Source organism: Microbacterium sp. WHRI 7836 (assembly GCF_040223885.2).
In the GTDB taxonomy this organism is placed as follows: domain Bacteria; phylum Actinomycetota; class Actinomycetes; order Actinomycetales; family Microbacteriaceae; genus Microbacterium; species Microbacterium oxydans.
In genome coordinates this window covers 449,551-504,462 of sequence record NZ_CP168171.1, presented here as the reverse complement: position 1 = coordinate 504,462, position 54,912 = coordinate 449,551, and the positions used below count along the sequence as shown (strand labels likewise).

General features: G+C 68.9%; 58 protein-coding genes (2 of these 58 cut by a window edge). 20 read left to right on the top strand and 38 right to left on the bottom strand.

What is annotated here, in order from left to right:
• Together ABRP18_RS02445 and ABRP18_RS02440 are read right to left on the bottom strand one after the other, a co-directional pair.
• Positions 1-269, bottom strand: partial view of an MFS transporter gene (locus tag ABRP18_RS02445; RefSeq protein ID WP_127011691.1) — the start only. It extends 1,303 nt beyond the left edge of the window; the window shows 269 of its 1,572 coding nt (coding positions 1-269); it begins with the start codon at positions 267-269; its stop codon lies off the left edge, out of view.
• The gene (locus ABRP18_RS02440) at positions 266-892 is read right to left on the bottom strand and encodes a PadR family transcriptional regulator (RefSeq protein WP_349885462.1); all 627 of its coding nucleotides are present in this window, start codon (positions 890-892) and stop codon (positions 266-268) included. Before ABRP18_RS02440 ends, ABRP18_RS02445 begins: the two co-directional genes overlap by 4 nt.
• Positions 893-1,091: 199 nt before the next feature.
• Between ABRP18_RS02440 and ABRP18_RS02435 the strand changes: the two genes are divergently transcribed.
• Entirely contained in the window at positions 1,092-1,970 is an 879-nt protein-coding gene (locus ABRP18_RS02435) for a phosphoribosylaminoimidazolesuccinocarboxamide synthase (protein WP_349885461.1), read from the top strand.
• 18 nt (positions 1,971-1,988) lie between these two features.
• Here the strand turns inward: ABRP18_RS02435 and ABRP18_RS02430 are convergent, their stop codons facing one another.
• Together ABRP18_RS02430 and ABRP18_RS02425 are read right to left on the bottom strand one after the other, a co-directional pair.
• The gene (locus ABRP18_RS02430) at positions 1,989-2,384 is read right to left on the bottom strand and encodes a type II toxin-antitoxin system VapC family toxin (RefSeq protein ID WP_141370683.1); all 396 of its coding nucleotides are present in this window, start codon (positions 2,382-2,384) and stop codon (positions 1,989-1,991) included.
• Complete coding sequence (locus ABRP18_RS02425) at positions 2,381-2,644, bottom strand: type II toxin-antitoxin system VapB family antitoxin (protein ID WP_349885460.1); 264 nt, start codon at positions 2,642-2,644, stop codon at positions 2,381-2,383. Before ABRP18_RS02425 ends, ABRP18_RS02430 begins: the two co-directional genes overlap by 4 nt.
• 111 nt (positions 2,645-2,755) lie before the next feature.
• On the opposite strand from ABRP18_RS02425, the gene ABRP18_RS02420 reads away from it, so the two are divergent.
• A complete protein-coding gene (locus ABRP18_RS02420; protein ID WP_113681474.1) occupies positions 2,756-4,084 on the top strand; it encodes a uracil-xanthine permease family protein in 1,329 nt (442 codons plus the stop codon).
• Positions 4,085-4,157: 73 nt separating this feature from the next.
• On the opposite strand, the gene ABRP18_RS02415 is transcribed toward ABRP18_RS02420, so the two are convergent.
• The 5 genes from ABRP18_RS02415 to ABRP18_RS02395 are packed head-to-tail and all read right to left on the bottom strand — an operon-like array spanning position 4,158 to position 10,337.
• Entirely contained in the window at positions 4,158-5,888 is a 1,731-nt protein-coding gene (locus ABRP18_RS02415; protein WP_349885459.1) for a biotin carboxylase N-terminal domain-containing protein, read from the bottom strand.
• Positions 5,885-7,489 carry an urea amidolyase family protein gene (locus ABRP18_RS02410; RefSeq protein ID WP_349885458.1) on the bottom strand — a complete coding sequence of 535 codons (1,605 nt, stop codon included), beginning with the start codon at positions 7,487-7,489 and terminating at the stop codon, positions 5,885-5,887. The genes ABRP18_RS02415 and ABRP18_RS02410 overlap by 4 nt, the downstream gene beginning before the upstream one ends.
• Positions 7,489-8,289: a putative hydro-lyase gene (locus ABRP18_RS02405; RefSeq protein WP_046746830.1), complete on the bottom strand. Its 801-nt coding sequence runs from the start codon at positions 8,287-8,289 to the stop codon at positions 7,489-7,491. The genes ABRP18_RS02410 and ABRP18_RS02405 overlap by 1 nt, the downstream gene beginning before the upstream one ends.
• A 1-nt stretch (position 8,290) precedes the next feature.
• On the bottom strand, positions 8,291-9,055 hold the full coding sequence (locus tag ABRP18_RS02400) for a 5-oxoprolinase subunit PxpA (protein ID WP_349885457.1): 765 nt from the start codon (positions 9,053-9,055) through the stop codon (positions 8,291-8,293).
• 4 nt (positions 9,056-9,059) lie between these two features.
• A complete protein-coding gene (locus ABRP18_RS02395) occupies positions 9,060-10,337 on the bottom strand; it encodes an NRAMP family divalent metal transporter (protein WP_046746828.1) in 1,278 nt (425 codons plus the stop codon).
• Positions 10,338-10,510: 173 nt separating this feature from the next.
• On the opposite strand from ABRP18_RS02395, the gene ABRP18_RS02390 reads away from it, so the two are divergent.
• Positions 10,511-11,149, top strand: coding sequence for a GntR family transcriptional regulator (locus ABRP18_RS02390; protein ID WP_061016961.1), 639 nt, complete (start codon positions 10,511-10,513; stop codon positions 11,147-11,149).
• A gap of 235 nt (positions 11,150-11,384) precedes the next feature.
• The gene (locus tag ABRP18_RS02385) at positions 11,385-12,203 is read left to right on the top strand and encodes a matrixin family metalloprotease (protein ID WP_193762455.1); all 819 of its coding nucleotides are present in this window, start codon (positions 11,385-11,387) and stop codon (positions 12,201-12,203) included.
• 69 nt (positions 12,204-12,272) lie between these two features.
• On the opposite strand, the gene ABRP18_RS02380 is transcribed toward ABRP18_RS02385, so the two are convergent.
• On the bottom strand, positions 12,273-12,959 hold the full coding sequence (locus ABRP18_RS02380; protein WP_233437372.1) for a TetR/AcrR family transcriptional regulator: 687 nt from the start codon (positions 12,957-12,959) through the stop codon (positions 12,273-12,275).
• Positions 12,960-13,083: 124 nt separating this feature from the next.
• Here ABRP18_RS02380 and ABRP18_RS02375 point away from each other — a divergent pair, with 124 nt between their 5' ends.
• Both ABRP18_RS02375 and ABRP18_RS02370 read left to right on the top strand, forming a co-directional pair.
• Entirely contained in the window at positions 13,084-13,956 is an 873-nt protein-coding gene (locus ABRP18_RS02375; protein WP_061016965.1) for a DUF1266 domain-containing protein, read from the top strand.
• Positions 13,929-14,990: a hypothetical protein gene (locus tag ABRP18_RS02370; protein WP_193762453.1), complete on the top strand. Its 1,062-nt coding sequence runs from the start codon at positions 13,929-13,931 to the stop codon at positions 14,988-14,990. Before ABRP18_RS02375 ends, ABRP18_RS02370 begins: the two co-directional genes overlap by 28 nt.
• A gap of 88 nt (positions 14,991-15,078) precedes the next feature.
• Here ABRP18_RS02370 and ABRP18_RS02365 read toward each other — a convergent pair whose 3' ends face one another.
• From ABRP18_RS02365 to ABRP18_RS02340, 6 genes are all read right to left on the bottom strand, one after another.
• Positions 15,079-16,074, bottom strand: coding sequence for a LacI family DNA-binding transcriptional regulator (locus ABRP18_RS02365; protein ID WP_058631612.1), 996 nt, complete (start codon positions 16,072-16,074; stop codon positions 15,079-15,081).
• Positions 16,075-16,173: 99 nt separating this feature from the next.
• Positions 16,174-16,710, bottom strand: a complete 537-nt coding sequence (locus ABRP18_RS02360; protein WP_113681092.1) for a DUF6578 domain-containing protein — start codon at positions 16,708-16,710, stop codon at positions 16,174-16,176.
• Positions 16,711-16,737: 27 nt separating this feature from the next.
• The gene (locus ABRP18_RS02355; RefSeq protein ID WP_174799799.1) at positions 16,738-18,168 is read right to left on the bottom strand and encodes a GH1 family beta-glucosidase; all 1,431 of its coding nucleotides are present in this window, start codon (positions 18,166-18,168) and stop codon (positions 16,738-16,740) included.
• 5 nt (positions 18,169-18,173) lie between these two features.
• Entirely contained in the window at positions 18,174-19,064 is an 891-nt protein-coding gene (locus ABRP18_RS02350) for a carbohydrate ABC transporter permease (protein ID WP_046746820.1), read from the bottom strand.
• Entirely contained in the window at positions 19,061-20,155 is a 1,095-nt protein-coding gene (locus tag ABRP18_RS02345; RefSeq protein ID WP_349885455.1) for a sugar ABC transporter permease, read from the bottom strand. The genes ABRP18_RS02350 and ABRP18_RS02345 overlap by 4 nt, the downstream gene beginning before the upstream one ends.
• A 77-nt stretch (positions 20,156-20,232) precedes the next feature.
• A complete protein-coding gene (locus ABRP18_RS02340; RefSeq protein WP_113681443.1) occupies positions 20,233-21,543 on the bottom strand; it encodes an ABC transporter substrate-binding protein in 1,311 nt (436 codons plus the stop codon).
• A gap of 234 nt (positions 21,544-21,777) precedes the next feature.
• Between ABRP18_RS02340 and ABRP18_RS02335 the strand changes: the two genes are divergently transcribed.
• From ABRP18_RS02335 to purQ, 3 genes are all read left to right on the top strand, one after another.
• The gene (locus tag ABRP18_RS02335; RefSeq protein WP_058631608.1) at positions 21,778-22,311 is read left to right on the top strand and encodes an adenine phosphoribosyltransferase; all 534 of its coding nucleotides are present in this window, start codon (positions 21,778-21,780) and stop codon (positions 22,309-22,311) included.
• A gap of 78 nt (positions 22,312-22,389) precedes the next feature.
• The gene (gene purS, locus ABRP18_RS02330) at positions 22,390-22,638 is read left to right on the top strand and encodes a phosphoribosylformylglycinamidine synthase subunit PurS (RefSeq protein WP_017831295.1); all 249 of its coding nucleotides are present in this window, start codon (positions 22,390-22,392) and stop codon (positions 22,636-22,638) included.
• Complete coding sequence (gene purQ / locus ABRP18_RS02325; protein WP_061015104.1) at positions 22,635-23,342, top strand: phosphoribosylformylglycinamidine synthase subunit PurQ; 708 nt, start codon at positions 22,635-22,637, stop codon at positions 23,340-23,342. The genes purS and purQ overlap by 4 nt, the downstream gene beginning before the upstream one ends.
• Positions 23,343-23,399: 57 nt before the next feature.
• On the opposite strand, the gene ABRP18_RS02320 is transcribed toward purQ, so the two are convergent.
• Positions 23,400-24,662, bottom strand: a complete 1,263-nt coding sequence (locus ABRP18_RS02320) for a hypothetical protein (protein WP_046746815.1) — start codon at positions 24,660-24,662, stop codon at positions 23,400-23,402.
• A gap of 240 nt (positions 24,663-24,902) precedes the next feature.
• On the opposite strand from ABRP18_RS02320, the gene ABRP18_RS02315 reads away from it, so the two are divergent.
• The gene (locus ABRP18_RS02315) at positions 24,903-25,799 is read left to right on the top strand and encodes an SDR family oxidoreductase (RefSeq protein WP_193762450.1); all 897 of its coding nucleotides are present in this window, start codon (positions 24,903-24,905) and stop codon (positions 25,797-25,799) included.
• Between the two features lie 12 nt (positions 25,800-25,811).
• Here the strand turns inward: ABRP18_RS02315 and ABRP18_RS02310 are convergent, their stop codons facing one another.
• Complete coding sequence (locus ABRP18_RS02310; protein WP_046746813.1) at positions 25,812-26,243, bottom strand: DUF1761 domain-containing protein; 432 nt, start codon at positions 26,241-26,243, stop codon at positions 25,812-25,814.
• Positions 26,244-26,469: 226 nt separating this feature from the next.
• Here ABRP18_RS02310 and ABRP18_RS02305 point away from each other — a divergent pair, with 226 nt between their 5' ends.
• Both ABRP18_RS02305 and ABRP18_RS02300 read left to right on the top strand, forming a co-directional pair.
• Entirely contained in the window at positions 26,470-28,140 is a 1,671-nt protein-coding gene (locus tag ABRP18_RS02305) for a glycoside hydrolase family 13 protein (RefSeq protein WP_349885454.1), read from the top strand.
• A gap of 81 nt (positions 28,141-28,221) precedes the next feature.
• Positions 28,222-29,229 (top strand): LacI family DNA-binding transcriptional regulator, encoded by a 1,008-nt coding sequence (locus ABRP18_RS02300; RefSeq protein WP_058631606.1) that lies wholly within the window; start codon positions 28,222-28,224, stop codon positions 29,227-29,229.
• A gap of 24 nt (positions 29,230-29,253) precedes the next feature.
• On the opposite strand, the gene ABRP18_RS02295 is transcribed toward ABRP18_RS02300, so the two are convergent.
• The 4 genes from ABRP18_RS02295 to fdxA are packed head-to-tail and all read right to left on the bottom strand — an operon-like array spanning position 29,254 to position 32,123.
• Positions 29,254-29,883 carry a superoxide dismutase gene (locus tag ABRP18_RS02295; protein ID WP_058631605.1) on the bottom strand — a complete coding sequence of 210 codons (630 nt, stop codon included), beginning with the start codon at positions 29,881-29,883 and terminating at the stop codon, positions 29,254-29,256.
• Positions 29,884-29,920: 37 nt separating this feature from the next.
• Complete coding sequence (locus ABRP18_RS02290; protein ID WP_046746807.1) at positions 29,921-30,430, bottom strand: flavin reductase family protein; 510 nt, start codon at positions 30,428-30,430, stop codon at positions 29,921-29,923.
• Positions 30,427-31,800, bottom strand: a complete 1,374-nt coding sequence (locus tag ABRP18_RS02285; RefSeq protein WP_349885453.1) for an FAD-dependent oxidoreductase — start codon at positions 31,798-31,800, stop codon at positions 30,427-30,429. The genes ABRP18_RS02290 and ABRP18_RS02285 overlap by 4 nt, the downstream gene beginning before the upstream one ends.
• Positions 31,797-32,123: a ferredoxin gene (gene fdxA, locus ABRP18_RS02280; RefSeq protein ID WP_046746806.1), complete on the bottom strand. Its 327-nt coding sequence runs from the start codon at positions 32,121-32,123 to the stop codon at positions 31,797-31,799. Before fdxA ends, ABRP18_RS02285 begins: the two co-directional genes overlap by 4 nt.
• A 119-nt stretch (positions 32,124-32,242) precedes the next feature.
• Here fdxA and soxR point away from each other — a divergent pair, with 119 nt between their 5' ends.
• Positions 32,243-32,692, top strand: a complete 450-nt coding sequence (gene soxR / locus ABRP18_RS02275) for a redox-sensitive transcriptional activator SoxR (protein WP_082108542.1) — start codon at positions 32,243-32,245, stop codon at positions 32,690-32,692.
• A gap of 111 nt (positions 32,693-32,803) precedes the next feature.
• Here the strand turns inward: soxR and ABRP18_RS02270 are convergent, their stop codons facing one another.
• The 6 genes from ABRP18_RS02270 to ABRP18_RS02245 all read right to left on the bottom strand — a co-directional run bounded on the left by ABRP18_RS02270 (position 32,804) and on the right by ABRP18_RS02245 (position 40,679).
• Complete coding sequence (locus tag ABRP18_RS02270) at positions 32,804-35,050, bottom strand: glycoside hydrolase family 3 N-terminal domain-containing protein (protein WP_349885452.1); 2,247 nt, start codon at positions 35,048-35,050, stop codon at positions 32,804-32,806.
• The gene (locus tag ABRP18_RS02265; RefSeq protein ID WP_058631602.1) at positions 35,050-36,198 is read right to left on the bottom strand and encodes an ABC transporter permease; all 1,149 of its coding nucleotides are present in this window, start codon (positions 36,196-36,198) and stop codon (positions 35,050-35,052) included. The genes ABRP18_RS02270 and ABRP18_RS02265 overlap by 1 nt, the downstream gene beginning before the upstream one ends.
• A 1-nt stretch (position 36,199) precedes the next feature.
• Positions 36,200-37,288 (bottom strand): ABC transporter permease, encoded by a 1,089-nt coding sequence (locus ABRP18_RS02260; RefSeq protein ID WP_046746803.1) that lies wholly within the window; start codon positions 37,286-37,288, stop codon positions 36,200-36,202.
• A complete protein-coding gene (locus tag ABRP18_RS02255) occupies positions 37,285-38,091 on the bottom strand; it encodes an ATP-binding cassette domain-containing protein (protein WP_349885451.1) in 807 nt (268 codons plus the stop codon). The genes ABRP18_RS02260 and ABRP18_RS02255 overlap by 4 nt, the downstream gene beginning before the upstream one ends.
• Positions 38,088-38,912 carry an ABC transporter ATP-binding protein gene (locus ABRP18_RS02250; RefSeq protein WP_061015111.1) on the bottom strand — a complete coding sequence of 275 codons (825 nt, stop codon included), beginning with the start codon at positions 38,910-38,912 and terminating at the stop codon, positions 38,088-38,090. Before ABRP18_RS02250 ends, ABRP18_RS02255 begins: the two co-directional genes overlap by 4 nt.
• A 105-nt stretch (positions 38,913-39,017) precedes the next feature.
• Positions 39,018-40,679: an ABC transporter substrate-binding protein gene (locus ABRP18_RS02245; RefSeq protein WP_017831277.1), complete on the bottom strand. Its 1,662-nt coding sequence runs from the start codon at positions 40,677-40,679 to the stop codon at positions 39,018-39,020.
• Positions 40,680-40,836: 157 nt separating this feature from the next.
• On the opposite strand from ABRP18_RS02245, the gene ABRP18_RS02240 reads away from it, so the two are divergent.
• Positions 40,837-41,484, top strand: coding sequence for a TetR/AcrR family transcriptional regulator (locus ABRP18_RS02240; protein WP_113681453.1), 648 nt, complete (start codon positions 40,837-40,839; stop codon positions 41,482-41,484).
• Between the two features lie 129 nt (positions 41,485-41,613).
• A complete protein-coding gene (locus ABRP18_RS02235; RefSeq protein ID WP_349885450.1) occupies positions 41,614-42,828 on the top strand; it encodes an amidohydrolase in 1,215 nt (404 codons plus the stop codon).
• Between the two features lie 18 nt (positions 42,829-42,846).
• Here ABRP18_RS02235 and ABRP18_RS02230 read toward each other — a convergent pair whose 3' ends face one another.
• The 6 genes from ABRP18_RS02230 to ABRP18_RS02205 all read right to left on the bottom strand — a co-directional run bounded on the left by ABRP18_RS02230 (position 42,847) and on the right by ABRP18_RS02205 (position 47,717).
• A complete protein-coding gene (locus ABRP18_RS02230; protein WP_349885449.1) occupies positions 42,847-43,425 on the bottom strand; it encodes a hypothetical protein in 579 nt (192 codons plus the stop codon).
• Between the two features lie 50 nt (positions 43,426-43,475).
• Entirely contained in the window at positions 43,476-44,561 is a 1,086-nt protein-coding gene (gene moaA / locus ABRP18_RS02225) for a GTP 3',8-cyclase MoaA (RefSeq protein WP_374168962.1), read from the bottom strand.
• Between the two features lie 121 nt (positions 44,562-44,682).
• Positions 44,683-45,759, bottom strand: a complete 1,077-nt coding sequence (locus tag ABRP18_RS02220; protein WP_179516303.1) for an ABC transporter ATP-binding protein — start codon at positions 45,757-45,759, stop codon at positions 44,683-44,685.
• On the bottom strand, positions 45,756-46,544 hold the full coding sequence (modB, locus tag ABRP18_RS02215) for a molybdate ABC transporter permease subunit (protein WP_179516302.1): 789 nt from the start codon (positions 46,542-46,544) through the stop codon (positions 45,756-45,758). Before modB ends, ABRP18_RS02220 begins: the two co-directional genes overlap by 4 nt.
• Positions 46,541-47,323 (bottom strand): molybdate ABC transporter substrate-binding protein, encoded by a 783-nt coding sequence (modA, locus tag ABRP18_RS02210; RefSeq protein WP_349885447.1) that lies wholly within the window; start codon positions 47,321-47,323, stop codon positions 46,541-46,543. The genes modB and modA overlap by 4 nt, the downstream gene beginning before the upstream one ends.
• 1 nt (position 47,324) lies before the next feature.
• On the bottom strand, positions 47,325-47,717 hold the full coding sequence (locus ABRP18_RS02205) for a TOBE domain-containing protein (protein WP_349885446.1): 393 nt from the start codon (positions 47,715-47,717) through the stop codon (positions 47,325-47,327).
• A 120-nt stretch (positions 47,718-47,837) separates the two neighbouring features.
• Between ABRP18_RS02205 and ABRP18_RS02200 the strand changes: the two genes are divergently transcribed.
• From ABRP18_RS02200 to ABRP18_RS02180, 5 genes are read left to right on the top strand one after another with little or no spacing between them, the layout of a single operon-like run.
• Positions 47,838-49,208 carry a D-alanyl-D-alanine carboxypeptidase gene (locus ABRP18_RS02200; RefSeq protein WP_349885445.1) on the top strand — a complete coding sequence of 457 codons (1,371 nt, stop codon included), beginning with the start codon at positions 47,838-47,840 and terminating at the stop codon, positions 49,206-49,208.
• A gap of 35 nt (positions 49,209-49,243) precedes the next feature.
• Positions 49,244-50,026 carry a HesA/MoeB/ThiF family protein gene (locus ABRP18_RS02195; protein ID WP_058632001.1) on the top strand — a complete coding sequence of 261 codons (783 nt, stop codon included), beginning with the start codon at positions 49,244-49,246 and terminating at the stop codon, positions 50,024-50,026.
• Positions 50,023-51,258, top strand: coding sequence for a gephyrin-like molybdotransferase Glp (gene glp, locus ABRP18_RS02190; protein ID WP_349885444.1), 1,236 nt, complete (start codon positions 50,023-50,025; stop codon positions 51,256-51,258). Before ABRP18_RS02195 ends, glp begins: the two co-directional genes overlap by 4 nt.
• A complete protein-coding gene (moaC, locus tag ABRP18_RS02185) occupies positions 51,255-51,767 on the top strand; it encodes a cyclic pyranopterin monophosphate synthase MoaC (RefSeq protein WP_046746789.1) in 513 nt (170 codons plus the stop codon). The genes glp and moaC overlap by 4 nt, the downstream gene beginning before the upstream one ends.
• Entirely contained in the window at positions 51,764-51,997 is a 234-nt protein-coding gene (locus ABRP18_RS02180; RefSeq protein WP_046746788.1) for a MoaD/ThiS family protein, read from the top strand. The genes moaC and ABRP18_RS02180 overlap by 4 nt, the downstream gene beginning before the upstream one ends.
• A 117-nt stretch (positions 51,998-52,114) precedes the next feature.
• On the opposite strand, the gene ABRP18_RS02175 is transcribed toward ABRP18_RS02180, so the two are convergent.
• The 4 genes from ABRP18_RS02175 to ABRP18_RS02160 all read right to left on the bottom strand — a co-directional run.
• On the bottom strand, positions 52,115-52,549 hold the full coding sequence (locus ABRP18_RS02175) for a molybdenum cofactor biosynthesis protein MoaE (RefSeq protein WP_349885443.1): 435 nt from the start codon (positions 52,547-52,549) through the stop codon (positions 52,115-52,117).
• Positions 52,546-53,034, bottom strand: a complete 489-nt coding sequence (locus ABRP18_RS02170; protein WP_193762438.1) for a molybdenum cofactor biosynthesis protein B — start codon at positions 53,032-53,034, stop codon at positions 52,546-52,548. Before ABRP18_RS02170 ends, ABRP18_RS02175 begins: the two co-directional genes overlap by 4 nt.
• A 41-nt stretch (positions 53,035-53,075) precedes the next feature.
• A complete protein-coding gene (locus ABRP18_RS02165) occupies positions 53,076-54,758 on the bottom strand; it encodes a molybdopterin-dependent oxidoreductase (RefSeq protein ID WP_193762437.1) in 1,683 nt (560 codons plus the stop codon).
• Positions 54,759-54,853: 95 nt separating this feature from the next.
• Positions 54,854-54,912 carry the final stretch of a hypothetical protein gene (locus tag ABRP18_RS02160; RefSeq protein WP_349885442.1) on the bottom strand. 229 nt of this gene lie beyond the right edge of the window, so 59 of the gene's 288 nt are visible here — the last part of the coding sequence; its start codon lies off the right edge, out of view; the stop codon is at positions 54,854-54,856.

Sequence of the window (54,912 nt, the reverse complement as noted above, 5' to 3'; positions counted from 1 at the left end):
ACCGCATACGCGAGCAGGTAGGCGCTCGTGACCCACACGACGTTGTCGAGGTTGTTCGTGTCGGGGTCGAGGGCGGCCTTGATCGCCGGGTTCGCGACCGAGACGATCGTGGTGTCGACCAGGATCATGAAGAACCCGATGACCAGCGCCCAGAGGGCGGGCCAGGGGCTCGCGGGCTTGTGCCCGACCGAGTAGGTACCGGTCGACGGACCGGAGGTGGAGGGCGCGGAGACCGGCGGGCGGTCTCCGTCGCGAGGGATATCTGTCATTGCTGTGCAGCCTTTCGCTGAGCGCGGTAGCGGTCTGAGTTCTGGAATGCCGTGGGACCCCACGGCAGGACACGGGCTTCGAGACGATCGAGGAGGGAGTCGAGCCAGCGGAGCTCGGCCGCCAGCAGAGCTTCCTGACGCTCGATCTCGACCAGCACCTGCTCGGGCACGTGCTTCTCCCTCGCGTTGCCGAGCCCGTCGCGGTGGCGAGCGTGATCCTCGACGAGCGCGACGCGCCTCGCGCGCAGGAGGTCCATGACCTCCGGGCGCTCGAGGTTGTGCGCCTCGGCGAGCGCGATGCGGAAGTCGGCCGGGTGATCGATGCGGGGCAGCTCACGCTGCACCCACATCACGACGGCCTCACGTCCGGTCTCCGTCAAGGAGTAGGTCGTCCGCTCGGGCCGATTTCCCTCGCGGTCGATGCCGAGTTCGTCGATCAGGCCGGCGCGGTGCAGCCGGGACACCGTGTGGTACAGCGTCCCGTTGGTGATCGTGAGCAGGCGATCATCATGGCGCGCCCGCATGAGACGCACCATCTCATAGGGGTGCATGTCGCCTTCGCGCAGCAGCGCGAGCACCATCACCCCCATGGGAGTGAGCCGGTCGACCGCATCCTTCTTCATGTCCCACCTCAAATAGTCCATGTGGACTATACGCCTGTTTCCGCCCCTTGAACAGACGGGGTCGAACTTCTCACCGAGGCCCATGCTCTCCGTCGAGACCCACACCCCCCGGCGTGTGCCGGAATGGGTGTCGGCGCGGAGCATGGGTCTCGAAGGAGCGCGAGTGAGTGCATCGCGAGGGAACCGGGATAATGGGCGGGTGAGCACACCTTCAGAAGGCACGGCACAGAGCATTCCCGGCTGGCGGCACATCTACTCGGGCAAGGTCCGCGACCTGTACGCCTCCGAGGATCCGGCGGATACGCGCATCCTCGTCGTCGCCTCCGACCGGGTGAGCGCCTTCGACTTCGTCCTCTCCCCCGGTATCACCGACAAGGGCGCCCTGCTGACGCGACTGAGCCGCTGGTGGTTCGCGCAGCTCTCCGACTTCCCCAACCACATCGCCGAGGGCGAGCTGCCAGAGGCCGTGGCGGATCGCGCGATGCTCGCCCAGTCGCTCGAGATGCTGCCGATCGAGTGCGTCGTACGCGGTTACATCACCGGTTCCGGATGGGCGGAGTATCGGGAGAGCGGGACGGTGTGCGGCATCCCGCTGCCGGCCGGCCTGCAGAACGGCGACCGACTGCCCGAACCTCTCTTCACTCCGGCCTACAAGGCCCCGATGGGCGAACACGATGAGAACATCACGTTCGAGCGCGCGGTCGAGCTCGTCGGCTCCGAGCGCGCGGCCGACCTGCGCGACACCTCCCTTGCCATCTACACGGCTGCGGCCGCCATCGCCGAGGAGAAGGGTCTGATCCTCGCCGACACCAAGTTCGAGTTCGGCACGGACGCCGACGGCACGCTGCGCCTGGCCGACGAGGTGCTCACGAGCGATTCGTCCCGCTACTGGGATGCCGAGGCCTGGCGCACCGGCACGACACCGAGCGCGCGGATGGCGAGCTTCGACAAGCAGATCGTGCGCGACTGGCTCGCCGCCAACTGGGACCAGGAGGGCGAGCCCCCCCTGCTCCCGGACGACGTGGTCGAGCGCACCGCCGACCGCTACCGCGAGCTGATCGAGCGCCTCGGCGCCTGACGCTTCAGGCCTGACGACTCAGCTCAGCTCCACCCGGCGCACGTCTGTGTGGATGAAGTCGTCACCCTTGAAGAGCAGAGGCTCGTCGCGACTGATCGCGAGCGCATAAGAGAAGCAGTCGCCGTAGTTCAGCCGAGCCGCGCTCCCGGAACCGCGTCCGAATCTGACGAACGCCCTGGCCGCCAGACGCGCCTGGGCCTCGTCGAGCGGAACGACGGTCGCACCCGTCGCTTCCAGAAGCTCGTCCAGCGCGAGCACCTTCGCCTCGCCTCCCTTGCCGCGGAGCACGATCATGCACTCCGTGAGCGTGGCCGCGGACAGTGAGAAGGGACCCTCCTCCAACAGTTCGCTCATCTCGGCAGCTTCGGGCTCAGCCATCAAGACAGCCACGAGGGCCGAGGAATCGACGATCAACGCGGCATACCCGTCTCGTCGTAGAGCTCGTCCATGATCTCCTCGGTCGTGCGTCCGGTGGAGTGAATCTGCTGCGCCCGGCGGATCACCGCACGGATACGGCGACGGCGCTCCTCTTCTTCGCCCGAGCGTTGCTCCTCCAACTCGGCGAGGCGCCGCCGAACGGCATCTTCCACCGCACTGGTCTGGCTCTGCCCGGTGAGCGCCGCGAGCCGGCGCACCAGCTCATGCGTCGTCTCGTTCTTGATGTTCAGGCTCATGTCTACCATTCTACCTCGCCGTCTACCATGGTAGAAGACGTTCAGTGAAAACTCAGGAATCGGTAGTGTTGCTCCGGCACTCCTGCCATCCCCCGAACCTGAGGAGCCCGCATGGCCCTGTGGAAGCTGCACGGAAACGGCCGCACGGTCGAGCCCGGCGCCGTCGTCCGTCCCGACGAGCGCCTGAACTGGCCCGCGACGATCGCGATCGGACTCCAGCATGTCGTGGCGATGTTCGGGGCCACGTTCCTGGTGCCGATCATCACCGGGTTCCCGGTCGCCACCACGCTTCTCTTCAGCGGTGTGGGAACGATCCTGTTCCTGCTGGTCACACGCAACAAGCTGCCCAGCTACCTCGGTTCGTCGTTCGCCTTCATCGCGCCCGTGACCGCCGCCACCGCCTCCGCGAACATGGGCACGGCCCTGGCCGGGATCGTCGCGGTCGGCGTACTGCTGGCGATCATCGGGGTCGTGGTGCACACGGTCGGGGTGAAGTGGGTCGACCGCTTCCTGCCGCCGGTCCTCGCCGGCACGATCGTCGCCCTCATCGGGTTCAACCTCGCCGGTGCCGCGCACAACAACTACGCGGCAGCGCCCGTGACGGCGACGTTCACGCTCGCCATCACCATCCTCTTCGCCGTCGTCTTCCGCGGATTCCTGGGCCGCATCTCGATCTTCCTCGGCGTGATCGCCGGCTACATCTTCGCGGCGTTCCGGGGAGAGCTCGACTTCTCGGCCGTCGAGAAGGCCGACTGGGTGGGCCTTCCCACCTTCCACTTCCCGAACTTCACCGAGCCCGGCACCCTCACCGCGCTCGCGATGTTCCTTCCCGTGGTCCTGGTCCTGATCGCCGAGAACGTCGGACACGTGCGCGGCGTCGCGACCATGACGGGTGACACGACCGTGAACCAGCAGACCGGCAAGGCCCTGATCGCAGACGGCGTCTCCACCACGCTCGCGGGATTCTTCGGCGGTTCGGGCACGACGACCTACGGCGAGAACATCGGCGTGATGGCATCCACCCGCGTCTACTCGACCGCCGCGTACTGGGTGGCCGGCGCGGCCGCGATCCTCCTCAGCCTCTCCCCCAAGTTCGGCGAGGTCATCAACTCGGTGCCCGCGGGAGTGCTCGGCGGCGTGACCACGGCGCTCTACGGCCTGATCGGCGTCATCGGCATCAAGATCTGGGTCGACAACCGGGTCGACTTCTCGCGCCCGGTCAATCAGTACACGGCAGCTGTCGCGCTGATCATGGCCGTCGGAGGCTTCATGATCAAGGACGAGGCATCCGGCTTCGAGTTGGGCGGCATCGTCATCGCCACCGTCGCTGCGATCCTGATCTACCACCTGGGCAACCTCATCGCCCGCCTGCGCAAGACAGGCGCCGACGACCCCAAGCCCTTGGAGGCCGTCGGCCCGCTCGGCGGCGATCCCGAGTAAGCCGGTCCCACAGACGACGATCCCGGATGCCCCTCCTGAGGCATCCGGGATCGCTGCGTTCGCCGTGGAGCGCTCAGCCGATGGCCCCGAGAACCTGATCCGCCGACACCATCTCCGCGACCTCAGCTCGGTAGGAAAGGGTCCCGGTCCGGTGCGCGGTCACCGTGGTCTCCATCTTCATGGCGTCGAGCACCGCGACGGGTTCGCCCTCCGTGACCTCGGCGCCGTCGTCGACGAGCCACCGCACGAGAGTGCCGGGAACCGGCGAGCGCAGCTCACTCGGATCGGTCGTGGGTGCTGCGGCCGCAGGGTCGACGGGACGACCGAGGCCCGACAACAATCCGGCGGGGATCCCGAGCATCACACGTCGACCGTCGATCTCGACCGGGAAGCGCTGCAGCACGTCTTCCGGCACCGCTGCAGGTCGCGACTGAGTCTCGAGCTTCGGCAGCAGCGCCTTCTCGATCCACTGGGTGTGCACCGCGAAGGTCGCCGTGGCGAACGCCTGCTCGTCGAGCGCCATCACGTCGAACGGGATGACGGTGGCCGGTCCATCGACCGTGAGCTCCCGCAGCGCCCGCCGCGCGCGCACGATGGCGGCATCGCGGGAGTCGGCGTGCACGATCAGCTTGGCGATCATCGAGTCGAAGGCCGGCTGCACGACGTCGCCCTCTTCGATGCCGCTGTCCCAGCGCACGCCAGGGCCGCCGGGGATCCGCAGCCTCTCGACACGACCGGGGCTCGGCAGGAATCCGCGCCCGGGGTCTTCGGCATTGATGCGGAACTCGAACGCGTGCCCGGCCGGCGTGGGCGTCTCGACGAACGATGGGCCTTCCCCGAACGCGATGCGGAACTGCTCGCGCACCAGATCGACGCCGGTGACCTCTTCAGTGACCGGATGCTCCACTTGGAGCCGGGTGTTCACCTCGAGGAACGAGATGGTGCCGTCGGCGGCGAGCAGGAACTCCACGGTGCCCGCCCCGCGGTACTGCACCTCACCGCAGATCGAGCGCGCTGCATCGTGGAACCGCGCACGCTGCTCGACGGAGAGCCCGGGAGCAGGCGCCTCCTCGATCAGCTTCTGATTGCGGCGCTGCATCGAGCAGTCGCGGTCGCCGACCACCACGACACCGCCGAGTCCGTCGCCGAGCACCTGCACCTCGATGTGGCGCGGGCTCTCGAGGAAGCGCTCCACGAAGCACTCTCCTCGGCCGAAAGCCGCGACCGCCTCGCGAGTGGCCGCGTCGAAGGCCCCCGCGACCTCGGAAAGCTCACGCACCACCTTGAGCCCGCGTCCGCCGCCGCCGAACGCGGCCTTGATCGCGATCGGGAGGCCATGTTCCTCGGCGAACGCCACCGCCTCCGCGGGCCCTGCCAGAGGCTCGTCGGTGCCGGCGGCGAGCGGTGCGCCGACCTGCTGGGCGATCCGGCGGGCCGTCATCTTGTCGCCGAGCGCGTCGATGCTCTCGGGGGTCGGTCCGATCCAGACCAGCCCCGCATCCTCCACGGCACGGGCGAAGCCCGCGCTCTCCGACAGGAATCCGTATCCGGGGTGCACGGCAGTCGCCCCTGACTGCCGCGCGGCCGCGAGCAGCGCGTCGACGGACAGGTACGTCCCGGCCGCCGTGGAGCCGCCCAGCCCCACGGCCTCGTCGGCCAGGCGCACGTGCAGGGCATCGGCATCCTGATCCGCATAGACCGCGACCGAGGTGTATCCGGCTTCAGCGCAGGCACGGATCACACGAACCGCGATCTCTCCGCGATTCGCGATCAGCACCTTCTGCGTGGGTGACGCCGTGGTCATGAGGGCTCCTTGACGGTGAGACGAAGACGCACTCCCGGAGCCAGCTGACCCGCGAGGTCGAGGCTGCGATCCGTGAGTGCACCGATGATGGGGTATCCCCCGGTGAGCGGATGGTCGGGGAGGAACAGGACCGGCTGTCCGTCGGGCGGCACTTGGATCGCACCGGTGACGGCACCCTCGCTCGCGAGTTCGCCCACGCGCGCACGTTCCAGAGGCACCTCACCGTGCAGGCGGATGCCGACGCGATCGGACCGTGGCGTGACCGTCCACTCCTGGTCGGTGAGGGTGGCGAGTGCCGACGCCGTGAACCAGTCGTCGCGCGGACCGAGCGTGATCTCGAGCTCGATGAGTTCGCCGGGGGCCGGCAGATCGCGCGGAAGGGCATCGGGCTCGACGGGATGCACGCCGGCATCGCCGACCCGGATGACGGCACCGGCTCCGAGCCTTTCCGGGCCGAGACCGGCGAGCGTGTCCGCCGCGCGACTTCCCAGCGCCGGCGCCGCGTCCAGGCCCCCACGGACGGCGACGACGTAGCGCAGTCCGCGTTCGGGGTGCCCGAGAGTGAGGTGATCGCCGTCGACCGTGGCGAAGGGTTCACCGTGTGCGACAGAGCGCTCGCGCCCCTCGGCGTCCTGCAGAGTGAGAGCACCGAGAGCACCGGTGACCGCCGCGACACCGGCACCCCGGAACCGCAGGACCGTTCCCCCGACGCTCTCAAGCACCGCGGCATCGGTCGCGTTGCCCACAGCCCGGTTGGCATCGCGCATCGCCCGACGGTCGGCCACCCCCGATGCCGAGACCCCGAGCGCCGCATAGCCGGGGCGACCGGCATCCTGCACCAGCAGCTGCAGCGAAGGACGGACCACCTCGACCGCGGCATCAGTGCCGAAACCCAGACCGTCCGCAGCCGACGCCGCGTGTTGCGCCGCGACGCGCCCAGGCCGCGCCGGGTCATCTCCGTTTCGGCCTGGATGACCATCTGGCAGCCGAGCGGTTTCCCGCACGGGCTCGAAGCGCACCGTCGCGCCGGGCGCCAGCAGCGCAGGCGGCGTGCGGTCGATGTCCCACATCACGGCATCCGTGCGACCGATCAGCTGCCATCCACCCGGGCTCTCGCGGGGGTACACCCCGGTGAACTGTCCGGCGAGCGCGACCGAGCCGGCGGGCACGCGCGTACGCGGCGACGATCGGCGCGGCACGTCGAACAGCGGATCGCTGCTCACCACGTATCCGAAGCCGGGGGCGAACCCGGAGAACGCGACCCGCCAATCGGCAGCGAGATGCCTGTTGACGAGCTCTTCCGCCGACACGCCCAGCAGCGACGCCGCCTCGTCGAGGTCTTCACCGTCGTACCGCACGGGGATGACGGCATCGCCGGTCGCCGGGAGGTGCGCCGCATCGACCTCCGTCGCCTCCAGCACGGTGCTCAGATCATCCGCGGAGATGCGGACGGGGTCGAAACGCACCAGGACGGTCCTGGCGCCGGGGATGCGCTCGAGGACTCCGGGCAGTCCGTCCCAGGCGAGGTTCAGGCGCATCGCCTCGTCGAGGTCGGCCGCCTCGACGAGCAGGGCGTGATCGGATGCGGTGAGGATGCGCATCAGACGAGATACTCCGCATCGGGAACATCGGTGATGAACATGTAGCCCGGAGCGTGCGTGATGGCGAACGGCGGCTTCGAGGCCATGATCGCCGCCTGCGGAGTGACACCGCACGCCCAGAACACCGGGACCTCGCCGTCGCGCACCTCGGGGGCGTCACCGAAGTCCGGATGCGCCAGGTCGTCGATGCCGAGCGAGGCCGGGTCGCCGATGTGGACGGGAGCACCGTGCACAGCGGGAGTCCGCCCGGAGATCTGCACCGCGTCCGCCACCCGGGACGCGGGGATGGGGCGCATCGACACGACCATCTCGCCGCGCAGTCGTCCCGCGGGAGCGCACGCCGCATCGGTGCGGTACATCGGCACGTTGCGTCCGAGCTCCTGATGCCGGATCGGGATGCCGGCCTGCACGAGCCCGGATTCGAAGGTGAAGCTGCATCCGATGAGGAAGGCGACCAGATCAGGGTGCTCGGCCCAGGCCGCTCTCGCGTCGCCGACCTCCTCCGCCAACTCGCCGTCGCGCCAGACGCGATACCGGCCGATGTCGGTGCGGATGTCGCTGCCGGGCGCGAGCCGAGACTCCACCTGACCCTGCTCGATGACCTCCAGCACGGGGCACGGCTTCGGGTTGCGCTGGGCGAACAGCAGCGTCTCGAAAGCCCAGTCGGCCGGCACCGCGATCAGGTTCGCCTGCGTCAGCCCGACCGCGACGCCACTGGTCGGCTCGGCATGCCCGGCACGGATGGCGGCCCGAGCTCTGCGAGCATCGGCGAGCTGAGCGGCGGAGGCGAGGACGGACACGTCAGGCTCCCGCGAACGGGGCGATCGTGATGCCCGCATCCTGCAGCATCCGTCTGGTCTCCGCCGCCATCGCCACCGAGCCGGGACTGTCGCCGTGCACGCAGATCGACTGCGCGACCACGGGTACATCGGTGCCGTCGATCGCGCGGATCACGCCGTCGGCGGCGAGGCGCACCATGCGCTCGGCGACTTCGGCGGGGTCGTGCAGCACGGCCCCCTCCTCGGCGCGGGAGACGAGCTGGCCGTCCGGCTGATAGGCGCGATCGGCGAAGGCCTCGGCCGCGACCTCGAGTCCTGCACGCTGGGCGACATCGAGCACGACACCACCGGAGAGCCCCAGCAGCACGAGCTTCGGGTCGATCGCCCTGATGGCCGCGACGACATCCTTCGACTGCCGTTCGTCACGCGCGATCGTGTTGTACAGCGCGCCGTGAGGCTTGACGTACGACACCCTGCCGCCGACCGCCGAGGCCAGACCCATGAGCGCACCGAGCTGGTACTCGACGTGCGCCTGCAGTGCGGCCGGGTCGATGTCGACCTTCGTCCGTCCGAAGTTCTCGTAGTCACGGTAGCCGGGGTGCGCACCGATCACGACGCCGCCCTGCACCGCGGCCGCGAGCGTCTCTCGGATGCCCTCCGGGCTCCCGGCGTGGAAGCCGCACGACACGTTCGCGCTCGTGACCAGCCGCAGCATGCTCTCGTCGTCGCTGACGATCCGCTCGGCGACGTTCTCGCCGAGGTCCGAGTTCAGGTCGATCGACGTCATGCGATCACGCTCCGATTCCGAGGAAGGCGAAGATGGGACCGATCGACACGATCCCCATGTACCAGGTGAGCAGCGTCACGAGCGTACCGGCGACGAGCAGCCACATCGGGTACTTCTTCGAGCCGAGCAGATCGCGCCGGAACCAGCCGATGTACATGAATACCGTGAGTCCGATCGGCAGGATCAGGCCGTTGAAGCCGCCGACGAAGACGAGGATCGCAGCCGGGGCCGTGCCGATCGACAGGTACACCGCCAGAGACACGACGATGAACGCGACGGTCGCGAGCTGCAGCGGCCATCCGCCCTTGAGCTTCTTCGTGAACGTGGAGAGGAAGGTCGCAGAGGTGTACGCGGCGCCGATGACCGAGCTGATCGCCGCGGCCCAGAAGATCGCACCGAAGATGCGCAGGCCTGCGTCGCCGAGCACCGCACCGAACGCCTGACCGGCCGGGTTCGCACCCTGCCCGGAGAGGTCGAGGGTGACGCCGGAGGCCACGACGCCGAGGATCGCGAGGAACAGCACGTAGCGCATGATGCCCGTCACGAGGATGCCGTTGGTCGCCGCGCGCATCACGGGGCCGGCGTGCTCCGGACCCGTGTGACCCGAGTCGAGGTAGCGGTGGGCGCCGGAGTAGGTGATGTATCCGCCGACGGTTCCGCCGACGATCGTGGTGATGGTGGCGAAGTTGAGCTCATCGGGCACGAAGGTCTGACGCAGCGCCTCGCCGATCGGCGGCTGCGCGATCACGGCCACGACCACAGTCATGACGATCATGCCGATGCCGAGCACCACGAGCACGACGTCCATCACGGGGCCGGCCTTCTTCACGAGGAAGATGATGATCGCGAGGACTGCGGTGATGATCCCGCCGAGCTTCGCGTCGATGCCGAGCAGCGCGTTCAGGCCGAGACCTCCACCGGCGATGTTCCCGATGTTGAAGGCCAGCCCGCCGATCACGACGAGCACCGCGATCAGATGCCCGGAGAACGGGATGGCGCTGTTGGCGAGTTCACCCGCGCGCTTTCCGGAAGAGGTGATCATGCGCCAGATGTTCAGCTGCACCGCGATGTCGACGAGGATCGAGACGAGGATCGCGAACGCGAACGCCGCGCCCATCGTCGCCGTGAACGTGGCGGTCTGCGTGATGAAGCCGGGACCGATGGCACTGGTGGCCATGAGGAAGATCGCGCCGATGACGGCGCTGCGCCCGGCGCGCTTCTTCGCGGAGGAGAGGCGGGCTTCGTCTTCCGGCGAGAGGGAGGCAGTGGTCTGCTCAGACATGGAGGGGGATTCCCATCGTCGTTGGTGGGTGTCGGGTGACCCCCAGTGTAGAACGGATAGAACCCGATTGTTCAACAATCATGTTACGGCCGCGCTACAGAACGGTTGCCGTCGTGTGATTTCCGGCACCCGATCGGCGACGACTCCCGTGAACCGACGCCTACGATGAAGGCATGAACCAGCAGGGTCCGCTCGCCGACGTGCTCCGTCAGCGCATCATCGACGGCGACTTCGCGCCGGGGTCCCGCCTTTCGGAGTCTGCCCTCGCCGAGCAGTTCGACGTCTCGCGCAACACCCTTCGCGAAGCGTTCCGCGTCCTCGCGGAGCAGGGCCTCGTCGAGCACATCCCGCACCGTGGAGTCTCGGTGGCCTCCCCCACCATCGCCGACGTGATCGACATCTACCGCGCCCGCCGCGTGATCGAATGCACGGCCCTGCGCCAGTCGGAGCCGGAGCACCCCGCCGTGCAGCTCATGCACGACGCCCTCGCCGAGGCCGAGGAGCAGCTGCCGCACGAGGACTGGCGGCGCATCGGCAGCGCCAACATGGCCTTCCATGATGCGATCGTCGCCCTCGCCGACAGCGCGCGCCTGGCCCGCACCTACCGCGACGTCGCCGCCGAACTGCGGCTCGTCTTCCTCGAGATCGACGAGCCGCGGTCCCTGCATGAGCCGTTCGTCCGTCGGAACCGTGCGGTGCTCACAGCCCTCCTCGAGAGGGGTCCCGAGGCGGCCGCGGAAGAGCTGGAGCGATACCTCACGGCATCCGAACGGAGCGTGCTCGGCGCCTTCGCCCGCATGGGTCATGCCTGACCCCTGACCTCTCGCGGCTCCTGGCAGCACCTTCGACCAGAACAGTGTTCGGTATTTCTGACCTGAGTGCATAAATCTGTGAACGTGCCGGGAAATGCCTTGCCATCCCGTGAAAGCGGTGCTTACCGTGAGCGGACTTCGGACGGATCGGGACGCAGAGCTGCTCCCCTGTCCACCCGGAGGCCGCGTACCGAGGGGGTGCGCGGAATCGTTCAGATCGAAAAGGACTACTACTTTGCGACTCACGAGAAAACTTGCGTTCGCCGCTACCGCGGCTGCTGCGCTCTGCCTCGGCACGGTCATCCCCGCTGCCGCCAACTCCACGCCCGACGCCGACGACATCCCCACCTTCCAGGAGTTCGAGGCGTCGACCTATCGAGACGTCGACGGCGCCTACGTCGTCAACGGAGACGAGGTGATCTCCAACCAGGGCGAGCTGCGATCGTTCTACGAGCAGCTCCTCGGCGCCGACCCCGTGACCAACGGCCTGATCGTGAACACGGTCAACAACATCGACGACAAGTGGTCGAACACCCAGGTGGGCAACCTCACGTACTGCGTCAGCACCGCTTTCGGTGCTCGTCACGCCGACGTGGTCAACGCGATGGAGAGCGGCGCCGCGCTGTGGGAGGCCGCGTCGTCGAAGGTGAACTTCATCTACGACAGCAGCGCCGACGCCAACTGCACGACGCGTAACAACGCCGTCCTGTTCTCGGTCGAGCCGGTGCAGACGACGCAGTACATCGCCAGGGCGTTCTTCCCGAGCACGGCACCGCGTCTGCAGAACGTGCTCATCGACGACTCGATCTGGACCCCCGGGTCATCCTGGACCCCGACGAACGTCCTCGGACATGAGCTCGGCCACGTTCTCGGCTTCCGCCACGAGCACACCCGCCCGGAGGCCGGCACCTGCTTCGAGGACAACAACTGGCGTCCGCTGACGCCGTACGACTCCTCGTCGATCATGCACTACCCGCAGTGCAACGGCTCCTCTGACGACCTGTCCATGACGAGCGTCGACACCGCCGGCGTCGTCTCCCTCTACGGCAACTGACACGCTCCGCACCGCCGGAGACAGCGGGGCCCGGTCGTTCTCGACCGGGCCCCGCTGGCTGCCGCGGCATCAGAGGCGCGGGTTCGGCACAGCTTCATCCGGACGCAGAGCCGCTGTCGCCCGCGGCCGCGGTTCGCCGTCGCGGAGCGGAGCCGGGGGCGCGATGGGAGCGGTGGGCTCCGGCAGTCCGTATCGACGTAACATCCACCGTCGCGCCTCTTCGAGCGGATATGTCTCGCCGAAGACGGCGGACTTCACGAAGACGCCCTCGATGGTGCTGCGCAGCATGACCTCTTCCAGCGCCGGGTCCTCAGCCCCGCGCGCGCGGAACAGGTCGCGGACCGCGTCCTCCGCCGCGGTGGCGCCCGCCTCGTGCCGCGCCTCCGACTCCGCGAAGAGCCGATGCGTGGCCGGCTGCTGCTGCATCGCGAGCACGGCCCGCTGCAGGGGTATGGCATACGCCGTCGCGGTGAGGGCGCCGTCGATCACCGCGGCGAGCATCTCATCCGGCGTGCCTTCGACACGGGCGAACCCGAGCACGGTCTCGAACCACCGGTCGATCACGGCGGCGACGAGCTGCTCCTTGCCGCCGAAGTGATAGTTCACGAGGCCCTGCGCGACGCCGGCCCGCTTCGTGATCTCGGCGATGCTCGCCCCCGCGACGCCTCGCTCGCTGAACGCCTCGATCGCCGCCTGCAGGATGTTCTCCCTGGCGCGCTCCCTGGCCACCCGGTTCTGCTCGTCGGAGCGTGCCATCGGCATCCACCTCCTGAGTCCCGCCGGCCTGTCTTTCCGAATCGCCCCCCGCCGTATAGATTACTCACTGAATGTTTGTTCAATCTATGAACAGGCGCGGATTCACCCCCTCCCAGGAGCCTCAATGCACTCTTTCGCGAGCGTCGACTTCAACAGCATCACCTCGATCTTCGAGTGGCTCGTCGGTCAGTGGTGGGCCTGGGCGATCGTCGGCGTCATCGCGCTGTTCTTCCTCGTGACCTGGATCCTCCCCGACGCGAAGGTCAAGGCGTCGCCGGAGTATTCCACCACTGGCGCGGAGGCCGACGAGATCGCGCTCGGCTTCCTGCAGATCGTCAACCTCCCCTCCGGGCACTGGAACGATCCGACGGCCTCGCTCCTCGGCGACCGCGAGAAGAAGGTGCTCGTCGACCAGTGGGGTGTGCACACGCGCGAGGAGTGGCTGGCCAACATCGAGCGCCTCAGCACCGTGCGTCGACGCCGCGAGGTGTGGGTGCTCTACCTCGCCGTGCGCACCGAACTCGCTCAGCGTCTGGGCCGCGCCCCGAAGGCGAAGGAATGGCTCGCCGCGATCGTGCAGGAGGGCGGGGACAAGCGCGACGCCCGCACCTTCGTCACCTCGATCGAGTACGCGGAGGCACAGGTGCGCAAGCGCGTCGGCAAGGACATCGTCACGCCCGACCTGTTCGTGAAGACCCTCGACGGCTACGGGATCGGGCAGGCCGTGGCGATGGCCACGTGGGGCGTCGCGCTCGGGCACGCCGATGTCGACGAAGCGCGGGCGATCATCCACCGCATCAACGTCGACGGCCGCCCGGCCTTCGAGTCGTGGGCCGACTTCGGGCTGAGCTACATCGTGGGTCGCGTCATGCACTGGTCGGACGGCAACGTCGACGAGAAGTCGTTCGAGAAGTTCGGAGACGGCTGGTCCGACTTCAAGGCCGCTGCGACGGAGAAGCGCAACGGGCCGTGGGCGACGCTGTCATGGAGCCTGTAGCCGTCGACCTGGAACCGCTGCGACGAAGCGCCGGCCTCCGCGACATCCTGACCTACGAGCGCATCTGCGGGATCCCGCCGCACCGCCGATTCCTCGTGATCCTGGTGGCTGTGCTGCTGTTCGCCGTCGCGATGCTGACAGGGCTGTGGTTCCTCGGGCGCGGCGACATCCTCACGGTCGCGCCGATCCTCGGGATCTTCGTCATCGGGTACACGGTGCTCGCCGCCGTCGGCTTCCTCTGGTGGGCGGTGGGCCTGAGTCGTCGGGTGAAGATCGCCGCATTCGCGTGGCAGAACGGCTGGGCGTACGCCGACCTGCTCGAGCGCACCCGCCGCCCCGGCGCGGCTTTCACCAGAGTCGTGCACGGTCGCGAACGAGCGGTCATCGCCTGCGATGACGCGCGGATGCCGTTCGAGCTGGGCATGCACCATTCGGTCTCGCGTGGGCAGGAGCGCGCGACGATCCAGCGCCCGTTCGCCTTCATCGAGCTGCCGCTGCCCGCATCCGTCCCGCACATCGTGCTGGCGAACCGGAAGCACAGCATCGTCCCCACGCTCGGGCTCGGACGCGGAGCAGCCCGCATGGAGTTGGAGGGGGATTTCGCGAAGACGTTCCGTCTCATCGTTCCCGAGGGGTATCAGCAGGACGCCCTGTACATCTTCACCCCCGACCTGATGGCCCGGGTGCTCGACCTCGGTTCCGGTGCCGAGATCGAGCTCGTCTCCGATCGCCTGTACGTCTACCTGCCGTCGCGCACACGGTTCGATCGGGCTGAGACCATGGCGGCCGCCGTCACCCTGGCCGAGGAGTTCCACCGGCGCTTCACCGCACGCACCGAGCTGTATCGCGACGACGACGCCGGGGGCCTCGCCGCCAGGGCCGGCGTCTCGATCGGCCTCCGCGGTCAGCGGCTGGGAGGTCGCGGGATCTCCGTCTTCGCCGTGGCAGGCACCGCCGCGGTGCTGCTGCTCTCGGCCGGCATCACCGCCATCTCCCTGTTCGGCGGTGATCTGCTCAGTTCGCTCGTCGACTGAGCCCTCAGACGCACGGCTGTGGGCCTGGCCCGGAGGGGGCGCCAGGGCCGCAGCCGTGTCCTTCCCCTCGTTGACGGCCGCGCGACGCTCAGGCGGAGCCGCGGACGACCAGCTCGGTCGGAAGGATCGTCGTGGTCGGCGGATTCTCGCCCGCGAGACGTGACAGCAGCACCCGCGCCATGGCCTCACCCTGCGCGTACATCGGCTGGCGCATCGTGGTGAGCGGCGGGTCTGTCGTGACGGCGACCGAAGAGTCGTCGAAGCCGACCAGCGCGATGTCCTCCGGCACCCGCAGTCCGGCCGAGCGCAGGGCTGTCAGCGCACCGCGGGCCATCAGGTCGCTCGCGACGAAGATCGCATCAGGTCGGCCCCCGTCGAGCAAGCGCCTCGCGGCCTCTGCCCCGCTGCTCTCGCTGTAGTCGCCCTCTTCCTCCGCGTACGGGGTGAGCCCCGCACCGGTGAGAGCGGCCCGGAAGCCCTGTACGCGATCCTCGGAGGCGACCATCGTGAGCGGACCCGAGATCGTGGCGATGCGCGTGCGACCGATGTCGATCAATCGCTGGGTGGCATTCCTCGCCCCCGCGACGTTGTCGACATCGACGACGTAGTCGCCTTCGTTTCGACGCACAGGGCGTCCGCCGAACACGACGGGCACCGCATCCGCTATCCGATCGACGAACGCATCGCTCGTGTGGTGCGACACGATGAGCGCGCCGTCGACTCCGCCGTTGCGCACGAAGCTGGTCATCTTGTCGCCGGGGTCATCGCTCGCGATCAGCAGGTTGAGCAGGTAGTCCGAGCCGCCCAGCGCCCCGGTGATGCCCGCGACGATCGCAGCGAAGAACGGGTCCCCGAAGAAGCGCGTGGTGTCCTCCGGAACGATCAGCGCGATGGCGTGCGTCTGACGCGACGCGAGTGAGCGTGCCGCACGGTTGGGCACGTAGTTGAGCTCGTCGATGGCTGCGCGCACGGCGGCGAGCGCCTCGGGACTCACGGCCGTCGAGCCGTTCACGACCCGCGACACGGTGGACCGGGAGACACCGGCAGCCGACGCCACCTCTTCGATGGTCGCTCGGGGCGACATCAACGCACGTCCTCTTCCATCGCCCTATTCTCACCGGTCACGCGGCCATCTCGCTTCGAATCGCGCAAATGGTCGCATCTCGACCGCGGATCGAACCATTCACGCGATTCGAGGGGCGGGCTGGAGCTCGTCGACGTCGACGAGCCAACCGATCCGTTGACGTCGCCGCTCCTCGACCGGCGAATCCTCGGCGTCAGCGGGTCGGGTCGACGGCCCGTGATACTCGACGGCCGCGACCGGTAGTCCGCCGACGGAAGACAGGCGGGTCGTGCCGGGCACCCGTTCGATGCTGGACCCTTGCCGCGAGAATCTCGCCCCCGCGGACACGCCATTCGGAAGCTGCAGCCTACCGGCGGTCCGGGCCCGGGCGAATGGGTCCACGAAGTGCTCGAACCTGCGCTCGACCACCTCCCGACTGACCTCATGCACCGCGATGACTCTGCCGCGAACCCGATCCGCGTGCTCCTCTTCGTGATGCGACTCCAGCGCATCGACGGTGCCAGCCAGTTCCGCCCCCAGCTCGTCGACCAGACCCTCCGGATCACGCGACCGGATCCCGAAGTCGACCTCGCCGCCGATCTCGAACGGGTCTCCGCAGCACGCCCACTCCCACGGCGTGAGCCACACACGCGTCATGCCGTCAGACTATCCCCGGCGCCCGGCTCAGAGCGCGCGAGCGGCGATGATGCGGGTGTACTCGTGGGCGGAGTCCTTGAGGGTGCGCTCCTGGGTGTCATAGTCGACGCGCACGATGCCGAAGCGCTTGTCGTAGCCCCAGGCCCACTCGAAGTTGTCGAAAAGCGACCAGTAGAAGTAGCCGCGCACGTCGACACCCGCCTCCGCCGCGTCGAGCACGGCACCCAGGTGCAGCCGGAGGAACTCGGCACGGTCGGTATCGTGCACGCGTGGCTCGCCGTCTTCGACCACCACGACGTCGTCGTAGGCCGCGCCGTTCTCGGTCATGTAGAGCACCGTTCCCGCGGGCTCGGCGTACTCCGTCCAGACCCGCTGCAGCACACGGGTGAGCCCCTCGGGCTGCACCTCCCAGTTCTGCGCCGTGCGGGGCAGACCTCGCTCGACCGCGTGGATGCCCTCACTCGACGGATACGGGCTGCGGCGCACGCGCTCGGTGTCGGGCTCGGCCGAGACGGGTTCCTCGGTCGGTGCCGTGCCCGAGACGAAGTCGCCGTGGTAGTAGTTCACGCCCTGGGTATCGATGGGCTGCGCGATCGTATCGAGGTCGCCGTCGTGCACAGCCGCTTCGAACGTCGCGACGGCTTCAACGTCCACCGCACGGATGTCCTCGACGATGTCGGCCGGATAGCTGCCGCGGTAGATCGGGTCGAGGAACCAGCGGTTGAACTGTCCGTCCACGCGGCGGGCGGCGTCGACGTCGGCCGGGTTCTGCGGGTCGGCAGGATCGGCGACCGTGTGGTTGAGCGTGATGCCGAGATTGAGCGAGGCATCGCGCCCCCGCAGCTCCTGTACCGTCTTGCCGTGTGCGAGCAGCAGGTGGTGCGCGGCGAGCAGCCCCTCCGCGATGCTGGTGTGCCCCGGCGCGTGCTCACCCGCCGTGTAGGAGAGGAACGATGAGCACCACGGCTCGTTCAGCGTGGTCCAGACGTTCACCCGGTCGCCGAGCGCATCGTGCATGGTCCCCGCGTACTCCAGGAAGCGGTCGACGGTGTCGCGGTTCGTCCATCCTCCGACCTCCTGCAGCGCCTGCGGCATGTCCCAGTGGTACAGCGTCAGCCAGGGCAGGATGTCGGCGGCGAGCAGTTCGTCGACCAGGCGCTCGTAGAAGTCGACGCCCGTGGCGTTCACCGCTCCGCCGTCAGGACGCACCCGGGACCACGAGGTGGAGAACCGGTAGGTCTGCAGGCCGAGCCGCTTCATGAGCGCGACATCCTGCGGGTACCGATGGTAGTGATCGCACGCGACGTCGCCGTTCTCCGCTCCGATCACGGCGCCCGGCTCACGCGAGAACGCATCCCAGATCGATGCGGTGCGCCCGTCCTCGAACGCCGCCCCTTCGATCTGGTACGCGGCCGTGGCTGCGCCGAAGAGGAAGTTCTCGGGGAAGGAGCGGGTCATAGGGGTCATCCTTTCACCGCGCCAGCCATGATGCCACTGACCAGCTGCCGACCCGCGACCACGAAGAGCACGAGCAGCGGAAGGGTCGCGAGCACCGCTCCGGCGAGCACGATCGAGTAGTCGATGTAATACCCCGACTGCAGCTGGCTGAGCGCCGTCTGCAGGGTCGGGTTCTGGGGGGAGAGCACGATCAGCGGCCACAGGTAGTCGGTCCACGCTGTCATGAAGGTGAAGAGGCCGAGGATCGCCATGGCGGGCCGGGCCGCGGGGAGCCCGACGGTCAGGAACGTGCGGAACTGGTTCGCGCCGTCCATGCGCGCAGCCTCGATCAGCTCGTCGGGGATCACGTCCACCAGGTACTGGCGCATGAAGAAGACACCGAATGCCGTGACGAGAGTCGGCACGATGACGGCGCCGATCGATCCGGTCCAGCCCAGCTCGCGCATCAGCATGAACAGCGGGATGATGCCCAGCTGCGTCGGGATGGCCATCGTCGCGATCACGAAGACCATGAGTCCGTCGCGCCCCTTGAAGCGCAGTTTGGCGAACGCGTATCCGGCGAGCGTCGAGAACGTGACCACCGAGACGGTGATGATGCCCGAGATGAGGAACGAATTGCCCAGCGCCAGCCAGAACGGGATCGCGTCGAACACCTTGGCGGCGTTGGTGAAGAAGTTGCCGCCGGGGATGAGGGGCAGCGTCTCCCCGCGCGTCGCGTTGGTGCCGCTCGCGACCACGACCGACCACCACAGCGGATACACGCTGCCGATGATGAAGGCAGCGAGGAGGCCATAGGTGAGGAAGCCGGGGCGGCTGCCGATGCCGGCCGTGCCTCCGGTGGCGGCACGGCGCCGGCGGATCTTCTCGGGGACGCTCAGCGCCTGCGTGGCGGTCATCGCGCGTTCTCCTCGGTCGTGATGGCGATCGTCGTGCCGGCTGCGGCTGCGGCTGCGGTCGCAGCCGCGCCGGCGGTGCGCGCGCTGCGGCGGGCGGCGCGGCCCTTCGGTGCATCCCCGGTGGAGATGCGTCGGGAGATGAGGAAGTTGATCACGCCGATGAGCACGATCAGCAGGAACAGCAGGATCGCGACCGCCGACGCTTCACCCAGGTTGCGCCGGAAGAACGCCAGCTCCCACAGGAACAGCACCGTCGTCTGGAACTGGCGGTCGCTGCCGCCGATGCCCCCGGCCGTCGACACGTCGAACAGACGCGGCTCTGCGAAGATCTGCAAGCCGCCGATCGTCGCGGTGATGATCACGAAGATCAGGGTGGGACGGATCGTGGGAATCGTGATGGAGAAGAAGCGGCGAGCGGCACCGGCCCCGTCGAGGGCGGCGGACTCGTACAGGTCGCGCGGCACGGCCTGCATCGCGGCGAGCAGGATGAGGGCGTTGTAGCCCGTCCAGCGGAAGTTCACCATCACGGCGATCGCGATGTGCGACAGGGCGGTGTTGTGCTTCCACTCCTGGTCTGCGATGCCGATGAGGTTGAGCAGGTTGTTCGCCAGGCCGTCGGCCTCGTTGAAGATGCTCGAGAAGATGATGGCGACCGCGACAGGGGTGACCACGAACGGGATGAGCACGCTCATGCGCCAGAACGTCGGGGCGCGCAGCCCGCGGTCGAGGAGGTAGGCGATCACCAGCGCGACCGCGAGCTGGGGGATCGCGGAGAGCAGGAAGATGCTCAGGGTGTTGCCGATCGAGTTCCAGAACATGGCATCGCCGAGGATCTTGGCGATGTTGCCGACGCCGACGAACTCCCCCTCGCCCTTGAGCAGGTCCCACTCGTGCACGGCCACCCAGACCGTGTAGAGCAGCGGGAACAGGCCGACCAGCCCGAACAGCAGGAAGAACGGCGAGATGTAGAAGTACGGCGAGGCGTTCTGGTCGAACCGGGAGAGGCGGTGGCGCCAGGAGCGTCTCGCCGGGGCGTCCGAGGTCGCGGATGCGGTGCGCTGCTGCTGCGCCGGCGGTGCGGTGAGAGTCATGAGGGTCCTTTGCCGGGGCTCCGACAGGCTCAGCCCCCCGATCTGCGGGGTCGCTGAGCCTGTCGGAGCGGAGATGATCAGCCGACGAGGTCGTTCAGCAGGCCGATGGCCTGGTCCCAGGCGCCCTGGGTGTCGGTGTCACCGCGGTCGAGGCTGCTGAGCGCCGGCCCGAAGACGTTCTCCTGGATGACCGAGTCGTCGGCGCCCTTGAACTGCGCGACGACTCCCTTGGCACGCTCGGCGAGGATCGCGCCGGTGGGAGCGTCGTTGAAGAACGCGTTCGGCGTCGCGTCGGCCGCGAGAGTCTCCTGCGCCTCGATCGTCGAGGGGAAGTTGCCCGCCGCAGCGGACTGCTTCACCTGCTGCTCGGGCTGGGTCAGCCAGTCGGCCAGCTCGGCCGCCGCCTCCTTGTGCTGCGACGACTCCGGGATCGACAGGAACGCGCCGCCCCAGTTGGCCGCACCTCCGGGGAACACGTCGGCGAAGTCCCATCCGGTCGATGCGTCACCGCCGCCGGCCTCGACCTGACCCTGCACCACACCGAGCATCCAGCCCGGGCAGACGAAGGTGGCGAAGGTGCCGTCGACGAACGACTTGCCGCCGTTCCAGTCCCAGGCCGTCTGCGCGGCCGACTGGCCGCCCTCGGTCGCGGCCCCGAGCTGCTCGAAGCGCTCTTTGAGCTCGGCGTTGTCCTCGACGTTCAGCTTGCCGTCGCTCGTGTAGTAGCCCTCGTCGAGCTGGTTCACCATGGCGTTCCAGACGAAGCCGGAGTGGTCGTACCAGGCCTTGCCGGTCTTCGCGGTGTAGTCGGCTCCGACCTTGAAGTAGTTCGCCCAGTCGCCGTTCAGCAGCTCGGCCACCGACTCGCGGTCGCTCGGGAGGCCGGCGGCCTCGAACGCGGCGCCGTTGTAGCAGATGCCGCTCGGGCCGATGTCGGTGCCGTAGCCGATCACGCGGCCCTCGGCGTCGGTGGCCTGGCCGTACTTCCAGTCGACCCAATCGTCCTTGCGGTCTTCGATGCCGTAGTCACGCAGGTCGACGAAGGTGTCCGAGACGTCCATGATCGCGCCGAGCCAGCCCTCTTCGATCGCGACGACGTCGCTGAGACCGGAGCCGGCAGCGATCTTGGTGAAGGCATCGGTGCGGGCGTTGCCGCCGGTGTCGATGTTCGTCGCCTCGATCTTCACATTCGGGTGCGCCTTCTCGTACTCCTTGTAGAGGTCTTCGTAGCCGAAGGTTCCGAACGTGGTCACGGTCAGTGTGACCTCTTCGTCGCCGTTCGCGTCACCGCTGCCGCCGTTGTCGCCGGAGCAGCCGGCGAGGGCGAGGGCGGATGCGGAGGCCACGGCGGCGATCGCGAGGATCCGGTGGCGGGCACGTGTGTTCACAGTTCACTCCTTTGTGGTGGTCGTGCGGTGTGGTGCTTCGGGACGCGTGGGAGCGCTCCCACGCATTGAGCAGTCACTCTATGGGAGCGCTCCCACGGGTGTCAAGCCGCGCCGGTGGGGGCCCGGGGCCGTGCACAGCTCCTCAAGAATTCGCTCCTGGCACCGCCTCGAGCCCCTCGCGGGGAGCGGGGCCGGTGTTTCTGAGGAGTCGCGCACCGGCGGTACCCTTGGGCAGTGCCCGACGCCACCCTCTCCCCCGCCCTCGTCCGTGCCGAAGCCCTGATCCGCAACGTGCCGGACTACCCTCAGCCGGGCATCATCTTCCGCGACATCACGCCTCTTCTCGCCGATGCCGAGGCCCTCCGCGTGACGACGGAGGCGATCATCGAGCCCTTCGCCGGACAGTTCGACGTGATCGCGGGCATCGAGGCGCGCGGCTTCATCCTCGCCAGCGCCGCCGCCATCGCCGCAGGCGTCGGCCTGATCCCGATCCGCAAGGCCGGCAAGCTGCCCAGGCCCGCGGCGTCCGTCGACTATGCGCTCGAGTACGGCACCGCCACGATCGAGATGCACGACGACCTGCCCGCCGGCTCGCGGGTGCTGCTGATCGACGATGTGCTCGCGACCGGAGGAACTCTCGCCGCCGGTCGCGAACTGGTCGAGCGCCTCGGCAGCCACGTGATCGGCATCTCCGTGCTGTTCGAGATCGACGGCCTCGGCGGCCGCGAAGCGGTCGGCGACCTCCACACCGTCTTCCACTCCGCCTGACTCTTCCACGGCGCCGAGCGGATGCGGCGAGGGCAGTAGACTGGGTGCGCCCCTCCGCCCGCGACTCTTGGAGCCGTCATGCCCACCATCGTCGTCGACGTCATGCCCAAGCCCGAACTGCTCGACCCGCAGGGCAAAGCCGTCTCCGGCGCCTTCGCCCGTCTCGGCGTCGAGGGCTTCACCGACGTCCGCATCGGCAAGCGTTTCGAGCTCACCGTCGAGGGCGAGGTCACCGACGAGGTTCTCGCTGAGGCCAAGCGCATCGCCGACGAGGTGCTCTCCAACTCCGTGATCGAGGACGTCGTCGGCATCGAGGTCGCGGAGTGACCGTCCGCATCGGCGTCATCACCTTCCCGGGCTCGCTCGACGACCGCGACGCACAGCGCGCCGTCCGCATCGCCGGCGCCGAGCCCGTCGCCCTGTGGCACGGATCGCATGACCTCGAAGGCGTCGACGCGCTCGTCCTGCCGGGTGGTTTCAGCTACGGCGACTACCTCCGCGCCGGCGCGATCGCCGCGCTCTCGCCGATCATGAGCGAGGTCAAGGATGCTGCGGCCAAGGGCATGCCCGTGCTCGGCATCTGCAACGGCTTCCAGATGCTGGTCGAGGCGCACCTGCTGCCGGGCGGCCTGATCCGCAACAACCACCAGCACTTCGTGCGTCGCGACCAGAAGCTCACGGTCGAGAACTCCGACACCGCGTGGACCAATGCGTTCCGCACCGGGCAGGAGATCGTGATCCCGCTGAAGAACGCCGACGGCGGCTACATCGCCGACGAGCAGACGCTCGATCGCATCGAGGGCGATGGTCTGGTGGCGTTCCGCTACGCCGGGGTCAACCCGAACGGATCACTGCGCGACATCGCCGGACTCACCAACGAAGCGGGCAACGTCGTCGGCCTGATGCCGCACCCCGAGCACGCCACCGAGGCCGGCTTCGGTCCCGACACCGCGGCCGCGATGCGCAGCGGAGTCGACGGTGTCGACTTCTTCACGAGCGCGATCGCCGCGGTCGCCCGCGTCGCCGCCTAGCCTCCGTACCGCGAATCGGACCGAGTCGACGCCGCCAATCGGTTCAGGTCGGTCTGTTCAGTCGACCGGAAGGGCGAACGGGTTGTCGCCGACCGCTGCGAGCAGGTACCAGGCGGTCGCGCCGGTGTGCAGGCTGGCGTAGTACAGGTCACCGAAACCGGAGTCGAGGCCGTCGCTCGACGTGGCGACGATCCCCTTGCCATCGCCGTTCGGTGCATCGCGCTGCGCAAGCCGGATACTGCTCAGAAGCGTCTCAGCACGGTCGGCGTCGCCGTCGCCGTCACGCAGCGTGAGTGCGAGCGCGAGGTGTCCACTGCCCTCGAACCACGCCTTGGACGTATCGACCTCACTGATCGACGGCCCCGTGTACGGACCATCTGTTGCCAGCAGGTTGGCGAGCGTCCAGTCGAGCGCCGCACCGTAGCGTGGGTCGCCCGTGGCGAGGGAGCTCCAGGTCTGGGCGTCCAGCGGTATCGGACGGGTGTTGATCGTCGAGCCGTCCAGGCCCGTGCCGGTGTTCACGTGGCCGTCTGCGCTCTGCATGGCGGCGACGAAGTCCGCGGCGACCGCCGCCCGATCCGTCCAGACCCGGGCGCCGGTGAGCTGGCCGAGCTGGGTGAAGAAACCGGCGATGTCGCTGTTGTGCTCGGTGGACTTCCACGTCAGCGAAGTGCCGTCTTCGAGCTGACCGCCGGTGTAGCCGTAGGGCGCCCTGGTCATGTCCGCCGTGTGGTCCTGGATCCATTCACCGATCCGAACCGCGCCGTCGAGATATCGGGAGTCCCCTGTCGCGTGTGCGAGACGGGCGAGGGCCAGCCCGACCCAGGCCTGGTTTCCGGTGAAGGCGCCGGCTCCCGTGATCTCCACCCGCCCCTGACGGATGCCGTGCGGCTCGTATGACGCTCTGGTGCGCCCGTCGCCGATCGGATCGTTCTCCTGCACGAAGAGGAGGGCGTCGCCGATCGCCCGTGCGCGCCGGAGGTCGTCCGGAAGGCCGCGGGCGGTGTAGGCGATGATCACGAGGGCGTCGTCGTAGACGAAGGAGGGCGTGAAATCCCAGGTCGGAGTCGTGAAGAAGCCACCCTCGTAGCTGCGCGGCAGACAGCGGCCATCCCCGTCGCAGAACTCGTCGGTGCGCGCGTCCAGGAACTCGTACGCCAGCGCGACCGAGGCTGCCGGGTCCGCGACCGGGTCCGCCGGGGTGTCGGCTCGCGCCGCGAAGGCATCCGACACCGCAGGCGCAGCACCCACGAGCACGGCGCCGACGACGAGCGCGGCGACGGTCACCCAGGGGGCGGATCGGCGGGCAGAACCGGACATCGTGACCTCTCGAAGGCGACAGCCCCCGCGGGCGGGACGCACGGGTGATACGGGGGACGATGCGTAGCCTGTCATGACAGCGGTCGATCGGTGAAGTGCCTTTCGGCCACACTTCGCCACGGGATGACGATGCCCGCCTCTCGTAGCGCACGGGTCATCCCCGTGCAAGGCGTTTGCGCGATCCAGGCCCGGCGCTCAGCATGGTCACCCCGCCCCCGAACAGCCTCGAAAGGATCGCCCATGTCCCGCGACCAGTACACCTTCACCGACCCGTCCGCGCTCTACTCCGACATCGAACCGCGGAAGCAGCACATGCCGGAGCCGGGACTCGACGCGGATCTCACCCCGCGCGCCGACCTGGGCGAGGAGTCCTACCGCGGCACCGGGCGCCTGACCGGACGCAAGGCCCTGATCACGGGCGGCGACTCCGGCATCGGCGCTGCCACCGCGATCGCGTTCGCCCGTGAGGGCGCCGATGTCGCGATCTCGTACCTGCCGCAGGAGGAAGAGGACGCGAGCCGGATCGCCGAGATCCTGCGGGAGGCCGGCGCGACGGTCGCCACCATCCCCGGCGACCTGCGCGACCCGGAGTATTGCCGTGCCCTCGTCGCCGAGACGGTCGAGAAGCTGGGCGGCCTCGACGTCGTCGTCAACAACGGCGGCAAGCAGGTGTATCAGGAGTCGCTGACCGACATCACGGACGAGCAGTTCGACGACACCTTCAAGACCAACGTCTACGCGATGTTCTGGATCACCAAGGCGGCCCTGCCTCATCTGCCCGCGGGCTCGACGATCATCAACACCACCTCGATCCAGGCCTACTCGCCCTCTGGCATCCTGGTGGACTACGCCTCGACGAAGGCCACGATCAACGCCTTCTCGAAGGGCCTCGCGGAACAGCTCGCGCCGAAGGGCATCCGCGTGAACGCCGTGGCACCGGGGCCGATCTGGACACCCCTGCAGCCCAGCGACGGACAGCCGCAGGACAAGCTCCCCGAGTTCGGGAAGGACACACCCCTCGGGCGCATGGGACAGCCGGCCGAGCTCGCTCCCGCATACGTGTTCCTCGCCTCGGCGGAGTCGAGCTACGTGGCCGGGGAGACCTTGAACGTGAACGGCGGCATGCCGACCCCGTGACGCTCAGGGCGATCAGGAGGCGAGGGCCGGCGGCCACACGCCGATGAGCAGTGCCATGACCACGACCGTGACCAGCTCATGCGCGATGTTGAGCGTGGTGAGTCGGGTCGATCGCCCCTCGAAAGCGTCATGGGTGATGAAGCGTGCGGCCGTGAACCCGGCCCACAGCGTGACCGCGGTGACGATCGTTCCCCAGAAGAAGGATCCGCCGTAGAAGTGCCAGGCGATCGACGAGGCACCGGCGAGGACCCAGGCCGTGATGAAGCTCACGATGACGGTGGTGACGATGGGCCACACCGCCGTCGCGGCAGGCCGGTCCATGTCGACGTTCGCGAGCTTCGACCAGCGTGTGCCGAACACCTTCGGCGCGTACCAGATCGAGCCGACGACCATGCTCGATGCGGTGGCCAGCAGGACCGCCCAGTAGTTGATCTCGGGAACCATGACAGCCTCCACTCGTCGGATGCCTCACCATACTCCCGGGACGGGCGGAAGTGCGGGTGGCACCTGCATGATTCTGTGACGGATGCATGACTCGGACAGCCGGGACGCTCATGCACGCGGGGAACGGTCATGCAAACGGCCAGGGCGATCCAGGGAAGTCGGGCACGCCGAACCGATTCGATCCCCGCCCTGGCATGAATGTAAGCGTTTGCACTAGCCTGTTCCCATGGCACAGCTTGAGCAGATCGCAGCCCCCGGTTCCGAGTGGTGGCGCAGCGCCGTCATCTACCAGATCTACCCCCGCTCCTTCGCGGACGCCTCGGGCGACGGCATCGGCGACCTGCCGGGCATCACGAGCCGGCTCGATGCCCTGCAGGAGCTCGGCGTCGACGCGATCTGGCTCAGTCCTTTCATGACGAGCCCGCAGCGCGACGCCGGCTACGACGTGGCCGACTACCGCGACGTCGACCCGCTGTTCGGCACGCTGGGCGACTTCGACGACATGCTCGAGGCTGCGCATGCCCGCGGCATCCGCGTGATCGTCGACCTCGTCCCCAACCACTCGTCCGACCAGCACCCCTGGTTCCAGGAGGCACTGAAGGCCGCACCTGGCAGCCCCGAGCGCGCGCGCTACATCTTCCGCGACGGCAAGGGCGAGAACGGCGAGCTCCCGCCGAACAACTGGGAGTCGGTGTTCGGCGGCGGCATGTGGCAGCGCGTGACCGAGGCCGACGGAACCCCCGGCCAGTGGTACCTGCACATCTTCGACGCGACGCAGCCCGACTTCGACTGGAACAACGAGGAGGTGCAGGAGGAGTTCCGCTCGATCCTGCGCTTCTGGCTCGACCGCGGTGTCGACGGCTTCCGGGTGGACGTGGCCCACGGCATGATCAAGACCGAGGGTCTGCCCGACTACACGCCCCCGACCGACGCGGACTCCATGGGCGGCGGCGAGTCGAACGTGCCGTACTGGGGCCAGGACGGCGTGCACGAGATCTACCGCGACTGGCACAAGGTGCTCGCCGAGTACGACGGCGACCGCGCCCTGTGCGGCGAGGCCTGGATGCCCACCCTCAAGCAGACCGCGCTCTGGGTGCGCCCGGACGAGATGCACCAGACCTTCAACTTCCCGTACCTGATGACGGAGTGGGACGCGAAGAAGCTCGGCGACGTGATCCGCGAGTCGCTGGACGCGTTCGGTGAGGTCGGCGCCCCGAGCACGTGGGTGCTGTCGAACCACGATGTGGTGCGCCACGCGACGCGCCTCGCACTCACCTCCGACAACCCCCAGGGCGAGGGCATCGGACCGAACACCCCTGACAAGCCGGACACCGCGACCGGACTGGCTCGCGCTCGCGCTGCGACGACCCTGATGCTGGCTCTGCCCGGTTCCTCCTACCTCTACCAGGGCGAAGAGCTCGGGCTGCCCGAGGCGATGGAGATCCCGGACGAGTACCGTCAGGACCCGACGTGGTTCCGCACGAACGGCGCACGCTACGGACGTGACGGGTGCCGCGTGCCGCTGCCCTGGAACGCAGAGGCTCCGGCCTTCGGCTTCAACGACACCGGACTGTCGTGGCTTCCCCAGCCCGCCGACTGGGCGACCTACGCGCGCGACGTGGAAGACGTCGACCCGGCGTCGACGCTCGCGCTGTACAAGCGCCTGCTGGCCGGACGGCGTGAGCACGGCTTCGGCAGCGGCTCTCTGGTGTGGGAGGACGCCGGTCCCGAGGCGGTCGCGTTCCGCCGTGGTGACGTGCACGTGGTCGCGAACCTCGGTACCGCCCCCGTCGAGCTGCCGGCAGACGCCTTGGTGTTGCTGCAGAGCCAGCCCTTCGAAGGAGCCGCGATCCCGGTCGACACGGCCGTCTGGTACACCACCGCGACCCACGCCTGACACCCTCCGGTCGCGGTTGTCGTCGCCCACGCCCGCGTGAAGCGACACACACCGCGACCGGAGCTTTTCGACAGAGGAACCATGGCCAGCATCGATGAGGTCGCCCGGCTCGCCGGAGTCTCCACCGCGACCGTCTCGCGCGCACTGAGCGGTCGCGGCCACGTGTCCGAATCCGCGAAGGAGAGGGTGCAGGCCGCAGCGCAGACTCTCGGCTACGTGGTGTCGTCCCGTGCGTCGAGCCTGGCATCGGGTCGCACCCGCAACGTCGGGGTCATCGTCCCGTTCCTCGACCGGTGGTTCTTCAGCACGGTGCTCTCCGGCGTCTCGGCCGCGCTGATGCGCGAGGGCTACGACATCACGCTGTACAACATCACCGCCGACAAGGACGTGCGCCGACACGTGTTCGACACCTTCCTGCGACGGCAGCGCGTGGACGCCGTGATCGCGGTGTCGATCGAGCTCGACGAGGACGAGACGCAGTACCTGCTCGACCTCGGACTCCCCGTGATCGCGATCGGCGGTCCGAACCCGAAGCTCGACACCATGACCGTCGATGACGTCGCCGTCGCGCAGTTGGCCACCGAGCATCTGATCAGCCTCGGCCACACCGACATCGCGCACATCGGAGCCAACCCCGAGTTCGACATCGACTTCCACATCCCGACCAACCGCCGTCTGGGCTTCGAGAAGGCACTCGCCACGGCAGGGATCCCGCTGAACCACGCCTTCCTCGAACCAGCCGACTTCACGGTGGAGGGCGGCTACCGGGCGGCGAAGCAGCTGCTCGGCAGGCCGGGCCCCCGCCCGACCGCGGTCTTCGCGGCGTCGGATGAGATGGCGATCGGGGCGATCCTCGCCGCGCGCGACCTCGGCTTCAACGTGCCGGAGGAGTTGTCGATCGTCGGCATCGACGGGCACGAGCTCGGCGAGTTCTTCCGCCTGACCACGGTCGATCAGTTCCCGCTCGGGCAGGGCGAGCGGGCAGCGGATGCGGTGCTTGCCAAGCTCGCCACCCCGGATGCCGTGCACATCCCGTCTGCACTTCCGTACGAGCTGAACGTGCGCGGGACGACGGCCCGCCTCCTGTAGGTCGAGGCGAGCCGTCGTCACCGATCAGCTCGCGACGATGAGGCCCTCGGTCGCCGTGCGAGCAGCCTCGAAGCGGCGCTGCACGTCAGGCCAGTTCACCAGGTTCCAGAACGCCTTGACGTAGTCGGCGCGCACGTTGAGGTAGTCGAGGTAGTAGGCGTGCTCCCAGACGTCGAGCTGCAGCAGCGGGGTGACGCCGAGCGGTGCGTTCCCCTGCTGGTCGAAGAGCTGGAAGATCACGGGGCGGGCGCCCACGCTGTCCCAGGCGAGCACGGCCCAGCCCGATCCCTGCACACCGAGCGCGGTCGCGGTGAAGTGCGCCCGGAACGCATCGATCGATCCGAATGCGTCGACGAGCGCGGCCTCGAGCTCGCCCTCCGGAGCGCCGCCGCCCTCGGGCGAGAGGTTCTGCCAGAAGACGGAGTGGTTGATGTGGCCGCCGAGGTTGAACGCGAGGTCCTTCTCGAGCTTGTTGACGTTCGCGAGGTCGCCGGCGCTGCGTGCGGTGGCGAGCTGCTCGAGCGCGGTGTTCGCGCCGGTCACGTACGCCTGGTGGTGCTTGGAGTGGTGCAGCTCCATGATCTTGCCGGAGATGTGCGGCTCGAGCGCGGAGTAGTCGTACGGGAGCTCGGGGAGCGTGTAGAGAGTGGACATTGTGCTTCCTTTCGATGGTGCTATCGGTGGGTGCGGATCAGTGCTCGGGGTCGTGCGGGAGCGAGTGGAATCGGCGGTCGAGGTAGACCAGAGGACGCCCGGACGGACCGGGCAGCACCTCGATGACCTCGGCGATGACCACGGTCGACGACCCCACTGCGACGGTCTCGATGGTGCGACACCGCAGCGCCGCCCTGGCCTCGGGGAGGTGCGGTTCTCCGGTCGGCAGCGTCGCCCACCCCTGCTCGGGGGTGAAGCGCTCGGAGCCGCTGACCGCGAAGCTCTGCGCGAGGTCGGAGTGCTCGTCGTCGATCAGATGCACCACGAAGGTGTCCGCTCCGAGGATCGCTCCCGCGGACCCCGTCGCCCTGGTCACGGAGAACACGATCGCCGCGGGGTCGACCGCCACCGAGGCGACGCTCGACGCCGTGAGGCCGACCGGCCCGTCCGGGGTGCTCGCGGTGATGATCGCGACGCCGGCGGGATGCGTGCGGAACGCGGCCTTGAGCCCTTCGCCGATCGGGGTGGGCACGGGTGTCGCGGTCATCGACCGGCCTCCATCATCTGTTCCTGCTTCGCATGCGTCAGCATCTCCTCGCGCTCGACGATCTTCGTCCGCTCACGGCCACGGGCTGCTCCCGCCCCACGCTCCGCGGCATCGATCCGCAGCCAGCCATCGAGGTCGACCGCGTGCGACAGGTGGGCGATCGGATCATCGTCACGCGCTTCCAGCTCGACCGATCCGAGGTCGTCGACGACGTGGCCGATGGTCTGCGCGGCGTCCGACTTGGTCGAGCCGATGAGTCCGACCCGCCCGCGCTTGATCCAGCCCGTGGCGTACAGCCGGGGGATCGGGACGCCCTCCGCGTCGACGACTCGACCTTCGATGTGCGGCACGACTCCGAGCGTAGTGTCGAACGGCATCCCAGGCACGGGCGTCGATCGATATCCCACGGCACGGTAGACCGCTCCGACGTCGTAGCGCAGCAGCTCGCCGGTGCCGACCATGCGACCGAGCTCGTCTGACGCGGTGCGCTCCATCTCGATGCCGGTCACGGAGTCGGTCCCCAGCAGCTGCACCGGGCGTTGCCGCAGGTGCAGGTGTATGCGGCGCGAGGCCGTGCGCGTCGCGGGGTCGACGGCGGCCCATTCGGTCATGGTGCGCACGATGATGCGCCGCTGCGAGAACTGCGCGACCATCCGCTCGGCGTGCTCGTCGAGAGCGAGTTCTTCGGGGTCGACGATCACATCGACGTCGTCCTGCTCGGCGAGCTCGCGCAACTCCATGGCCGAGAAGCGCACGTCGGCCGGTCCTCGCCGAGCGAAGAGGTGCACATCGCGCAACGGGCTGGCCGCGAGCTGGTCGAGCACGGCATCAGGGGTGTCGGTGTGGGTCAGCGCCGAGGCGTGCTTGGCCAGGATCCTCGTGACATCCAGCGCCACGTTGCCGGCCCCGAGAACGGCGACCGACTCGGCGGCGAGCGGCCAGGTGCGCGGTGCATCGGGGTGCCCGTCGTACCAGGCGACGAAGTCGGCGGCGCCGAACGAGCCGGGGAGATCTATGCCGGGGATGTCGAGAGCGACGTCGAGGTCGGCACCCGTCGCCACGATCACTCCGTCGTATGCGGCACGCAGCTCGTCGATCTCGACGTCACGGCCGATCTCGACGTTGCACCGCAACCGGATGCGTGGGTTCACGAGCACCTCGTGCAGGGCGTCGGTGATCTTCCGGATGCGGGGATGGTCGGGCGCGACGCCGTAGCGGACGAGACCGTACGGCGCCGGGAGCTTCTCGAACAGGTCGATCGCTGCGGTGGGGTCACGGTCGAGCAGGATGTCGGCGGCGTAGATGCCCGCAGGGCCCGCCCCCACGATGGCGATGCGCGGCTCCACGGCGGGTGATCCGGCGGCGGTCATGCGTGCTCCCCCTGGGGCGCGAGCGCGGCGATGATCGGGTGATCGAACGTCAGCGTGCCCGTCTTCGCGGCACCGCCGGGAGACCCGATCTCGTCGAAGAACTCGACGTTGGCCTTGTAATAGTCCTGCCACTCATCGGGCAGATCGTCTTCGTAGAAGATGGCCTCGACCGGGCACACCGGCTCGCAGGCGCCGCAGTCCACACACTCGTCGGGGTGGATGTAGAGCGAGCGTTCGCCCTCGTAGATGCAGTCGACAGGGCACTCGTCGATGCAGGCCTTGTCCTTCACATCGACGCACGGCAGGGCGATCACATAGGTCATCGCAGGGTCTTCGTTCGGGTCACGCTGTCCTCGTTCAGGTCGATCAGCCCTTGCCGGGCCACATGACTACCGTAAAACCTCAAGTACACTTGAGGTCAAATCGAAGGAAAGGCGGCCGGATGAGTCCGCATGCACCCGACGAACCGCTCACGATCGGCGAGATGACCCGACGCACGGGGGTCGCCGCTTCCGCGCTGCACTTCTACGAGGGCCTCGGCCTCATCGCGTCGACCCGCACGCCGGGCAACCAGCGTCGCTATGCACGGCACATGCTGCGCCGCGTCTCGCTCATCACGGTCGCGAAGCGCCTCGGCATCCCGCTCTCCGACGTGCAGACGGCCTTCGCCGACGTACCACTGACCGAGACCCCGAGCCACGAGGACTGGCAGCGGGCCTCCCGACGTTGGAAGCGCGAGCTGGAGAAACGCCGCGAAGGCATCGAACGGCTCGAACGCGAACTCACCGGATGCATCGGCTGCGGCTGCCTGTCGATGAAGGCCTGCGGCCTGCTCAACCCCGACGACGCGCTCGGCACTCAGGGCGCCGGCCCGCACCGCCTGCAGGACTGACCCACTCGCCTGCGAACGCCGCGAGACCCACTCCCGCCGCCGAGACCCATCGCCGCATGCGCCGGCGGGAGTGGGTCTGGGCGAGGAGAGTGGGTCTCGACAGGGAGCGGGTCAGCGCACCTCGAAGTCCGCGGAGAGGAGCACGTCGTCGCGGGAGCTCGGGCCCACCAGCAGCTCGAACGTGCCGGCCTCGACCAGACGCGTGCCCGCGGCGTCGACGATCGTGCAGTCGGACACCGGCAGCTCCAGGCGCACCCGTACGGACTCCCCCGGGGCGACGTCGACCTGACGGAAGGTCTTGAGCTCCTTGTCGGTCCAGCTCACGCTCGTCACCGAGTCGCGCACGTAGACCTGCACCGTCTCGCGTGCAGGCCGTACCCCCGTGTTCGACACCGTGACGTGCCCGACGATCGTGTCGGACTCCGCCAGCGAGGTCTCCTCCAGCACGAGGTCGGAGTACTCCACGGTGGTGTACGACAGACCTTCTCCGAACGCCCAGGCGGGCGACTGCGTGAGGTCCGCGTAGCGGTCGCCGTGTTGTCCGCGGATCTGGTTGTAGTACGTCGGCTGCTGGCCTACGTGGCGCGCGAACGAGATCGGCAGGCGCCCGGACGGCTCTGCTGCCCCGGAGATGATGTCAGCCAGCGCGCGCCCACCCTGCATGCCGGGGTTCGCCGCCCAGATCACCGCTGCCGCCTTCGATGCGGACGCCGGGAGCACGAGCGGCTTCGAGGCGAGCAGCACGATCACGACGGGCTTCCCGGTCGCGATGAGCGCATCGATCAAGGCGTTCTGCCCGCCGATGAGCTCGAGGGTCGCAGTGGAGCGGCCCTCGCCGACGAGCTCGATCCGATCGCCCACGACCGCCACGACGACGTCCGAGTCGGATGCGGCCGAGACGGCCTCCGCGATCAGAGCGGCGTCGGGCTCGCAGGCCCTCACCACCGGCGGACGCGGCTGCTTGTCGGGGAAGAACGGACCCTGCGGGTCTTCCTCGAGCGTGAGGATGTCGGCACCGCGGGCGTGGGTGACGCTCCAGCCGTCGATCGTCTGCAGGCCGTCGAGCACGGTCGTGATCATCTCGCGAGGCTGACCGTCGAGCCATCCCGCCTGACCGGAGCCGCCGGCCCAGTCGCCGAGCTGCGTCTGCGCATCGTCGGCGAGGGGGCCGGTGACCGCGACCTTCAGCGCGGACGTGGGGTCGAGCGGCAGCACGCCGTCGTTCTCGAGCAGCACGAGCGAGCGGCGGGCGACCTCGAGGTTCAGTTCCGCGTGCTCCACGCTGCCCACCACGGTGTCGAGCGCGGTGCTAGGAAGGCGCGGGTTCTCGAAGAGCCCCAGCTCGAACTTCAGCGTCAGGATGCGGGCGGCGGCGGCGTCGAAGGCGTCCTCGGCGAGCATGCCCTTCGCCACGGCATCCAGCGCTCCCTCGAAGAAGCCGGGCGTGGTCATGATCATGTCGTTCCCCGCCCGCACGGCAGCCGCGGCCGCGTGCGTGATGTCGGGCTGGATCCGCTGCTCCCACACCATGCGACCGACGTTGTCCCAGTCGGTGATGAGCGTGCCGGTGTAGCCCCACTCGCCGCGCAGCACGTCACTGAGCAGCCAGTCGTTGGTGGTGATCGGCACGCCGTCGGTGGTCTGGTAGCCGAGCATGAACGTGCGGCAGCCCTCGCGGGCGACGCGCTCGAACGGCGGCAGGAACCACGAGCGCAGCTTGCGGCGGGAGATGTCGGCCTCGCTCGCGTCGCGCCCACCCTGCGTCTCGGAGTATCCGGCGAAGTGCTTGGCGGTCGCGAGGATGGCCGTGGGGTCGTCGAGTCCGTCACCCTGATAGCCGCGCACCATGGCCGAAGCCAGTTCGCCGATCAGGAACGGGTCTTCACCGAAGGTCTCGTCGATGCGACCCCAGCGCAGATCGCGGGCGATGCACAGCACGGGCGAGAACGTCCAGTGGATACCGGTGACCGCGACCTCCTCGGCCGTCGCACGGGCGACGCGTTCGACGAGCGCGGAGTCCCACGACGCGGCCATGCCGAGCTGCGTCGGGTAGATCGTCGCCCCCGGCCAGAACGAGTGCCCGTGGATGCAGTCCTCCCCCACCAGGAGCGGGATGCGGAGCCGGGTCTGCGCCGTGAGCTCGTTCGCTCGCAGGATGCGCTCGGGCGAGGTGTGCAGGATCGAGCCCGCATGGCGCCGCGCGATGTGGTCGTCGATGTCGTCGCGAGCGTCGAGCTGAAGCATCTGCCCGACCTTCTCCTCCAGCGTCATGCGGCTGAGGAGGTCGGCCACGCGCTCGGGGATCGAGAGAGCGGGGTCCTGGTACGGGAGCTGCGTGGTCAGAGTCTGAGAGGTCATCACTTCGTGTTCTGGTTCGTGTTCGGTGTCGGGGTCGTCGAGGCGTCGCCGGGCCCGGAGGGGTCGGACGAGGTCGCCGACGTTACGGGATCGGGAGCCTTCTTCGGCAGGGGCACGCTGCGGACGGCGGTGACGGCGTCGTTCACGTTCAGCCCCTTCTTCTTCATCGCCCTGGCCCGCTCGCCCGCCGAGCGCAGTCGCGGGTTGACGTACTCGTCGATGCCGAAGTTGATGAGCGAGAGCGCGACGCCGATGATCGCGATGCAGAGCCCGGCCGGCACGTACCACCACCACAGTCGCGGGAACGCACCGTTCTGCTGCGCCCAGAACAGGATGGTCCCCCAGTTGAGGTTGCTCACCGGGATCACCCCGATGAAGGCCAGCGTCGTGAGACCGAGGATGGCCGCCGTCACGGTCCCGACGAAGCTCGAGGCGATGAGCGCCATGAGGTTCGGGAGCATCTCGACCGTGATGATGCGGCGCAGCGGCTCGCCGTTCGCGCGCGCGGCCTGGATGAAGTCGCGGTTGCGCAGCGACATGGTCTGCGCGCGCAGCACGCGGGCGCCCCACGCCCACCCGGTTATCCCCAGCACCGCGGCGATCACGATCAGCGGCGGGTTCTCGAACTGCGAGGCGATGATGATGATCAACGGGATGCCGGGGATCACCAGGAACACGTTGGTCAGCGCCGACAACGACTCGCTCTTCCAGCCGCGCACGTAGCCGGCGATCACACCGATCGTGATCGCGATGATCGTGGCGATGAAGGCCGCGAGGAATCCGACGACGATCACACCGCGGGTGCCGTAGATGATCTGGCTCAGCACGTCTTCGCCCATGTGCGTCGTGCCCAGCCAGTGCTCCCAGGAGGGCGGCTGACGCAGCGCCGTGCGGTCCTTCTGGGTCGGCCCGTACGGGGCGATCCACGGAGCGAGGATCGCGATGAGCACGAACACCCCGAGGATGATGAGCCCGGCGATCGACTTGGGGTTGCGGAACATCGCGAACGCCTGCGCGAGCTGCGACCAGAACGTCTTGCGCGGCGGCGCTCCCGTCGACGGGGTGCGCAGCGTGGCGGTCTCGGGCATGCCGGAGACGACGGCCGATCCGTCGGGCGCTGTGGTCGCTGCAGTGGTGGGAACGGTCATGTCAGGACTCCATCTGGCGCGTGCGCGGGTCGAGGTAGGCGTAGACGACATCGGCGAGGATGTTGGCCACGAGCACAGACAGCGTGATCACGAGGAACACGCCCTGCATGAGGGCGAAGTCCTTGGCGTTGGTCGCGTCGAGCAGCAGCTTGCCGACACCCGGATAGCTGAACACCATCTCCATCACGATCGTGCCGCCCACGATGAAGCCGATCGACAGCGCGAAGCTCTGGATCTGCGGCAGCACCGCGTTGCGAGCGGCATAACCCCAGAGCACCCGCTTGTTGGGCATGCCCTTCGCCTGCGCGACCGTGATGTAGTCGTCGTCGAGCACCGTCAGCATCATGTTGCGCATGCCGAGCACCCATCCGCCGAGCGAGGCGACCACGATGGTCAGCGCCGGAAGCGTGCCGTGCATGATCACCTGGCCGATGAAGTCGAGACTCCATTCCGGCGACTGCCCCTTGTCGTAGGCATGCGATGACGGGAACCACTTCAGGGTCGAGGAGAAGATCGCGATCGCGATGAGTCCGAGCCAGAAGTACGGGATCGTATTGAAGAACGTGGTCACCGGGATGATCGCGTCGAGCCTGCTGCCCCGCTTCCATCCGACGACGGCTCCGAGCAGCGTGCCGATCGCGAAGGAGATGATGGTCGCGATGCCGACCAGCCCGAGCGTCCAGGGCAGGGCGGCGGCGAGCACCTCGGCGACCGGCCGCAGGCCGTGCAGGGTCGAGATGCCGAGGTCGCCGCGCAGCAGCATCCCCCAGTACTCGAGGTACTGCTGCCAGATGGACTTGTCGGTGTCGATGCCGAGCAGCACGCGCAGCGCGTCTGCCGCCTCGGGGCTCACGTTGCGGTTGCGCGCGAGGTACGAGCTGACCGCGTCGCCCTTCATGAGGCGGGGCAGGAAGAAGTTGATCGTGATCGCCGCCCACAGTGTGAACAGGTAGAACGCCGCGCGACCGGCGAAGAAGCGCCACGGCACCGGCCGCCTGGTGCGCTCTGCCGTGGTCGCCGTGGTGCCGACCTCGAGGGCATCGCGGGCGACGAGGTCGTTGTCGTCGAGCTGGGGGAGAGCGGAGCTCACAGCGCGCCTCCGTTCGATGCCGCTGCAGCGAAGTGCTTCTCCGGATCGGGAGAGGCCGCGCGCAGCTCGCGGGTGTACGGATCCTGCGGGTTGAGGATCACATCGTCGGCGGTTCCGTACTCGACCACGCGCCCCTGGTTGAGGACCATGATCTCGTCGCTGAAGTGCCGGGCGGTCGCCAGGTCGTGCGTGATGTAGAGCACACCGAGTCCCTCTTCGCGCTGCAGATCGGCGAGCAGGTTCAGCACGCCGAGCCGGATGGAGACGTCGAGCATCGACACCGGCTCATCGGCGACGAGGAGCGAGGGACGCGAGGCCAGGGCACGGGCGATGGCAACGCGTTGCCGTTGGCCGCCCGACAGCTCGTGGGGGCGGCGGTCGATCACCGCGTCCGCATCGAGGCGCACCCGGGCGAGGAGCCGACGCACCTCGTTCTCGGTCTCCTTCTTCGGCACCACGTCGTCGAGGCGGATCGGACGCTCCAGGTGGTAGCGGATCGAGTGGTACGGGTTGAGCGAGGCGAACGGGTCCTGGAACACCATGCGCAACTGCTGGCGGTACTTCCGCAGGCCCCTGCCGCGGCGCGGGATGGGCTTGCCGTCGAGCAGCACCTCGCCGCTGGTCGGGGTCTCGAGCTGGGTGAGGATCTTCGCGATCGTGGACTTGCCGCTGCCGGACTGGCCGACCAGGCCGATCGTCTGGCCGGACGTCAGGGTGAAGCTCACGTCGTCGAGGGCTTTGATCTGCCCGGCGCCTCGGACGTTGTACGCCTTCGTGACATTGCGGAACTCGAGGGTGGTCATCGCACCAGCACCCCTCTCTCCCCGGTGAGCCGGGGGAACGACGACAGCAGGGTCTTCGTGTATTCGTGCTCCGGCTGCGTCCAGATGCGCTCTGCCGTATCGAGCTCGATGATCTCTCCTTCGCGCATGATCGCGATCCGGTCGCTGATCTCCAGTAGAAGCGGAAGGTCGTGGGTGATGAAGATCACCGAGAAGCCGAACTCGTGCCGCAGCTGAGAGATCTGCTTGAGGATCTCCCGCTGCACCAGCACGTCGAGCGCGGTCGTCGGCTCGTCCATGACCATCAGCTGCGGACGGAGCGCCAGGGCCATGGCGATCATGACGCGCTGGCGCATGCCGCCGGAGAGCTCGTGCGGGAAGGAGCGCACACGCTGACGGCCGACCTTGACGATCTCGAGCAGTTCCTCGGCCTCGGCACGCCGCTGCTTGCGATTCATGTCGGGGCGGTGGATCTCGAACACGTCCTCCAGCTGCGAGCCGATCGTCGCGACGGGGTTGAGGGCGTTCATCGCGCCCTGGAACACCATCGACACCTTGTCCCAGCGGAATCGCTGCATCGCGTCGACGTCCAGAGCGTTGATGTCGATGTCGATGCCGGTCACGTCGTGGAAGGTCACGCTGCCGCCGGTGATGACGGCCGGAGCGCGCAGCAGGCGCTGCACCCCGTAGGCGAGCGTGGTCTTGCCGCATCCGCTCTCCCCGGCGAGGCCCAGGATCTCGCCGCGCTGCAGTTCGAGGGTCACGTTCTTCACCGCCTCGACGGGCGGATCGACGTCGTACACGACGGAGAAGTCGCGCACGGTGAGCAGGGGGTCTGGCATGGGGGTGTCCTTCGTGGGGGCGGGCCCTTCGACAGGCTCAGGGACCCAGATGGGTGGCTGAGCCTGTCGAAGTCCCGGCTGTGGGTGGCTGAGCCTGTCGAGGTCCTACTCGGCGGGCTTCAGCTTCGTGAGGATCTGCACGATGTTCGGCTGCGTCGGGTCGGCGGACGCGTAGGTGTCGTCCTCCGAAGGCCAGCCGACGTAGTTGCGCGTGTTGAACTCGCCCAGCAGCGGGTGGGCGCCCAGCGGGATGGCCGGCACCTGCTCGGAGAAGATCGTCTGCAGCGTGTCGATGGCGGTGGTGCGCTCCTCGTCGGACGAGGCGTTCGCGTAGGTGTTCAGGGCGGCGGTCGCCTCCGGGTCGTCGAAGCGACCGAAGTTGAAGCCGGCCTTGCCCTCGGGGGAGATCCACCGCGGATCCATGGTCGAGGTGTAGAGGCCGTACGCCGTGCCGCTGTCCTCCAGCCAGTGGATGATCGCAGAGAACGTGCCGTTGTCGCGGGGATCGGCCCAGCCGCCCCAGTCGGGCATGTCGATCTTGACCTCGGCGCCGATGCTGTCCTTCACGTCCTCGGCGATGAGCTCCTGCGCCGTGTTCCAGTCGCTCCAGCCGGACGGGACGGAGAGCGTGAACGAGACGGGCGTGCCGTCGGGGTCGATCAGGGCATCGTCCTTCCAGGTGTATCCGGCGGTCTCCAGCAGGTCACGCGCCTTCTCGGCGTCGACCTTGTAGTCGACTCCCTCGAACTCCGGCTGGATCTCGTCTTCGAGGATCGACGACAGTCCCGTCACGGACCAGACCGGCTCGCTGGCACCCTCGCGCGCGATGTCGACGTAGGCGTCGCGGTCGATCACCCAGGCGAGCGCCTGACGGAAGGCGGGGTCGTCGAACGGCTTCTGCTGCAGGTTCATGAACAGCGTGGCCGAGCCGGTGGTCGGGGAGGCGAGGAACTTGTTGTGCTCGGGGTCGGCCGAGAGGAACTGCTCCTCGATCTGCGGGATGAACGCCTGCGCCCAGTCGGCGTCGCCGTTCGCGAGGGCCGTGGTGAGGGCGGTGTTGTCACCGTACGAGACATAGTGCAGCTCGGGCACGGCGAGGTCGCCGCCCCAGTAGTCGTCGCGCGCGTCGAGCGTGACCGACTCGGTCGACCAGTTCGCCATCGCGTAGGGACCGGTGCCGACGAGGTCGTCGCCCTTGACGGGGTCGGTGGCCGGGTCCTCGAACTTCTCCCAGATGTGCTTGGGGACGATCGGCACGTGCAGCACGCGTGCCTGGTTGACGTACTTGGAGTCGCCGAAGCTCAGCACGACCTTGTCGCCGTCGACCTCGGCGCCCTCGTACTTGAGGCCGGCGGTGTCGAGGGCGGGGATCGAGGCGGTCTCGAACGAGAAGACGATGTCGTCGGCCGTGAACGGCTCGCCGTCGCTCCAGGTGACGTCCGCACGCGGGACGACCGTGAGCTGCGTGTAGTCGTCGTTCCACTCGAGGCTCTCGGCGAGCCATGGCGTGGTACCGCGATCTCCCGTCTGGTTCACCAGGGCCAGGGTCTCGAACACGACCTTGGCGTAGCCGTACTTCGACGCGGCGGAGTCGCCGACGAACGGGTTGTTCGACTCGGTGGTGATCGCACCGTCGGGCTTCGCGATGGTGAGGGATGCGGATCCGGCGCCGTCGCCGGATCCACCGCCGGCCGAGCAGCCGGCGAGGGCCGACACACCGAGCGCGGTGATCGCGGTCGCGGCGATCAGAGACTTTCTGAGCTTCATTGCTTCTCCTAGGCACGGGTCTTTGTGCTGTGTCGCCGGCGAACGGGGGTCCGCCGGCCGTCGTGATTTGCTTACTGTCGAGAAAGTAAGCTTCCGTGAGGTTACCGAGTAGTAAGTTTGACCGCAAGCACAGTCCGACGATGGAGAGGAGGCCGCGGTGGCAGACAGCGACCAGACAGTGCGCGTGCGCCCGGCGACGCTCGAGAAACGCGAGCAGATCCTCAAGGCCGCGATCGAGATCTTCGGCAACAAGGGCTCGACCAACGGGACCCTGGCGGACGTCGCCGAGCAGGTCGGCATCACGCACGCCGGCGTGCTCCACCACTTCGGCTCGAAGCAGAAGCTCCTGCTCGAGGTGCTCGCCTACCGCGACAGGGACGATGTCGCCGGCCTCGCCCAGAAGCACATCCCCGGGGGACCGGAACTGTTCCTGCACCTCGTGCGCACCGCCTTCACGAACGAGAAGCGGCCGGGCATCGTGCAGGCCTACACGGTGCTCTCGGCGGAGTCGGTCACCGACGAGCATCCCTCGCGCCCGTTCTTCGAGGAGAGGTACACGACACTGCGCCGCGAGGTCACGGCCGCGTTTCACGAACTGTGCGCCCAGGAGGGCGTGCGCGACCCCGACTCGGTCGCTGCCGCCTCCGCCGCGATCCTCGCGGTGATGGACGGGCTGCAGCTGCAGTGGCTCCTGCACCCCGGGGCGATCGAACTGGGCGCGACCAGCGAGTTCGCGATCCGGGCGATCGTGAACGCCGTGCTGCACCCCGGCCCAGACCTCACGACCTACACATCCCCCGCCTGATCCCCCCTACCCGCGGCACCGAGACCCATGCGCCGCGCCGAAACCCATCGAGCCAGACGCTTGTGACAGTGGGTCTGGGCGGCGACCATGGGTCTCGGCAACGCGGGGCTGCCCGGCTAGGCTCGGGCCATGACGATCGACCTCGAAGCGCTCTACATCGACCTGCACCAGCACCCCGAGCTCTCGTTCCAGGAGACGCGCACCGCCGGCATCGCCGCCCAGCACCTGCGCGACCTCGGCCTCGAGGTCGAAGAGGGGGTCGGCGTCACCGGCGTCGTCGGTGTGCTCCGCAACGGCGGAGGTCCGGTGGTGTGGGTGCGCGCCGACATGGACGCGCTCCCCGTCGAGGAGCAGACCGGCCTGTCTTACGCCAGCACAGCGAAGGGCGTCGACCCCGCGGGGACGACCGTTCCCGTCATGCACGCCTGCGGCCACGACATGCACGTCACCGCCATGATCGGCGCGGTCGAGAGGCTCGTCGCCGAGCGGTCCGACTGGTCGGGAACCCTTGTCGTGCTGATCCAGCCCGCCGAGGAGTACGGCGCCGGGGCGCGCGCGATGCTCGACGACGGGATCCTCGACCGCTACCCGAAACCCGACGTGGTGCTCGGCCAGCACGTCACCCCGCTCCCCGCAGGCGTGATCGGCGTGCGCAGCGGTACGCAGATGGCCGCCTCCGACGGACTCACCGTGACCCTGCACGGCCGCGGCGGCCACGGCTCGCGCCCGCACGCGACGATCGATCCCGTCGTGATGGCGGCGGCCACCGTGATGCGCCTGCAGACCATCGCGTCGCGGGAGATCGATCCGCAGGGGGTCGCTGTCGTGACCGTGGGATCGATCCACGCGGGCCTCAAGAACAACATCATCCCGGCCGAGGCGAAGCTCGAGCTCAGCCTGCGCTACCCGGACGAGGGGACGCGCGACAAGGTGCTCGCGAGCGTCGAGCGCATCGTGCGGGCCGAGGCCACAGCCTCCGGGGCCGAGCGCGAGCCCGAGATCCGCACCGACCACACGCTGCCGGCCACCATCAACGACGAAGAAGCCACCGCGCGCGTCTCCGCGGCGCTGCAGCGCGCCCTGGGCGAGGCAGCCGTGATCGATCCCGGGATGTTCACCGGCAGCGAGGACGTGTCATGGTTCGCCCGCGATGCCGGAGCACCCCTCGTGTTCTGGTTCTGGGGCGGTATCGACCCCGCCCGGTTCGCCGAGGCCGTCGCTGCGGGACGCCTGGGCGAGGACATCCCGACGAATCACTCGCCGTTCTTCGCACCGGAGATCCACCCGACGATCGAGGTCGGCGTCACCGCTCTGTCGGCCGCGGCCCGGGAGTTCCTCGCCTAAGGATCGGAACGATCTGGTTCACGTGTCTGCTCGCCGCTCCCGCAGGAAGACGTGCAGGTCGAGTGCGTTTCGCTTGCTCCGTTGCTCGATGAGGAGATGACGTCGCAGGAGGTTTGTCACACCGACGGGAATCGGGTCCATCGCGTTGGTCCGCTTGACGTCTTGCGAGCCGAAGCCGGCCAACAGCGTCATGGACCCGTCGTCCGTGTCCCTCACCTCGACGCGGGCATAGTCGGTGTCGAGGCGGATCAGTACTCGAGAGATCGACTCCCAGGGGAACGATCGCTCCGACCCGGCTCCGACGATTCGTAGCCCCTCGTCGTCCCACTCGATGACGTAGCGCTTCCTCCGCCAGGCGAAGATCCACAGCAGGGCGAGCACGATGACGATCCCCAGGCCGCCGGCGACCAGGACGACACCGGATCGGCCGAACATGACGTCGGTCTCCAGCGAGATGGCGATCAACGCCGCCGCGGCACCGCCTCCTCCCACGATGATGCAGCCGACGATGATCGCGACGAGCTGGATCATGGAGACTCGTGTCGCCCGGATCGTCAACCGGTACCCGTCGGTCCCCGGCCGGATCGTCTCCCACATCCGTTCACCCCTACATATCGAGAGAGCGTCTTCAGCTCGCTCTTCTTCGCTCAGCCGCCGATCGCGTTCATGCCGCGCGCGGGCTGCAGGAACGAGGGGTCGTCGATCGCGTGCCCCGGCAGCTTGCCATGCACGCACGAACGCAGCAGTGCGGCGATCTCATCCGCGCGTTGCCCCGGCGCGGAGGCCGACTCTCCGCGCAGCAGCCCGGTCAGGTCGTACTCGGCGAGCGAGAACAGGCAGTTGCGCAGTTGCCCGTCGGCGGTCAGCCGCAGACGATCGCAGGCGCCGCAGAACGGGGCGGTGACCGAGGCGATCACGCCGACCTCGTGCGGCCCGCCGTCGATCCGCCACTTCTCGGCGGGAGCGCCACCGCGGCCCTCGACCGGCTCGAGGTGCCAGCGTTCTCCCAGCGAGGCGAGGATCTCCTCGCGCGTGACCATCGAGGCGCGGTCCCAGGTGTGCCCGGCGTCCAGCGGCATCTGCTCGATGAATCGGAGCTGAGCGCCCACGCCCATCGCGAACTCCACGAGATCGACCAGCTCGTCGTCGTTCACGCCGCGCATGGCGACCGCGTTCAGCTTGAGGGGACGGAGGGACGAGGCCGCAGCCGCCTCGATACCCGCGAACACGTCGTCGAGGCGGTCGCGGCGGGTGAGGTCGGCGAAGCGCTGGCGGTCGACCGTGTCGATGCTGATGTTGAGGCGTGTGAGCCCGGCATCGATCAGGGCCGGGAGCTTCTGGGCGAGGCTGATGCCGTTGGTGGTCATCGCCACCTCGACAGGGCCCTCCTCCCCCTCGATGCGGGAGATGCGCCGCACGACGTCGACGATGTCGGTGCGCAGCAGCGGTTCGCCGCCGGTGAGACGGAAGGTGCGGATGCCGAGAGCTGCGGCGACCTCCGCCACCTCGACGATCTCGTCGGTGGAGAGGATGCTCGTGCGGGCGAGCCACTCGTTGCCCTGCTCGGGCATGCAGTACGTGCAACGCAGCGAACAGCGATCGGTGAGGGAGATGCGCAGATCGCGATGCACACGGCCATGCGTGTCGACGAGACCTCCCGTGAGGCCGGCGGCATGAGATGCGGGCTCGGTGCGCGGCGCGCGCATGCCGATGACCACCGGCACGGCCGTCACGGTGCTCCCCCGCTCCCCGTCATGTTCCGAGACTAACCCCCGGAGCAGCGCGCGGGGGCGGCTCGGCGGCGACGACCGGCACATTGTCAGTGTTCCGCCCACGACCGCCCGGGGCGACGACTCAGCGCAGGGGAACGAACCGCACATGCTCGGGCTCGATCCGCAGCTGGACGGTCTCGCCGACGAGCAGTCCTGCGGCATCGGAGACAGAGAGGTCGACGACGCACGACCCGGTCTGCAGCCGGACGCCGGTGACCGTGGGTTCGAGCCGGTCGACCTCGGCGATCCATCCACCGCCGTCCGAGCCGTCGACCAACCGCACGTGCTCGGGGCGGAACACGGCGATCAGCGGCGTTCCATCGTCCTCGGCGAGCGCGCGCGAAGCGGGATCCGCGCTGGTCAGCCGCACCTCACCACCCCGCCACGCGCCCCCACTCGCGACGCCGACCAGGCGATTGACGCCGGCGATCGAGGCGACGAAGCCCGACGCGGGTGCCGACAGCACGTCGCGGACCGGCCCGCTCTGTGTGACCCGCCCCGACTCGACGACCAGGAGGCGCTCGGCCAACGCGACCGCATCAGCGGCATCGTGGGTGACCGCGATCGTGGTGACCCCGGCGAGCTGGTCGCGCAGCATCTGTCGGATCTCGCCCGCCGTCACCGGGTCGAGCGCCACCAGCGGTTCGTCGAGCAGCACCGCGCGCGGAGAGGCGGCGAGCGCCCTGGCGACGGCCACGCGCTGTCCTTCACCACCCGAGAGCTCACGCGGCATCCGGTCCCCGGATCCGGCGAGCCCGACGCGTGCGAGCCACTCATCGGCAGAGTCTCGCGCGGCACGGGCGTCCGTGCCTGCCGCCCGAGGGCCGAAGGCGACGTTCTCGCGGACGGACAGGTGCGGGAACAGACGCGCATCCTGGCCGAGCAGCACCACGCCGCGGTTCATCGGCGGCGTCCGCACCCGTGGTGAGGCGACGCGGTCGACGACCCGGCCGGCGACCTCGATCTCTCCCGCGCTCAGCGGCTCGAGGCCCGCGAGTGCCTGCAGCAGGGTCGATTTGCCCGCACCGCTGGGCCCCATGATGGCCATGGTCTCCCCCACCGCCACCTGCAGAGCGACGTCGACGGCGAAGTGCTCGCGATCGACCACGATGTGTGCGCGCAGCCCCGGTGCCTCGGCCCGGGTCTCCCTTCCCGTCATCGTGCGGCCCCCGGTCGCCAGCCGCGCACGAGAAGCAGCACGACGATGGCGGTCGCGAGCAGCAGCAGGGCGAGCGCGACCGCCGTGCCCTGCGAGACTCCCGCACCGTTGAACGCGGTGTAGATCGCGAGCGGCATCGTCTGGGTGACTCCCGGTCGATTGCCTGCGAACAGCGCCGTCGCACCGAATTCGCCGATCGCCCGCGCGAAGCACAGCACGACGCCTGCCACGATCCCCGGTGCCGCGAGCGGCAGGGTGATGCGGCGCAGGATCGTCCATCGTCCGGCTCCGAGGGCCGCGGCCGTGCGCTCGTGGTCCACGCCCGACGTGCGCACGGCACCCTCGACGGCCAGGACCAGGAAGGGCAGCGCGACGAAGGTCTGCGCCAGCACCACGGCGGGAGTGCTGAAGGAGAGGCCGAGCCCGCCGAACCACCCCGCACGTCCGAACAGATACAGCAGCGCGACGCCGCCCACCATCGGCGGCAGCACCAGCGGCACCGTGACGACGGCGCGGAGCACGGCGGCGAGCCGGGGGCCGGAACGGGCGATGTACAGCGCGAGCGGAACGCCGACGACGATGCAGAGCAGCGTGGCGACGAGGCCGGTGCCGAGCGAGAGGAGGAGAGCAGAGAGGGCTGCCTGCGACGTCACATCGGCCAGGAACGTCGACCACTGCACACGCGCGACGAGAGCGATCAACGGCAGGATCAGGAAGGCCAGACCGATCGCAGCGGGGATGGCGAGCGCCCGCGGAGCGTACCCTCGACCCCCTGCTGCACTCATGGGGCTCCGAAGCCGAAGTCCGCCAGGATCTTCTGTCCGGCGTCCGACAGCACGAACGCCACGAACGCATCAGCCGCCTCGGCGTTCGGCGCGTCCGAGAGCGCGGCGATCGGGTAATGGTTGACGACTTCGTCCGCACCATCGGGCACGACTGCCTCGACATCGGAACGCCCGATCACGTCAGTGGCGTACACGAGTCCGGCATCGGCCTCGGACGCGGCGACCTTCGTGAGCACCGCCGTCACGTTCTGCTCGAGGCTGGACGCATCGACCGTCACATCCGCGGCGGCGAGCAGCTTCGCGGAAGCGGCACCGCACGGCACCTCCGGTGCACACAGCACCGTGGTCACGTCGTCCAGATCGGCGAGCGTCTCGACGCCGCCCGGGTTCCCGGAAGGCACCGCGATGACGAGGGTGTTGGAGGCGAACAGCGTCGGATCCGCGGTGACGTCGGCGGCCTTGCCCATGTTCGCCTCGTCGGCCGAGGCGAACACATCGGCCGGTGCGCCTTCGAGGATCTGCGTGACCAGCGTGGATGAGCCGTCGTACACCGGGCTGAACCGCACCTCCGGATTCTCGGCGACGAACGCCTCGCCGATGGCATCGAAGGCGCCGCTGAGCGATGCGGCGGCGTAGACCGTGAGGTCTCCACTCAGGCTGCTCTGCTCGGTGGTGGCCGATGGCGACGGCGTGCTCCCTGCCGTGCTCGCACAGCCGCCCAGGGCGAGGACGGCGGCGGCGAGGACGAGGACGGTGGAGCGGCGGAGCGTGCGGTTCATGTCAGTCTTTCGGGACCTCGACGACGACCTGCGTCGCCTTGACGGATGCGGTGGCGAGTGAGCCCACCTCGAGCTGCAGATCGCGGGCCGCCTCGGCGGACATGAGCGAAACGACGCGATGCGGCCCTGACTGGATGTCGACCTGCGCCATCAGCCCGTCGATCTGCACGCGCGTCACGATGCCGAGGAAGCGATTGCGGGCGCTGGAGAGCACGCTCCCGGCATCCGTCTCCTCCGCGGCGAGCGCCTCGGCCCGTGCCGCGAGCGCGTCACCGGGGATCTCCGCCGGCGCCGCATCGGTGATCGGCAGCAATCCGTGCTCGATCCAGCGACGGACGGTGTCGTCGCTGACGCCGAGCAGTTGCGCGGCCCGGGCGATCCGATAGGTCTGCATGACAGGAATCTACCGCACGAGCGGAGAGATCAGGTCGATAGTTCCGATTCTGCGACACTCCGTCGTGTCCCCCGAATGGCCGATACCGCGCGGGCGGGTTCTCCGCCATGATGGCTCTCGATGACGGCGCCGAATCAACCACAGGACGGGCTGTCCGACTTCGCGGAGCTGATGGCCCGCGAACAGGAGTTCTCCACCCCTGACCGGATCCCCCCGGAGGTACGCAGACGGCGACGGCGCCGCGGCCTCGTCGCCACCGCCATCGTCGTCGTGCTGCTGCTTGCCGCGGCGGGCGGCTACGTCGGGTGGGCACTCACCGCTCCCGTGAGTCCGCCGGCGGTGTCGACGCAGATGCCGCAGGTCCCGGCAGCCGCTCCGGCATCGATCACCACGCCCCCGGCGGATGCCTCGGCGCTCAGCGTGGCGGGCGCTGACGTCTATCTCGGCGAAACGGCGAACGGCGTCTGGTCGTCGAGCGGCACGGGCGAGCCCCTGCCCATCGCGAGCATCACCAAGCTCATCACCGCCCTGGTCATCCTCGATGCCTCCCCGCTCGCCTCCGCCGACGACCCGGGTCCCACCATCACTTTCAGCAAGGCCGATCACGACCTCTACGACCGTTACTACGTCCTCGGGGCGACGATCGCACCCATGCCCACCGGCACCTCGATGTCGCTGCGCGATGCCCTGGCCGCCATGCTCATCCCCTCGGCCAGCAACTACGCCGATGCACTGTCCTCCCGGATCTTCGGGTCGCAGAACGCGTTCCTCGGCGCCACGCGAAACTGGCTCGCCGCCCACGGACTGACCGGCACGACGATCACCGAGCCCACGGGCATCAGTCCCCGCAACACCAGCACACCCACCGATCTCCTCGCGATCGGCAAACTCGCCGCGGCGAACCCCGTCATCGCCCAGATCGTGGCGACTCCGTCGATCACGCTTCCCGGCGCCGGCCTGCTCCACAACACCAACGGCCTCCTCGGGACGACGGGGATCACGGGATTGAAGACGGGCACGTTGGGCGAGGGCACCTACAGCCTGCTGTACACCGCGAGTCTGGCCGTCGGCACGGCCGAGCCGCTCGCAGTGACCGGGGTCGTACTCGGGGGAGCGTCGCGCGAGTCGGTCAACGCCGGTGTGCTCGCGGTGCTCGACAGCATCCGCGCCGGGTTCCACCAGGTGCCGGTCGCGTCGGCAGGGCAGAGGGTGGGCACGATCACGACACCCTGGGGAGACAGTGCCCAGCTGCTCATCGACGAGGACGCGACGATCTTCACCTGGTCGGACACACCGGTCGTCGTGACGATGGACATCAAGACCCCGCCGACCTATCGCGACGGCACGGAGGTGGGAACCGTCACCTGGACCGCCGGCCCGAACACCGTCACCGCTGCAGTCACGATCTCGGGCACCATCGACCAGCCGACGGAGTGGTGGCGGCTGACGCATCCCTCCGAGCTCGGTGCGATGACGGAGACCGAGGGCTGAAGACACAGTCGGCGGAGCGGGCATACGCTGAACCCATGCAGCCTCTCGTCGCCCCTGCCGCCGCGCTGGCACCGGAAGAACTCGTCCGCACTGCGCGGCATGCGGTCCTCACCGGCATCGGCGAGGAAGGCCAGCGCCGCCTGAGCGCGGCTCGTGTCACCGTCGTCGGCGCGGGCGGGCTCGGCTCCCCCGTGCTGCTCGCCCTCGCCGCCGCGGGGGTCGGCACGCTCACCGTGATCGACGACGACGTGGTGGAGCTCACCAACCTGCAGCGTCAGCTCGCCCATCGGGTGGAGGACATCGGTGTCGCGAAGACCGCATCCGCCGCGCGCGCGATCGCGTCTCTCGCCCCGCAGACCGTCGTGCACCCGGTGTTCGAACGCCTCGATAGCGCCAACGCCGAGCGGCTCCTCGCGGGCGCCGATCTCGTGGTCGACACGAGCGACTCGTTCGCGACCCGCCGGGATGTGGCCGCTGCGGCCGAGGAGCTCGGACTCCCGCTCGTGTGGGGTGCCGTGCAGGAGTGGCACGCGCAGGTCACTGTCTTCTGGTCGACCCCGCCGGAGGGAGAGTCGGTGGTGCTCGCGGACCTCTTCCCGCTGGGCACCGAGGGCGAGCCACCCAGCTGTGCCCAGGTCGGGGTGCTCGGGGCGCTGTGCGTGCAGGTGGGCGGGATGTTGGCCGGCGAGGTGATCAAGCTCGTCACCGGCGCCGGTGAACCGCTGCTCGGGCGGCTCGCGATGATCGATGCGCTGACCTCCCGGCAGCACGAGATCTCGATCCGCCCGGCATCCACAGCATCGGGGGTGTCGGCATGAGCGGCCGCCGCACGGTCGAGGAGCAGCTCTCCCGCGTGCTCGACGCGGTTCGCGTCGTCGAGCAGGTCACGCTCCCGGTGGCGGATGCCGCAGGACGCACACTCGCCGCACCCGCCGCGGCCGCCCACGACATCCCCCTGTTCGACAACTCCGCGATGGACGGGTTCGCGGTGCGCGGTGCGGACGTCGCGTCGGCCTCCGAGCAGAACCCGGTGACGCTGCGTGTGGTCGCCGACCTCCCTGCCGGCGTCGCCCTCGACCCGGCGCTCGGCCCTGGCGAAGCCGCCCGCATCATGACCGGTTCTCCCACGCCCACCGATGCCGACGTGGTCGTGCCTTTCGAGGACACGGCCGGTGGCCTCGCCGACTCCCTCGGAGAGGTGACGGTGCTGCGCGCCCCCGCCAGGCCCGGCGTGTTCGTACGCCGGCGCGGCGCCGACCTGCACGCAGGCGATGAGGTCGTGCACGCGGGTGAACGCCTCGGGCCCTTCCAGCTCGCCGCAGCGGTCGCCGCGGGCGTCGAGGCGGTCTCGGTCACCCGTGCGCCTCGCGTGGTCGTGGTGTCGACCGGAAGCGAACTGCTCGGACCGGGAGACGCACCGGTGCGCGGGCGCATCCCCGACTCGAACGGCCCCCTGCTCCAGCAGCTGGTCGCCGACGCCGACGCCGAGGTCGTTCTGGTCGCGCGCGTTCCCGACGAGCCCGAGGCCGTCGGAGCCGTCACCGCCGAAGCCATGGCCCTCGGCGCGGACGTGATCGTCTTCACCGGCGGCGTGAGCGCAGGCGCCTACGAGCCCGTGCGCGGGGCCTTCGACGGCGGCGGACAGGTCGAGTTCAGCGCGGTCGCGATGCAGCCGGGCAAGCCTCAGGCCTTCGGGGTGATCGAGGGCGGGTGCCTGGTGTTCGGCCTGCCGGGCAACCCCGTCAGCGTCGCCGTGTCGTTCGAGGTGTTCGTGCGACCCGCGCTGCTCGCGATGCAGGGACGGAGCGAGATCCACCGCCCGCATGCGCCGTTCACCGCGGATGCCTCGTGGACGCCTCCCCCTGGCCGCCGCCAGTATCTTCCCGCCGTCGTCGACCTCGCCGCGCGCACCGTGCGTCCGGCGACCGCGGGCGGATCGGGATCCCACCTCGCCGGAGGCCTCGCTCGCGCGCACGCGTTCGCGATCGTGCCGGCCGAGGTCGAGACGGTCGCCGTCGGCGACGTGATCGATGTCATGCTGGTCGGATGAGTTTCCCTCACCTCGACGCGGCCGGCCGCGCGCACATGGTCGACGTGACCGCGAAGCAGCCGACCGTCCGCACCGCCACCGCCCGCGGCTTCGTGCGCTGCAGCACCGATGTGATCGCCGCCCTGCGCGACGGGACGATGCCGAAGGGCGACGTGCTCGCCGTGGCACGCATCGCGGGTATCCAGGCGGCCAAGTCCACCCCTGCGCTGCTGCCGCTGGCACACGTGATCGGGGTGCACCGGGCGAGCGTCGACCTCGAGATCGTCGACGACGGCGTGCGCATCGAGGCCACGGTGGGCACCGCCGATCGCACCGGTGTGGAGATGGAGGCGCTCACCGCCGTGTCGGTCACCGCTCTGGCGGTCGTCGACATGATCAAGGGCATGGACCGCGCCGTGGTGATCGAGGACGTGCGCATCGTGGCGAAGTCGGGTGGGCGCTCCGGCGACTGGGTGCGTCCCGGCGAAGCATCTCCCGGAGAGACCCACGCCGATGGAGACGCCCGATGACTCGGGTGCGCTACTTCGCCGCGGCCGCGGAGGCTGCCGGTGTCGACTCCGAGGAGCGCGCCGAGACGACACTCGTCGCGCTACGCACCGCCGTGGTCGCCGAGCATCCGGCGCTGGCCGACATCCTTCCGCGCTGCGCCGTCATGGTCGATGGAGTGCGCAGCGACGACGACCTCGCCCTCGACGACGCCGAGCTCATCGACGTTCTCCCGCCCTTCGCCGGCGGCTGAGCGCACGCGACCTGCCGCGTCTGCTGGTCACATGCATGACCGGGGGACACCTGCTTGATCGCTGGGCGGCGTTTCCTCCGGCAGACGTCAAAAGCTCATGCAAGTGCCGCGACGGAGTCAGCCGCCGATGCCCTTCCACGACGAGGTCCCGTCGACCTCGAGCTGACGCTTCCACACGGGGAGGTCGCTCTTGATCGCCTCGATGACCGCTCGGCACACCTCGAACGCCTCGGCGCGGTGTTCGGAGGCGACCGCGATCACGACAGCCGCATCGCCCACATCGAGCCGCCCGATGCGATGACTCACCGCCACCTCGGCAGGGGCTTCGGATCCGGCCCCCGCTTCGGCGGCGATGCTTCGCAGCGCGGCTTCGGCATCGGGATGGGCGCTGTACTCCAGCCCGACGACCGGCGTCTCGGCATCCGGGTCGTTGTCGCGCACCCGGCCGACGAAGGTGGTCACCGCGCCGAGTCGAGGGTCTTCGACCGCGGCGAGGTGCGCGTCGAGGTCGAGGCGCTCCTCCGTCACCGCAGCGATTCGTACGTCGTTCATGAGTGGTCTCCGCCCTCCACCTGGTCCAGGATGTGCCCGGCGACGCCGAGCACCACGGGTACGCCGGAGGCCACGGCTCGCGTGGATCCGGGCAGGTTCACCACGAGCATCCCCGCGGGATCGACGACGCCGGCGAGACCGCGCGACAAGATCGAGAGCGGGGTGTCGGCGAGTCCGCTGCGACGCAGCTCCTCCGCGACCCCCGGGATCTCCCTGGTGATCACGCGCCGGGTGCCCTCCGGCGTCAGGTCGCGCGGCCCGACACCGGTACCGCCGGTGGTCACGACCAGGCGGATGCCACGGGCGACGGCTCTGCGCAGGGCGTCCGCCACCGAATCGATCCCGTCCGCCACGATCTCGGCGTCGGGGCAGTGCCATCCCGCGTCACGCAGCAACCCCACGGCGATCGGACCTCCCCGATCCTCACGCTCCCCCGAGAAGGATCGGTCGGAAACCGTGATCACGAGTGCGGGGAGCGGGCCCATGGCTCCCACCCTAGGCCCGCGAGGTCGGCTGTGCACCGGTCTCAGTTGACCCGGATGAGCGAACGCTGCCACCCCGACGAGCCGTTCGGAGCGATGGGGGCCCGTTCCTCGATCTGCAGATCGCCGTTCTTGTTGACCGCGCGCACGGCGACGTAGTGCGTGCCAGGGGTGGCATCCCACTCCATGAACCACTGCACCCACGTGTCGTCGTTGATCGGAGCCGACAGCGTCGCCGGCATCCAGTCACCGTTGTCGATGCTGACCTCGACGCGTTCGATCCCGACCGACTGGGCCCAGGCGACACCGGCGATCGGGATCTTGCCCGCCGCGACCGCCTCCCCGATCTTGGGGGTGTCGACGCGCGAGGCGAACTTGATCGGGGCCTCTGCGCTGTACCCGCGGGGCGTCCAATACGCCTCGTCCTTGGCGAAGGTCGTGACCTTCAGCTCGGTGAGCCACTTGGTCGCCGACACGTAGCCGTAGAGCCCTGGCACCACCATCCGCACCGGGAAGCCGTGCTCGAGGGGCAGCGGCTCTCCGTTCATGCCGACCGCCAGGATCGCATCGAGGTCGGGATCGGTGAGTGCCGAGAGCGGGGTGCTCGCGGTATAGCCGTCGACGCTGCGCGACAGCACCATGTCGGCACCGGACTTCACGCCGGCCTTCTTCAGCACGTCGCGCAACGGCACACCGAGCCACTTCGCATTGCCGACGAGCTCGCCACCGACCTCGTTCGACACGCAGGTGAGCGTGATCGCATACTCGTCGAGCCCCATGTCGAGGAGGTCCTGGAAGCTCATCTCCACGCGCTGGTCGACCATACCGTCGATCACGAGTCGCCAGGTGTCCGGGTCGATCGAGGGGACCGTGAGCGCGGTGTCGACGCGGTAGAAGTCCTTGTTGGGGGTGAAGAGCTTGCTGAGGCCCGGAATGTCGAGCTCGGCACCCTGCGGCACCGTGACCGTGGTCTTCGGGGTGGGGAGCTTGAGCGCGCTACGGATCGCCTCGACCGACGACACGGCCATGCTCACCGTCCGTGCCGTGATCCCCACGACCAGCGCGGATGCTCCGGCGAGCGCGGCGAGGACGAAGAATCGGCGTCGGTCGATGCCGGGTCGAGCGGGCTCGACATCCGCCGGCCCGACACCGCCGTCCTCCGGCTCGGCGATTACCGCGCCGGAGTCATGGGCACCGGCGGCTTGCGCCCCGGCGGTGCTGCCGGCTTCCGCCCCGGCGGTTCGGCCGGCTTCCCCGACGGCAGTGCGGGCGTCCCTCCACCCGCGCAGACGGCGGCTGAGGAGCACGAGGATGATCGACCCGGCGACGGTTCCGAGCACCGGAGGCAGGAAGGCCAGGGGCGACACGGCCGCCCTGGTCACGATGGCGGCGGTGGAGAGCACCCCGGCGACGACGAGTGCGATCACGCCGAGCGGCGGGCGCACGAACTGCAGGATGCCGGCGATCGCCGAGGCGATGAGCACAGCGAGCCCGAGTCCAGCCAGCAGAGCGATCTTGTCGTACTCGCCGAAGGTGGCGATCGCGAACTCCTTGAAGGGCTGCGGCACGATGTCGATCACGAACCCGCCGACCGCGAGGATCGGGCTGGCGGCACGCGCGAAGAGCAGCGCGAACAGCTCGGCCGTGGCGAGGAACACCCCGCCGCCGATCACACCGGCCAGGGCCGCCCAGACGAGGAACCTCTTGCCACTGCGGCGTTGCGCCATGATCGTCTCCTGTTCCACCGTCTCCGATGTGCTCCCCGCTTGTTCGGAGCGACGGCGAGATCGGATGTGACCGATCAGGAGTCGGTGTCCGCCGGTCAGAGACGACGCACGGTGATGGCCTCGCGTCCCTGGAACTGGCGCAGGGTGCGCATGC

What these genes read in the sequence shown, in the direction of transcription:
- ABRP18_RS02195 (WP_058632001.1), top strand. Translation starts at nt 49,244, where the DNA reads ATGCAGCCTCTCGTCGCCCCTGCCGCCGCGCTGGCACCGGAAGAACTC.
- ABRP18_RS02265 (WP_058631602.1), bottom strand. Translation starts at nt 36,198, where the DNA reads ATGACCGTTCCCACCACTGCAGCGACCACAGCGCCCGACGGATCGGCC.
- ABRP18_RS02315 (WP_193762450.1), top strand. Translation starts at nt 24,903, where the DNA reads ATGTCCCGCGACCAGTACACCTTCACCGACCCGTCCGCGCTCTACTCC.
- ABRP18_RS02250 (WP_061015111.1), bottom strand. Translation starts at nt 38,912, where the DNA reads ATGCCAGACCCCCTGCTCACCGTGCGCGACTTCTCCGTCGTGTACGAC.
- ABRP18_RS02310 (WP_046746813.1), bottom strand. Translation starts at nt 26,243, where the DNA reads ATGGTTCCCGAGATCAACTACTGGGCGGTCCTGCTGGCCACCGCATCG.
- ABRP18_RS02380 (WP_233437372.1), bottom strand. Translation starts at nt 12,959, where the DNA reads ATGGCACGCTCCGACGAGCAGAACCGGGTGGCCAGGGAGCGCGCCAGG.
- ABRP18_RS02230 (WP_349885449.1), bottom strand. Translation starts at nt 43,425, where the DNA reads ATGTGGGAGACGATCCGGCCGGGGACCGACGGGTACCGGTTGACGATC.
- ABRP18_RS02285 (WP_349885453.1), bottom strand. Translation starts at nt 31,800, where the DNA reads ATGACCGCCGCCGGATCACCCGCCGTGGAGCCGCGCATCGCCATCGTG.
- purS (WP_017831295.1), top strand. Translation starts at nt 22,390, where the DNA reads ATGCCCACCATCGTCGTCGACGTCATGCCCAAGCCCGAACTGCTCGAC.
- fdxA (WP_046746806.1), bottom strand. Translation starts at nt 32,123, where the DNA reads ATGACCTATGTGATCGCCCTGCCGTGCGTCGATGTGAAGGACAAGGCC.
- ABRP18_RS02170 (WP_193762438.1), bottom strand. Translation starts at nt 53,034, where the DNA reads ATGGGCCCGCTCCCCGCACTCGTGATCACGGTTTCCGACCGATCCTTC.
- ABRP18_RS02390 (WP_061016961.1), top strand. Translation starts at nt 10,511, where the DNA reads ATGAACCAGCAGGGTCCGCTCGCCGACGTGCTCCGTCAGCGCATCATC.
- ABRP18_RS02320 (WP_046746815.1), bottom strand. Translation starts at nt 24,662, where the DNA reads ATGTCCGGTTCTGCCCGCCGATCCGCCCCCTGGGTGACCGTCGCCGCG.
- ABRP18_RS02425 (WP_349885460.1), bottom strand. Translation starts at nt 2,644, where the DNA reads ATGAGCCTGAACATCAAGAACGAGACGACGCATGAGCTGGTGCGCCGG.
- ABRP18_RS02245 (WP_017831277.1), bottom strand. Translation starts at nt 40,679, where the DNA reads ATGAAGCTCAGAAAGTCTCTGATCGCCGCGACCGCGATCACCGCGCTC.
- soxR (WP_082108542.1), top strand. Translation starts at nt 32,243, where the DNA reads ATGAGTCCGCATGCACCCGACGAACCGCTCACGATCGGCGAGATGACC.
- ABRP18_RS02235 (WP_349885450.1), top strand. Translation starts at nt 41,614, where the DNA reads ATGACGATCGACCTCGAAGCGCTCTACATCGACCTGCACCAGCACCCC.
- ABRP18_RS02180 (WP_046746788.1), top strand. Translation starts at nt 51,764, where the DNA reads ATGACTCGGGTGCGCTACTTCGCCGCGGCCGCGGAGGCTGCCGGTGTC.
- ABRP18_RS02200 (WP_349885445.1), top strand. Translation starts at nt 47,838, where the DNA reads ATGACGGCGCCGAATCAACCACAGGACGGGCTGTCCGACTTCGCGGAG.
- ABRP18_RS02375 (WP_061016965.1), top strand. Translation starts at nt 13,084, where the DNA reads ATGCACTCTTTCGCGAGCGTCGACTTCAACAGCATCACCTCGATCTTC.
- ABRP18_RS02165 (WP_193762437.1), bottom strand. Translation starts at nt 54,758, where the DNA reads ATGGCGCAACGCCGCAGTGGCAAGAGGTTCCTCGTCTGGGCGGCCCTG.
- ABRP18_RS02350 (WP_046746820.1), bottom strand. Translation starts at nt 19,064, where the DNA reads ATGACCGCCACGCAGGCGCTGAGCGTCCCCGAGAAGATCCGCCGGCGC.
- ABRP18_RS02415 (WP_349885459.1), bottom strand. Translation starts at nt 5,888, where the DNA reads ATGACCACGGCGTCACCCACGCAGAAGGTGCTGATCGCGAATCGCGGA.
- modA (WP_349885447.1), bottom strand. Translation starts at nt 47,323, where the DNA reads ATGAACCGCACGCTCCGCCGCTCCACCGTCCTCGTCCTCGCCGCCGCC.
- ABRP18_RS02345 (WP_349885455.1), bottom strand. Translation starts at nt 20,155, where the DNA reads ATGACTCTCACCGCACCGCCGGCGCAGCAGCAGCGCACCGCATCCGCG.
- ABRP18_RS02420 (WP_113681474.1), top strand. Translation starts at nt 2,756, where the DNA reads ATGGCCCTGTGGAAGCTGCACGGAAACGGCCGCACGGTCGAGCCCGGC.
- modB (WP_179516302.1), bottom strand. Translation starts at nt 46,544, where the DNA reads ATGAGTGCAGCAGGGGGTCGAGGGTACGCTCCGCGGGCGCTCGCCATC.
- ABRP18_RS02270 (WP_349885452.1), bottom strand. Translation starts at nt 35,050, where the DNA reads ATGACCTCTCAGACTCTGACCACGCAGCTCCCGTACCAGGACCCCGCT.
- ABRP18_RS02395 (WP_046746828.1), bottom strand. Translation starts at nt 10,337, where the DNA reads ATGTCTGAGCAGACCACTGCCTCCCTCTCGCCGGAAGACGAAGCCCGC.
- ABRP18_RS02305 (WP_349885454.1), top strand. Translation starts at nt 26,470, where the DNA reads ATGGCACAGCTTGAGCAGATCGCAGCCCCCGGTTCCGAGTGGTGGCGC.
- ABRP18_RS02410 (WP_349885458.1), bottom strand. Translation starts at nt 7,489, where the DNA reads ATGCGCATCCTCACCGCATCCGATCACGCCCTGCTCGTCGAGGCGGCC.
- moaC (WP_046746789.1), top strand. Translation starts at nt 51,255, where the DNA reads ATGAGTTTCCCTCACCTCGACGCGGCCGGCCGCGCGCACATGGTCGAC.
- ABRP18_RS02365 (WP_058631612.1), bottom strand. Translation starts at nt 16,074, where the DNA reads ATGTCGCCCCGAGCGACCATCGAAGAGGTGGCGTCGGCTGCCGGTGTC.
- ABRP18_RS02220 (WP_179516303.1), bottom strand. Translation starts at nt 45,759, where the DNA reads ATGACGGGAAGGGAGACCCGGGCCGAGGCACCGGGGCTGCGCGCACAC.
- ABRP18_RS02255 (WP_349885451.1), bottom strand. Translation starts at nt 38,091, where the DNA reads ATGACCACCCTCGAGTTCCGCAATGTCACGAAGGCGTACAACGTCCGA.
- ABRP18_RS02440 (WP_349885462.1), bottom strand. Translation starts at nt 892, where the DNA reads ATGAAGAAGGATGCGGTCGACCGGCTCACTCCCATGGGGGTGATGGTG.
- ABRP18_RS02300 (WP_058631606.1), top strand. Translation starts at nt 28,222, where the DNA reads ATGGCCAGCATCGATGAGGTCGCCCGGCTCGCCGGAGTCTCCACCGCG.
- ABRP18_RS02175 (WP_349885443.1), bottom strand. Translation starts at nt 52,549, where the DNA reads ATGAACGACGTACGAATCGCTGCGGTGACGGAGGAGCGCCTCGACCTC.
- ABRP18_RS02295 (WP_058631605.1), bottom strand. Translation starts at nt 29,883, where the DNA reads ATGTCCACTCTCTACACGCTCCCCGAGCTCCCGTACGACTACTCCGCG.
- ABRP18_RS02355 (WP_174799799.1), bottom strand. Translation starts at nt 18,168, where the DNA reads ATGACCCGCTCCTTCCCCGAGAACTTCCTCTTCGGCGCAGCCACGGCC.
- glp (WP_349885444.1), top strand. Translation starts at nt 50,023, where the DNA reads ATGAGCGGCCGCCGCACGGTCGAGGAGCAGCTCTCCCGCGTGCTCGAC.
- ABRP18_RS02290 (WP_046746807.1), bottom strand. Translation starts at nt 30,430, where the DNA reads ATGACCGCGACACCCGTGCCCACCCCGATCGGCGAAGGGCTCAAGGCC.
- ABRP18_RS02360 (WP_113681092.1), bottom strand. Translation starts at nt 16,710, where the DNA reads ATGACGCGTGTGTGGCTCACGCCGTGGGAGTGGGCGTGCTGCGGAGAC.
- ABRP18_RS02400 (WP_349885457.1), bottom strand. Translation starts at nt 9,055, where the DNA reads ATGACGTCGATCGACCTGAACTCGGACCTCGGCGAGAACGTCGCCGAG.
- ABRP18_RS02205 (WP_349885446.1), bottom strand. Translation starts at nt 47,717, where the DNA reads ATGCAGACCTATCGGATCGCCCGGGCCGCGCAACTGCTCGGCGTCAGC.